The organism is Serratia proteamaculans, from assembly GCF_008830365.1.
Taxonomy (GTDB): Bacteria; Pseudomonadota; Gammaproteobacteria; order Enterobacterales; family Enterobacteriaceae; genus Serratia; species Serratia proteamaculans.
The window spans coordinates 344,946-402,124 of sequence record NZ_WBKI01000003.1 but is presented as its reverse complement, the minus strand read 5'-3'; the positions used below and the strand labels follow the sequence as shown (position 1 = coordinate 402,124).

At 56.5% G+C, this 57,179-nt stretch carries 54 protein-coding genes and 2 tRNA genes (2 of these 56 cut by a window edge); 29 read left to right on the top strand and 27 right to left on the bottom strand.

Annotated elements, in window-relative coordinates; translation table 11 throughout:
- The 16 genes from glmM to yedF form a co-directional block, all read left to right on the top strand.
- Positions 1-1,161: the 3' portion of a phosphoglucosamine mutase gene (glmM, locus tag F8R23_RS15380; RefSeq protein ID WP_085119475.1), read on the top strand. Its footprint begins 177 nt before the window's first position; 1,161 of the gene's 1,338 nt are visible here — the last part of the coding sequence; the start codon falls outside the window, past its left edge; it ends in the stop codon at positions 1,159-1,161.
- A gap of 251 nt (positions 1,162-1,412) precedes the next feature.
- On the top strand, positions 1,413-1,748 hold the full coding sequence (gene secG, locus F8R23_RS15375; RefSeq protein ID WP_012004944.1) for a preprotein translocase subunit SecG: 336 nt from the start codon (positions 1,413-1,415) through the stop codon (positions 1,746-1,748).
- A 78-nt stretch (positions 1,749-1,826) separates the two neighbouring features.
- A tRNA-Leu gene (locus F8R23_RS15370) sits at positions 1,827-1,913 on the top strand.
- 60 nt (positions 1,914-1,973) lie between these two features.
- Positions 1,974-2,050, top strand: a tRNA-Met gene (locus tag F8R23_RS15365).
- Between the two features lie 217 nt (positions 2,051-2,267).
- Positions 2,268-2,720, top strand: coding sequence for a ribosome maturation factor RimP (gene rimP / locus F8R23_RS15360; protein ID WP_071827073.1), 453 nt, complete (start codon positions 2,268-2,270; stop codon positions 2,718-2,720).
- Positions 2,721-2,741: 21 nt separating this feature from the next.
- Positions 2,742-4,250 carry a transcription termination factor NusA gene (nusA, locus tag F8R23_RS15355; protein WP_112347918.1) on the top strand — a complete coding sequence of 503 codons (1,509 nt, stop codon included), beginning with the start codon at positions 2,742-2,744 and terminating at the stop codon, positions 4,248-4,250.
- Positions 4,251-4,274: 24 nt separating this feature from the next.
- Positions 4,275-6,962: a translation initiation factor IF-2 gene (gene infB / locus F8R23_RS15350; RefSeq protein WP_112347919.1), complete on the top strand. Its 2,688-nt coding sequence runs from the start codon at positions 4,275-4,277 to the stop codon at positions 6,960-6,962.
- Between the two features lie 70 nt (positions 6,963-7,032).
- A complete protein-coding gene (gene rbfA, locus F8R23_RS15345; protein WP_085119479.1) occupies positions 7,033-7,443 on the top strand; it encodes a 30S ribosome-binding factor RbfA in 411 nt (136 codons plus the stop codon).
- Complete coding sequence (gene truB / locus F8R23_RS15340) at positions 7,443-8,387, top strand: tRNA pseudouridine(55) synthase TruB (protein ID WP_112347920.1); 945 nt, start codon at positions 7,443-7,445, stop codon at positions 8,385-8,387. Before rbfA ends, truB begins: the two co-directional genes overlap by 1 nt.
- A gap of 123 nt (positions 8,388-8,510) precedes the next feature.
- Positions 8,511-8,780, top strand: coding sequence for a 30S ribosomal protein S15 (rpsO, locus tag F8R23_RS15335; RefSeq protein WP_012004950.1), 270 nt, complete (start codon positions 8,511-8,513; stop codon positions 8,778-8,780).
- A gap of 255 nt (positions 8,781-9,035) precedes the next feature.
- Complete coding sequence (gene pnp / locus F8R23_RS15330; RefSeq protein ID WP_085119483.1) at positions 9,036-11,153, top strand: polyribonucleotide nucleotidyltransferase; 2,118 nt, start codon at positions 9,036-9,038, stop codon at positions 11,151-11,153.
- Positions 11,154-11,281: 128 nt separating this feature from the next.
- Complete coding sequence (gene nlpI, locus F8R23_RS15325; RefSeq protein WP_099064500.1) at positions 11,282-12,166, top strand: lipoprotein NlpI; 885 nt, start codon at positions 11,282-11,284, stop codon at positions 12,164-12,166.
- Between the two features lie 116 nt (positions 12,167-12,282).
- Positions 12,283-12,363, top strand: coding sequence for a protein YrbN (yrbN, locus tag F8R23_RS24425; protein ID WP_096335046.1), 81 nt, complete (start codon positions 12,283-12,285; stop codon positions 12,361-12,363).
- Entirely contained in the window at positions 12,353-14,314 is a 1,962-nt protein-coding gene (locus F8R23_RS15315; RefSeq protein WP_112347921.1) for a DEAD/DEAH family ATP-dependent RNA helicase, read from the top strand. The genes yrbN and F8R23_RS15315 overlap by 11 nt, the downstream gene beginning before the upstream one ends.
- A 146-nt stretch (positions 14,315-14,460) precedes the next feature.
- Positions 14,461-15,675 (top strand): selenium metabolism membrane protein YedE/FdhT, encoded by a 1,215-nt coding sequence (gene yedE / locus F8R23_RS15310; RefSeq protein WP_129935223.1) that lies wholly within the window; start codon positions 14,461-14,463, stop codon positions 15,673-15,675.
- Complete coding sequence (yedF, locus tag F8R23_RS15305) at positions 15,672-15,911, top strand: sulfurtransferase-like selenium metabolism protein YedF (RefSeq protein ID WP_004952879.1); 240 nt, start codon at positions 15,672-15,674, stop codon at positions 15,909-15,911. The genes yedE and yedF overlap by 4 nt, the downstream gene beginning before the upstream one ends.
- 68 nt (positions 15,912-15,979) lie before the next feature.
- On the opposite strand, the gene F8R23_RS15300 is transcribed toward yedF, so the two are convergent.
- Positions 15,980-16,993 carry a luciferase-like monooxygenase gene (locus tag F8R23_RS15300; RefSeq protein WP_176979870.1) on the bottom strand — a complete coding sequence of 338 codons (1,014 nt, stop codon included), beginning with the start codon at positions 16,991-16,993 and terminating at the stop codon, positions 15,980-15,982.
- Positions 16,994-17,218: 225 nt separating this feature from the next.
- Between F8R23_RS15300 and F8R23_RS15295 the strand changes: the two genes are divergently transcribed.
- The 4 genes from F8R23_RS15295 to F8R23_RS15280 all read left to right on the top strand — a co-directional run bounded on the left by F8R23_RS15295 (position 17,219) and on the right by F8R23_RS15280 (position 21,672).
- Positions 17,219-18,190 carry an HlyD family secretion protein gene (locus F8R23_RS15295; protein WP_129937980.1) on the top strand — a complete coding sequence of 324 codons (972 nt, stop codon included), beginning with the start codon at positions 17,219-17,221 and terminating at the stop codon, positions 18,188-18,190.
- Positions 18,172-19,326, top strand: coding sequence for an ABC transporter permease (locus F8R23_RS15290; protein WP_085119493.1), 1,155 nt, complete (start codon positions 18,172-18,174; stop codon positions 19,324-19,326). Before F8R23_RS15295 ends, F8R23_RS15290 begins: the two co-directional genes overlap by 19 nt.
- Complete coding sequence (locus F8R23_RS15285; protein ID WP_129935219.1) at positions 19,323-20,462, top strand: ABC transporter permease; 1,140 nt, start codon at positions 19,323-19,325, stop codon at positions 20,460-20,462. The genes F8R23_RS15290 and F8R23_RS15285 overlap by 4 nt, the downstream gene beginning before the upstream one ends.
- A gap of 88 nt (positions 20,463-20,550) precedes the next feature.
- Positions 20,551-21,672 carry a ribosomal protein uL16 3-hydroxylase gene (locus tag F8R23_RS15280; protein ID WP_151415782.1) on the top strand — a complete coding sequence of 374 codons (1,122 nt, stop codon included), beginning with the start codon at positions 20,551-20,553 and terminating at the stop codon, positions 21,670-21,672.
- Positions 21,673-21,762: 90 nt separating this feature from the next.
- On the opposite strand, the gene F8R23_RS15275 is transcribed toward F8R23_RS15280, so the two are convergent.
- Positions 21,763-22,641, bottom strand: a complete 879-nt coding sequence (locus F8R23_RS15275) for a U32 family peptidase (protein WP_129935215.1) — start codon at positions 22,639-22,641, stop codon at positions 21,763-21,765.
- A gap of 11 nt (positions 22,642-22,652) precedes the next feature.
- Entirely contained in the window at positions 22,653-23,648 is a 996-nt protein-coding gene (ubiU, locus tag F8R23_RS15270; protein WP_099064508.1) for a ubiquinone anaerobic biosynthesis protein UbiU, read from the bottom strand.
- A 255-nt stretch (positions 23,649-23,903) separates the two neighbouring features.
- On the opposite strand from ubiU, the gene ubiT reads away from it, so the two are divergent.
- On the top strand, positions 23,904-24,425 hold the full coding sequence (gene ubiT / locus F8R23_RS15265) for a ubiquinone anaerobic biosynthesis accessory factor UbiT (RefSeq protein ID WP_112347927.1): 522 nt from the start codon (positions 23,904-23,906) through the stop codon (positions 24,423-24,425).
- Entirely contained in the window at positions 24,419-24,922 is a 504-nt protein-coding gene (locus tag F8R23_RS15260; protein ID WP_112347928.1) for a GNAT family N-acetyltransferase, read from the top strand. Before ubiT ends, F8R23_RS15260 begins: the two co-directional genes overlap by 7 nt.
- Here F8R23_RS15260 and F8R23_RS15255 read toward each other — a convergent pair.
- From F8R23_RS15255 to speFL, 4 genes are all read right to left on the bottom strand, one after another.
- A complete protein-coding gene (locus F8R23_RS15255; RefSeq protein WP_146751345.1) occupies positions 24,909-25,217 on the bottom strand; it encodes a GIY-YIG nuclease family protein in 309 nt (102 codons plus the stop codon). The genes F8R23_RS15260 and F8R23_RS15255 overlap by 14 nt on opposite strands.
- An 82-nt stretch (positions 25,218-25,299) precedes the next feature.
- On the bottom strand, positions 25,300-26,625 hold the full coding sequence (gene potE / locus F8R23_RS15250) for a putrescine-ornithine antiporter (protein ID WP_099064511.1): 1,326 nt from the start codon (positions 26,623-26,625) through the stop codon (positions 25,300-25,302).
- A 63-nt stretch (positions 26,626-26,688) separates the two neighbouring features.
- Positions 26,689-28,851, bottom strand: coding sequence for an ornithine decarboxylase SpeF (gene speF / locus F8R23_RS15245; RefSeq protein WP_129934063.1), 2,163 nt, complete (start codon positions 28,849-28,851; stop codon positions 26,689-26,691).
- Between the two features lie 276 nt (positions 28,852-29,127).
- Entirely contained in the window at positions 29,128-29,232 is a 105-nt protein-coding gene (gene speFL / locus F8R23_RS15240) for a leader peptide SpeFL (protein WP_112347931.1), read from the bottom strand.
- 433 nt (positions 29,233-29,665) lie between these two features.
- Here speFL and F8R23_RS15235 point away from each other — a divergent pair, with 433 nt between their 5' ends.
- The gene (locus F8R23_RS15235) at positions 29,666-30,100 is read left to right on the top strand and encodes a YhbP family protein (RefSeq protein WP_112347979.1); all 435 of its coding nucleotides are present in this window, start codon (positions 29,666-29,668) and stop codon (positions 30,098-30,100) included.
- 46 nt (positions 30,101-30,146) lie between these two features.
- On the top strand, positions 30,147-30,785 hold the full coding sequence (locus F8R23_RS15230) for an NAD(P)H-binding protein (protein WP_129934064.1): 639 nt from the start codon (positions 30,147-30,149) through the stop codon (positions 30,783-30,785).
- Here F8R23_RS15230 and phnP read toward each other — a convergent pair.
- The 11 genes from phnP to phnF all read right to left on the bottom strand — a co-directional run bounded on the left by phnP (position 30,736) and on the right by phnF (position 39,108).
- Positions 30,736-31,518, bottom strand: a complete 783-nt coding sequence (gene phnP / locus F8R23_RS15225) for a phosphonate metabolism protein PhnP (RefSeq protein WP_129934065.1) — start codon at positions 31,516-31,518, stop codon at positions 30,736-30,738. The two genes, F8R23_RS15230 and phnP, sit on opposite strands and share 50 nt — an antisense overlap.
- An 84-nt stretch (positions 31,519-31,602) precedes the next feature.
- Positions 31,603-32,205: a DapH/DapD/GlmU-related protein gene (locus F8R23_RS15220; protein WP_129934066.1), complete on the bottom strand. Its 603-nt coding sequence runs from the start codon at positions 32,203-32,205 to the stop codon at positions 31,603-31,605.
- The gene (gene phnN, locus F8R23_RS15215; RefSeq protein ID WP_151415781.1) at positions 32,202-32,771 is read right to left on the bottom strand and encodes a ribose 1,5-bisphosphokinase; all 570 of its coding nucleotides are present in this window, start codon (positions 32,769-32,771) and stop codon (positions 32,202-32,204) included. The genes F8R23_RS15220 and phnN overlap by 4 nt, the downstream gene beginning before the upstream one ends.
- Positions 32,771-33,907 (bottom strand): alpha-D-ribose 1-methylphosphonate 5-triphosphate diphosphatase, encoded by a 1,137-nt coding sequence (phnM, locus tag F8R23_RS15210; RefSeq protein WP_151415780.1) that lies wholly within the window; start codon positions 33,905-33,907, stop codon positions 32,771-32,773. The genes phnN and phnM overlap by 1 nt, the downstream gene beginning before the upstream one ends.
- The gene (gene phnL / locus F8R23_RS15205) at positions 33,907-34,611 is read right to left on the bottom strand and encodes a phosphonate C-P lyase system protein PhnL (RefSeq protein ID WP_012004974.1); all 705 of its coding nucleotides are present in this window, start codon (positions 34,609-34,611) and stop codon (positions 33,907-33,909) included. The genes phnM and phnL overlap by 1 nt, the downstream gene beginning before the upstream one ends.
- 16 nt (positions 34,612-34,627) lie before the next feature.
- The gene (gene phnK, locus F8R23_RS15200; protein ID WP_085119509.1) at positions 34,628-35,416 is read right to left on the bottom strand and encodes a phosphonate C-P lyase system protein PhnK; all 789 of its coding nucleotides are present in this window, start codon (positions 35,414-35,416) and stop codon (positions 34,628-34,630) included.
- A complete protein-coding gene (locus F8R23_RS15195; protein ID WP_017891399.1) occupies positions 35,416-36,276 on the bottom strand; it encodes an alpha-D-ribose 1-methylphosphonate 5-phosphate C-P-lyase PhnJ in 861 nt (286 codons plus the stop codon). The genes phnK and F8R23_RS15195 overlap by 1 nt, the downstream gene beginning before the upstream one ends.
- Positions 36,269-37,354 carry a carbon-phosphorus lyase complex subunit gene (locus F8R23_RS15190; protein WP_129937969.1) on the bottom strand — a complete coding sequence of 362 codons (1,086 nt, stop codon included), beginning with the start codon at positions 37,352-37,354 and terminating at the stop codon, positions 36,269-36,271. The genes F8R23_RS15195 and F8R23_RS15190 overlap by 8 nt, the downstream gene beginning before the upstream one ends.
- On the bottom strand, positions 37,354-37,935 hold the full coding sequence (phnH, locus tag F8R23_RS15185) for a phosphonate C-P lyase system protein PhnH (RefSeq protein ID WP_112347939.1): 582 nt from the start codon (positions 37,933-37,935) through the stop codon (positions 37,354-37,356). The genes F8R23_RS15190 and phnH overlap by 1 nt, the downstream gene beginning before the upstream one ends.
- Positions 37,936-37,938: 3 nt before the next feature.
- Complete coding sequence (gene phnG / locus F8R23_RS15180) at positions 37,939-38,382, bottom strand: phosphonate C-P lyase system protein PhnG (RefSeq protein ID WP_129934071.1); 444 nt, start codon at positions 38,380-38,382, stop codon at positions 37,939-37,941.
- On the bottom strand, positions 38,383-39,108 hold the full coding sequence (gene phnF / locus F8R23_RS15175; protein WP_211369079.1) for a phosphonate metabolism transcriptional regulator PhnF: 726 nt from the start codon (positions 39,106-39,108) through the stop codon (positions 38,383-38,385).
- A 241-nt stretch (positions 39,109-39,349) separates the two neighbouring features.
- On the opposite strand from phnF, the gene F8R23_RS15170 reads away from it, so the two are divergent.
- Positions 39,350-40,408: a permease gene (locus F8R23_RS15170; RefSeq protein WP_129934315.1), complete on the top strand. Its 1,059-nt coding sequence runs from the start codon at positions 39,350-39,352 to the stop codon at positions 40,406-40,408.
- A gap of 71 nt (positions 40,409-40,479) precedes the next feature.
- Here the strand turns inward: F8R23_RS15170 and nrdG are convergent, their stop codons facing one another.
- The 3 genes from nrdG to F8R23_RS15155 form a co-directional block, all read right to left on the bottom strand.
- Positions 40,480-40,944 (bottom strand): anaerobic ribonucleoside-triphosphate reductase-activating protein, encoded by a 465-nt coding sequence (gene nrdG, locus F8R23_RS15165; RefSeq protein WP_112347942.1) that lies wholly within the window; start codon positions 40,942-40,944, stop codon positions 40,480-40,482.
- Positions 40,945-41,004: 60 nt separating this feature from the next.
- Positions 41,005-43,143, bottom strand: a complete 2,139-nt coding sequence (gene nrdD / locus F8R23_RS15160) for an anaerobic ribonucleoside-triphosphate reductase (protein ID WP_129934073.1) — start codon at positions 43,141-43,143, stop codon at positions 41,005-41,007.
- Between the two features lie 272 nt (positions 43,144-43,415).
- Entirely contained in the window at positions 43,416-44,324 is a 909-nt protein-coding gene (locus F8R23_RS15155; protein ID WP_129934074.1) for a LysR family transcriptional regulator, read from the bottom strand.
- A gap of 104 nt (positions 44,325-44,428) precedes the next feature.
- Between F8R23_RS15155 and F8R23_RS15150 the strand changes: the two genes are divergently transcribed.
- The gene (locus tag F8R23_RS15150; RefSeq protein ID WP_151415778.1) at positions 44,429-44,953 is read left to right on the top strand and encodes an NAD(P)H-dependent oxidoreductase; all 525 of its coding nucleotides are present in this window, start codon (positions 44,429-44,431) and stop codon (positions 44,951-44,953) included.
- A 27-nt stretch (positions 44,954-44,980) separates the two neighbouring features.
- On the opposite strand, the gene treC is transcribed toward F8R23_RS15150, so the two are convergent.
- On the bottom strand, positions 44,981-46,645 hold the full coding sequence (gene treC, locus F8R23_RS15145) for an alpha,alpha-phosphotrehalase (protein WP_129934076.1): 1,665 nt from the start codon (positions 46,643-46,645) through the stop codon (positions 44,981-44,983).
- Positions 46,646-46,690: 45 nt separating this feature from the next.
- Positions 46,691-48,106, bottom strand: coding sequence for a PTS trehalose transporter subunit IIBC (treB, locus tag F8R23_RS15140; RefSeq protein ID WP_012004987.1), 1,416 nt, complete (start codon positions 48,104-48,106; stop codon positions 46,691-46,693).
- A 317-nt stretch (positions 48,107-48,423) separates the two neighbouring features.
- On the opposite strand from treB, the gene F8R23_RS15135 reads away from it, so the two are divergent.
- A complete protein-coding gene (locus tag F8R23_RS15135; protein WP_237520845.1) occupies positions 48,424-48,840 on the top strand; it encodes an Exc2 family lipoprotein in 417 nt (138 codons plus the stop codon).
- Between the two features lie 154 nt (positions 48,841-48,994).
- Here the strand turns inward: F8R23_RS15135 and F8R23_RS15130 are convergent, their stop codons facing one another.
- The 3 genes from F8R23_RS15130 to treR form a co-directional block, all read right to left on the bottom strand.
- Positions 48,995-49,258, bottom strand: coding sequence for an immunity protein (locus F8R23_RS15130; protein ID WP_129934077.1), 264 nt, complete (start codon positions 49,256-49,258; stop codon positions 48,995-48,997).
- Complete coding sequence (locus tag F8R23_RS15125) at positions 49,258-49,809, bottom strand: S-type pyocin domain-containing protein (protein WP_129934078.1); 552 nt, start codon at positions 49,807-49,809, stop codon at positions 49,258-49,260. The genes F8R23_RS15130 and F8R23_RS15125 overlap by 1 nt, the downstream gene beginning before the upstream one ends.
- A gap of 247 nt (positions 49,810-50,056) precedes the next feature.
- Entirely contained in the window at positions 50,057-51,004 is a 948-nt protein-coding gene (gene treR, locus F8R23_RS15120; RefSeq protein WP_129934079.1) for a trehalose operon repressor TreR, read from the bottom strand.
- A gap of 476 nt (positions 51,005-51,480) precedes the next feature.
- On the opposite strand from treR, the gene mgtA reads away from it, so the two are divergent.
- Together mgtA and F8R23_RS15105 are read left to right on the top strand one after the other, a co-directional pair.
- Positions 51,481-54,189, top strand: a complete 2,709-nt coding sequence (mgtA, locus tag F8R23_RS15115; protein ID WP_129937965.1) for a magnesium-translocating P-type ATPase — start codon at positions 51,481-51,483, stop codon at positions 54,187-54,189.
- Positions 54,190-54,550: 361 nt separating this feature from the next.
- On the top strand, positions 54,551-56,944 hold the full coding sequence (locus F8R23_RS15105) for a beta-N-acetylhexosaminidase (RefSeq protein ID WP_151415777.1): 2,394 nt from the start codon (positions 54,551-54,553) through the stop codon (positions 56,942-56,944).
- A 40-nt stretch (positions 56,945-56,984) separates the two neighbouring features.
- On the opposite strand, the gene F8R23_RS15100 is transcribed toward F8R23_RS15105, so the two are convergent.
- Positions 56,985-57,179 carry the 3' end of a proteasome-type protease gene (locus F8R23_RS15100; RefSeq protein ID WP_085119528.1) on the bottom strand. The gene runs 534 nt beyond the window's last position, so only the last 195 of its 729 coding nucleotides appear in the window; its start codon lies off the right edge, out of view — the gene reads right to left on this strand; its stop codon occupies positions 56,985-56,987.

The following is a 57,179-nucleotide window of genomic DNA, read 5'->3' as shown; positions in this document are numbered from 1 at the left end:
TCGGCGCTGGAAGCTGGGCTTGCCGCTGCGGGGCTGTCTGCCTCGTTCACTGGCCCGATGCCGACACCGGCGGTAGCGTATCTGACGCGTACCTTCCGTGCTGAAGCTGGTATTGTGATCTCGGCATCGCATAACCCGTTTTATGACAACGGCATTAAGTTCTTCTCGATTGATGGGGCCAAGTTGCCGGACCATGTTGAAGAAGCTATTGAAGCCGAAATGGAAAAACCGCTGACCTGCGTGGAATCCTCAGAATTGGGCAAGGCCAGCCGGATCATCGACGCTGCCGGCCGCTACATCGAATTCTGTAAAGGTACCTTCCCGAGCGAACTGAGCCTGAAAGGCCTGAAAATCGTGGTGGACTGCGCCAATGGCGCAACCTATCACATTGCGCCAAGCGTGCTGCGCGAGTTGGGTGCCACAGTGATTGCCATCGGCGTTGAGCCGGATGGCATGAATATCAATGAAAAATGCGGAGCGACCGACGTTCGTCAACTGCAGGAGCGTGTGCTGCAGGAAAAAGCCCATGTCGGCCTGGCATTTGACGGTGACGGCGACCGCGTGATGATGGTTGATCACCTTGGCAACAAGGTCGACGGCGATCAAATCCTGTATATCATTGCCCGCGAAGGGCTGCGTCAGGGCCAGTTACGCGGTGGTGCGGTCGGTACGCTGATGAGCAACATGGGGCTGGAGCTGGCGCTCAAGCAGTTGGGGATCCCCTTTGCTCGTGCGAAAGTCGGTGACCGCTATGTACTGGAGAAGCTGCAGGAGCTGGGGTGGCGTATTGGGGCGGAAAACTCCGGCCACGTGATCCTGCTGGACAAAACTACTACGGGTGACGGTATCGTCGCTGGCCTGCAGGTGCTGACCGCGATTGTTCGCAACAGTATGAGTCTGCACGATCTGTGCAGCGGCATGAAATTGCTGCCGCAAATTCTGGTCAACGTGCGCTTTGTCGGCGAGCACAACCCGCTGGAGTCCGAAGAAGTGCGTAAAATTACCGAGCAGGTTGAAGTGGAACTGGCCGGTCGCGGTCGTGTTCTGCTGCGCAAATCCGGTACCGAACCCCTGATCCGCGTGATGGTGGAAGGTGAAGACGAGCAGCAGGTGACTGCGCTGGCGCATCGTATCGCTGATGCCGTGAAATCTGCGGGTTAATGGAGCGCTGATGAGTCCGGGGGCGGTCGTTGCCCCCGAAAATCACAGACTGCGAATTTTATTGGTGTTTTTTTCCGCAAACGCGCCGGTGGCTGCAAATTGCCCTTGCGTGGTTTAGCGCCTTTGGTTAGTATTCACACCCGCTTCAGTGGGCAGTTTGATATAACGCCTGCGACTTCTTTTTAGAAAAGAAGCCTATGGGGTGTGAAGCATTTGGCACGCGGTGAAGCCGCAAGGATACGGGTACAACTATGTACGAAGCTCTTCTGGTAATTTTCCTGCTGATCTCAATCGGGCTGGTAGCTCTGATTATGCTGCAGCAAGGTAAAGGCGCTGATATGGGAGCCTCATTCGGAGCAGGTGCGTCTGGCACGTTGTTCGGTTCGAGTGGTTCCGGCAACTTCATGACCCGCATGACGGCTGTGCTGGCGACGTTGTTCTTCGTCATCAGCCTGATCCTGGGCAACCTTAGCACCAACCAGACCAAGAAAGGCAGCGAGTGGGAAAATCTGGGTCAGCCAGTGAAATCTGAGCAGACTACCGCGCCGGCAGCACCAACCAAGCCGAGCAGCGATATCCCGCAGTAAGCGCCAGGCAGTAACAGAGTTTGAAAACGGTTGTTGTTACCTCGATATAAATAACAGCCGTTAGCAGTAAGAATCAGTACCGAGGTGGTGGAATTGGTAGACACGCTACCTTGAGGTGGTAGTGCCCTAACGGGCTTGTGGGTTCGAGTCCCATCCTCGGTACCAAATCCCAGAGATAACTTGCTATTTTGCGATTATCGGCGTAATATTTGCCACGTTTTCGGACGCGGGGTGGAGCAGCCTGGTAGCTCGTCGGGCTCATAACCCGAAGGTCGTCGGTTCAAATCCGGCCCCCGCAACCACTTTCCTTTAAGTGTTTATTTTCAAATACACTTTTCGATTGAATTCCGCTTTTCTCGATCAACATTTGAAAATGACACTTGTTAGAAAGTTGCACCGAAGCCGCTTAGCGGCAAACAGGGTCCAGTTGCATAAAGCCCCGAATTTTCGGGGTTTTTTGTTATTTGGCAACAGAATCACTGGGCTATTAGGCCCTTTTTTTATGTCTTGGGGGTGGGCTTGTCCACATTAGAGCAAAAATTAACAGAGATGCTTTCGGCACCGGTAGAAGCGTTGGGCTTTGAACTTGTAGGCATCGAATTTATTCGTGCGCGCCAATCGACGCTCCGTATCTATATTGATAGTGAAAACGGCATCAATGTTGACGATTGTGCTGATGTCAGCCACCAGGTCAGCGCTGTATTGGACGTCGAAGAGCCAATCACAGTCGCTTACAACTTGGAAGTCTCCTCTCCTGGCCTTGATCGCCCGATGTTCACCGCCGAGCACTATACTCGTTTCCTCGGTGACGAAGTCAGCTTGGTCCTGCGCATGGCCGTACAGAACCGTCGCAAATGGCAGGGCATTATCAAGTCTGTCGATGGCGAGATGATCACGGTTACTGTGGAAGGGAAAGATGAAGTGTTCGCGCTGAGCAACATCCAGAAAGCGAACCTGGTACCCCACTTTTAAAGTTTGGATGAGGCAACTAGGATGAATAAAGAGATTCTGGCTGTTGTTGAAGCTGTTTCCAATGAAAAATCCCTTCCGCGTGAGAAGATTTTCGAAGCGCTGGAAACCGCATTAGCCACCGCCACCAAGAAAAAATACGAGCAGGAAATCGAAGTTCGCGTCAGCATTGACCGCAAAACGGGTGATTTCGATACCTTCCGTCGTTGGGTTGCTGTAGATGAAGTGACTCAGCCAACGCGTGAAATCACGCTGGAAGCTGCACAGTATGAAGAGCCAGGCATCGAGCTGGGCGGTTACATCGAAGATCAGATTGAATCTGTGACCTTCGATCGTATCACCACTCAAACCGCGAAACAGGTTATCGTACAGAAAGTACGTGAAGCCGAGCGCGCGATGGTGGTTGACGCATTCCGTCAGCACGAAGGTGAAATCGTCACCGGCGTGGTGAAGAAAGTTAACCGTGACAGCATTGCGCTGGATCTGGGTAGCAATGCCGAAGCGGTCATTGGCCGTGAAGACATGCTGCCACGCGAAAACTTCCGTCCAGGCGACCGCATCCGCGGTATCCTGTACGCCGTTCGTCCTGAAGCCCGTGGTGCGCAGCTGTTTGTCAGCCGCTCCAGCGCCGAGATGCTGAAAGAACTGTTCCGCATCGAAGTACCGGAAATCGGCGAAGAAGTGATTGAAATTAAAGCGGCAGCCCGCGATCCTGGCTCCCGTGCAAAAATTGCAGTGAAAACCAACGACAAGCGCATCGACCCAGTCGGCGCTTGTGTCGGTATGCGCGGTGCGCGCGTTCAGGCTGTTTCGAGCGAGCTCGGCGGCGAACGTATCGACATCATCCTGTGGGATGATAACCCTGCGCAGTTCGTCATCAACGCCATGGCGCCGGCAGATGTTGCCTCGATCGTGGTTGATGAAGATAATTGCACTATGGATATCGCCGTTGAAGCCAGCAATCTGGCACAGGCGATCGGCCGTAATGGCCAAAACGTGCGTTTGGCATCCCAGCTGTTAAAACAACATCGTGACGATGACCGTTGGGAACTGAACGTGATGACGGCGGACGATCTGCAGGCCAAGCACCAGGCCGAAGCTCATGCCGCCATTGATACCTTCACCAAACATCTTGATATTGACGAAGATTTCGCCACCGTACTGGTTGAAGAAGGCTTCTCTACTCTGGAAGAGTTGGCTTACGTGCCAATCAAAGAGCTGCTGGAAATCGACGGTCTGGATGAAGATATGGTTGAAGCGTTGCGCGATCGCGCCAAAGCTGCATTGACCACGCTGGCCCTGGCACAAGAAGAAAGCCTGGGCGACCAAAAACCTGCTGACGATTTGCTCAACCTGTCGGGTCTTGAGCGCAGCATGGCCTTTAAACTGGCCGCGCGTGGGGTTTGTACGCTGGAAGATCTTGCCGAGCAGGGTGTTGACGATCTGGCTGATATTGAAGGGCTTAGCGATGAGCAAGCCGGCGAGCTGATTATGGCCGCACGTAATATCTGTTGGTTTGGCGACAACGCGTAATAAACTGTAGCAGGAAGGAACAGCATGACGACAGATGTAACCGTAAAATCGCTGGCAGCAGAGATCCAAACTCCAGTTGATCGCCTGGTACAGCAGTTTGCTGATGCAGGGATTAACAAGTCGGAGAGCGACTCTGTAACCCAACATGAGAAAGAAGCCTTACTGGCGCACTTGAACCGTGAACACGGTAGCGCGCCGGGTAAGCTTACATTGCAGCGCAAAACGCGCAGCACCTTGAATATTCCGAGCACCGGCGGTAAAAGTAAATCGGTGCAAATTGAGGTCCGCAAGAAACGCACTTATGTAAATCGCGATACGCCAGAAGCCCAACAGGCTGAAGCGGCAGAGCAGGCACAGCGTGAAGCGGAAGAGCAGGCACAGCGCGCAGCAGAAGAGCTGGCGAAACGCGAAGCAGAAGCAAAGCGCGCAGCCGAAGAGCAAGCCAAACGTGAGGCCGCGGAGATCGCTAAGCGTAATTCAGCGGAAAAAGAAAAAGTGACGAATCAACATACCGACGAAATGACCAAGCCAGCACAGGCAGAAAAAGCACGCCGTGAAGCCGAAGCCGCTGAACTGAAACGTAAAGCGGAAGAGGAAGTTGGGCGCAAGGTTGAAGAAGACGCCAAACGCGTAGCGGAAGAAGCGCGCCGCATGGCCGAAGAGAAAGGCGAAGAATGGGCTGCTGCTGAGAAAGCCAGCGCAGCGGTTGAAACTGCCGATTATCATGTAACCACTTCCCAGCACGCCCGTGCTGCCGAAGACGAAAACGACGCTAAAGTTGAAGGCGAACGCCGCGCCCGCACTCGTGGCGGTAAAGCGACCAAGCAGAAGAAAGGCAACAAACTTTCCGAGTCTAAAGCAGACCGTGAAGAAGCGCGTGCCGTGACCCGTGGTGGTAAAGGTAAGCGTAAGCCAAGCACTCTGCAGCAAGGCTTCAACAAACCGGCTCAGGTGGTTAACCGTGACGTTGTGATCGGCGAAACCATCACCGTAGCCGAACTGGCTAACAAGATGGCGGTTAAAGGCTCTCAGGTCATCAAAGCGATGATGAAACTGGGCGCAATGGCTACCATCAACCAGGTCATCGACCAGGAAACCGCACAGCTGGTTGCCGAAGAGATGGGCCACAAAGTTATCCTGCGTCGTGAGAACGAACTGGAAGAAGCGCTGATGAGCGACCGTGATACCGGTGCTGCGGCTGAGCCACGTGCGCCAGTTGTGACCATCATGGGCCACGTTGACCACGGTAAAACCTCTCTGCTGGACTACATCCGCTCCACCAAGGTGGCAGCAGGCGAGGCCGGTGGTATTACCCAGCATATCGGTGCTTACCACGTAGAAACCGAAAACGGCATGATCACCTTCCTGGACACCCCAGGCCACGCAGCCTTTACTTCCATGCGTGCTCGTGGTGCTCAGGCGACAGACATCGTTGTTCTGGTTGTTGCTGCCGACGACGGCGTTATGCCGCAAACCATCGAAGCTATCCAGCATGCGCAAGCGGCGAAGGTACCTTTGGTTGTTGCAGTAAACAAAATTGACAAGCCGGAAGCCGATCCGGACCGCGTTAAGCAGGAACTGTCCCAGTACGGTGTTATGCCGGAAGAGTGGGGCGGTGAAGCACAGTTCGTTCACGTATCTGCGAAAGCCGGTACCGGTATCGACGAACTGCTGGAAGCTATCCTGTTGCGTTCTGAAGTTCTCGAACTGAAAGCGGTACGCAGCGGCATGGCCAGCGGCGTAGTTATCGAATCCTTCCTGGATAAAGGTCGTGGCCCGGTCGCTACCGTGCTGGTACAGGAAGGTACGCTGAATAAAGGCGATATCGTTCTGTGTGGCTTCGAATACGGCCGTGTGCGTGCGATGCGTGACGAACTGGGTCACGAAGTGACCTCAGCAGGTCCTTCTATTCCGGTTGAGATCCTGGGCTTGTCCAGCGTTCCTGCTGCCGGTGATGAAGTGACGGTAGTGCGTGACGAGAAGAAAGCGCGTGAAGTTGCGCTGTACCGCCAAGGCAAGTTCCGCGAAGTTAAACTGGCGCGTCAGCAGAAATCCAAACTGGAAAACATGTTTGCGAACATGACCGACGGTGAAGTTTCTGAGCTGAACATCGTACTGAAATCCGACGTACAGGGTTCTTGTGAAGCGATTTGCGAATCACTGCTGAAACTCTCTACCGACGAAGTGAAAGTGAAGATTGTTGGCTCTGGCGTAGGTGGTATCACCGAAACCGACGCCACGCTGGCAGCGGCTTCCAACGCCATCATCCTGGGCTTCAACGTTCGCGCCGACGCTTCTGCGCGCCGCGTGATTGAAGCAGAAAGCCTGGATCTGCGTTACTACTCCGTGATCTATAACCTGATCGACGAAGTGAAGCAGGCGATGAGTGGTATGTTGGCGCCTGAATACAAGCAGCAGATTATCGGCCTGGCCGCCGTGCGTGACGTGTTCAAATCGCCTAAATTTGGTGCCATTGCAGGTTGTATGGTTACCGAAGGTAATATCAAACGTCACAACCCAATCCGCGTTCTGCGCGACAACGTGGTTATCTATGAAGGCGAGCTGGAATCCCTGCGCCGCTTCAAAGATGACGTTAACGAAGTCCGTAACGGCATGGAATGTGGTATCGGTGTTAAGAACTACAACGACGTGCGCGTCGGCGACATGATCGAAGTATTCGAAATCATCGAGATCCAACGCACCATCGCTTAACGCTAGCACATCTGCTTAAGTCTGTTCTGGGGGGCCTTGTGCCCCCCGATTTGTCTGGAGAATCCACAAAATGGCAAAAGAATTCAGCCGCGGTCAGCGCGTGGCACAAGAGATGCAAAAAGAGATTGCTATCATTTTGCAACGTGAAGTCAAAGACCCGCGTGTCGGCATGGCTACCGTTTCTGGTGTAGAAGTTTCCCGTGATTTAGCCTACGCCAAAGTTTACGTCACCTTCCTGAACGTGTTGACCGAAAACGCCGATCCGGATCTGGTGCCTAAAGGCATTAAAGCTCTGGAAGACGCTTCAGGTTATATCCGCACGCTGCTGGGTAAAGCCATGCGTCTGCGCGTAGTGCCTGAGCTGACCTTCGCTTACGACAACTCTCTGGTTGAAGGCATGCGCATGTCCAACCTGGTGACCAACGTAGTGAAGAATGACGCCGAACGCCGTTCCGCATCAGGCGATGACGAGGAGGCTTAATGAGTCGCCCTCGTCGCCGCGGCCGTGATATCCACGGTGTCCTGTTGCTGGACAAACCGCAGGGGCTGTCGTCCAACGACGCCCTGCAAAAAGTAAAACGCCTCTATAACGCCAATCGCGCGGGCCACACCGGCGCGCTCGACCCGCTGGCGACCGGCATGCTGCCGATTTGCCTCGGTGAGGCGACCAAGTTTTCACAGTTCCTGCTTGATTCCGACAAACGCTATCGTGTGATTGCCCGACTTGGCCAGCGTACCGATACCTCGGATGCTGACGGTCAGATAGTGCAGGAGCGGCCGGTGAATTTCACCCAGGCGCAGCTCGATGTGGCGCTGGACAGTTTCCGTGGCGATATCAAGCAAGTGCCTTCGATGTATTCGGCGCTGAAGTACCAGGGCAAGAAACTCTATGAGTATGCTCGCCAGGGTATCGAAGTACCGCGTGAAGCGCGCAGCATTACCGTTTACGAACTGCAGTTTATTCGCTGGGAAGGGGATGAGCTGGAGCTGGAAATTCACTGTTCGAAAGGGACTTACATCCGCACCATTACCGATGACCTCGGTGAGCTGCTGGGTTGCGGTGCACACGTGATCTACCTGCGTCGCCTGCAGGTGGCGACCTACCCAACTGAGCGCATGGTCACGCTGGAGCAGTTGAATGAATTGCTGGAGCAGGCCCACCGGCAGGAAGTCGCCCCGGCTGAGCTGCTCGATCCGCTGTTGATGCCGATGGACAGCCCGGTGGAGAACTACCCGGAAGTGAATCTGCTGCCCGTTGTCGCGGGTTACGTGAAGCAGGGGCAACCGGTTCAGGTTGCCGGCGCACCGGTCTCGGGCATGGTGCGTATCACCGAAGGTGAAGAGCGTAAATTTATCGGCGTGGGTGATATTGCCGATGACGGTCGTGTGGCGCCGCGCCGCCTGGTAGTCGAATATTTCGACTAAGGGCAGAAAACGCACTGTCTTGCGATCGTACTGCGCTAAGAGTAGAATGGCGCAGCTTATGCATTGGGTTGCTGAATTAGAGATCGGCGCCTGTATTTATTATCTATAATCTGGAGTATGACAATGTCTCTAAGTGTTGAAGCTAAAGCTAAAATCGTAGCTGATTTCGGTCGTGGTACTAACGACAGCGGTTCTTCCGAAGTTCAGGTTGCCCTGTTGACTGCGCAGATCAACCATCTGCAAGGCCACTTCTCTGAGCACAAAAAAGATCACCACAGCCGTCGTGGTCTGCTGCGTATGGTTTCTCAGCGTCGTAAGCTGCTGGACTACCTGAAGCGTAAAGATGTAGCACGTTACACCAGCCTGATCGAGCGTCTGGGTCTGCGTCGCTAATCAAGCGAGTTTCAGTGGAAAGGGGCCTATTTGGGCCCCTTTCTTCTAGGAAGCATAAGCAAATCAGGTTAATGTATTACTGATGTTTCCAAACAGGATCTTCCGTTACAGAGGTTCGCGCGGCTAATGAGAGGCTTTGTCTCAGGCTTGAGATAAGGATTGTCATTAGTCGCGAGGATGTAGTGAGAAGGCAAACCGAGTCACTGGCGTGTCGAGTCGTCAATACGATTGCGCGCCTAATCTAAGGATATAATTTTGCTGACACCGATCATTCGCAAATTCCAGTATGGCCAGCATACCCTCACTATTGAGACCGGTATGATGGCTCGTCAGGCCACTGCCGCCGTTATGGTGAGCATGGATGACACCGCCGTATTCGTTACCGTAGTTGGCCAGAAAAAAGCCAAACCAGGCCAGAGCTTCTTCCCGCTGACGGTTAACTATCAGGAGCGTACTTACGCTGCTGGTCGTATCCCGGGTAGCTTCTTCCGTCGTGAAGGCCGTCCGAGCGAAGGCGAAACCCTGACCTCCCGTCTGATTGACCGTCCGATCCGTCCACTGTTCCCGGACAGCTTCCTGAACGAAGTTCAGGTTATCGCGACCGTAGTTTCCCTTAACCCGCAGGTTAACCCGGACATCGTTGCGATGATCGGCGCCTCTGCAGCTCTGAGCCTGTCCGGTATTCCGTTCAATGGCCCAATCGGTTCTGCCCGCGTGGGTTACATCAACAATCAATACGTGTTGAACCCAACCAGCGACGAGCTGAAAGAAAGCAGCCTGGATCTGGTGGTTGCCGGTACCGCTGGCGCAGTACTGATGGTTGAATCCGAAGCTGACGTTCTGAGCGAAGATCAGATGCTGGGCGCGGTGGTCTTTGGCCACGAGCAACAGCAAATCGTTATCGAGAACATTAACTCCCTGGTTGCCGAAGCCGGCAAAGCCAAGTGGGACTGGCAGGCACCTGCAGTCAACGAAGCGCTGCACGCGCGCGTTGCAGAACTGGCAGAAGGCCGCCTGGGCGACGCTTATCACATCACCGAAAAACAAGAGCGTTACGCTCAGGTAAATGCGATCAAGAGCAGCGTTGTTGAAACCTTGTTGGCACAGGACGAAACTCTGGACGCGTCTGAAATTCAGGACATCCTGGGTAGCGTTGAGAAAAACGTCGTTCGTAGCCGCGTGTTGCGTGGCGAGCCGCGTATCGACGGCCGTGAAAAAGACATGATTCGTGGTCTGGACGTGCGCACCGGCGTGCTGCCGCGTACCCACGGTTCCGCACTGTTCACCCGTGGTGAAACTCAGGCACTGGTTACCGCAACACTGGGCACCGCCCGTGACGCGCAGAACCTGGATGAGCTGATGGGCGAAAAAACCGACAGCTTCCTGTTCCACTACAACTTCCCTCCGTACTCCGTTGGTGAGACCGGGATGGTAGGTTCACCAAAACGTCGTGAAATTGGTCACGGTCGCCTGGCGAAACGCGGTGTATTGGCTATGATGCCTAAACCAGAAGATTTCCCGTACACGGTGCGTGTGGTTTCTGAAATCACCGAATCTAACGGTTCTTCTTCCATGGCTTCCGTCTGTGGTGCTTCACTGGCGCTGATGGACGCAGGTGTGCCAATCAAGGCTGCCGTTGCCGGTATCGCAATGGGCCTGGTGAAAGAACAAGATAACTTTGTTGTTCTGTCTGACATTCTGGGTGACGAAGATCACCTGGGCGACATGGACTTCAAAGTGGCCGGTAGCCGTGACGGTATTACCGCGCTGCAGATGGACATTAAAATTGAAGGCATCACCCGCGAAATCATGCAGGTTGCATTGAACCAGGCCAAGGGCGCGCGTCTGCACATCCTGGGCGTGATGGAACAGGCTATCAGCACCCCGCGTGGCGATATCTCTCAGTTTGCACCACGTATTCACACTATCCGAATCAACCCGGACAAGATCAAAGACGTGATTGGTAAAGGCGGTTCTGTCATCCGTGCGTTGACTGAAGAGACCGGTACTACCATCGAAATCGAAGATGATGGTACAGTTAAAATCGCTGCTACCGACGGTGAGAAAGCGAAATTCGCTATCCGCCGCATCGAAGAGATCACTGCCGAGATCGAAGTGGGCCGTATTTACCAGGGTAAAGTTACCCGTATCGTTGATTTCGGCGCATTCGTGGCGATCGGCGGCGGTAAAGAAGGTCTGGTGCACATCTCTCAAATCGCTGACAAGCGCGTTGAGAAAGTGACCGACTATCTGCAGATGGGTCAGGAAGTACCGGTTAAGGTACTGGAAGTTGACCGTCAGGGCCGTGTGCGTCTGAGCATCAAAGAAGCGACAGCACCAGAAGCAGGTTCACCTGCGCCTGAAGCAGAATAACTGTATAGATAGATTTACAGCTCCCCGCCATGGGGTTGGGAGCTGTTCGTATCGCGCGGGTAGGATGCCTGCGTATTAGCAAACGGATGAGAGGATGTTCATCCAATGTTTGTCTTCGGGAGTGGGAAATGAAGCCTTTCTTGCGCTGGTGTTACGTTGCGACAGCACTCATGCTGGCAGGATGCAGCAACCATGATTGGCGTAAAGACGAAGTTTTGGCGATCCCGTTGCAGCCAACTCTGCAGCAGGAAGTGATCCTGGCGCGCATGGAACAAATACTTGCCAGCCGGGCACTGACGGACGATGAGCGTGCGCAGCTTTTATATGAGCGCGGTGTGCTGTATGATAGCCTCGGGCTACGTGCACTGGCGCGCAATGATTTCTCGCAAGCGCTGGCGATACGTCCTGATATGCCAGAAGTTTTCAACTACCTGGGCATTTACTTAACGCAGGCAGGCAATTTTGATGCTGCCTATGAAGCGTTTGATTCTGTACTAGAGCTTGATCCAACTTACAATTACGCGCGTTTAAACCGGGGCATCGCTCTTTATTATGGCGGCCGCTTCCCGTTGGCGCAGGATGATCTGCAGGCGTTTTATCAAGACGACCCAAACGATCCCTTCCGTTCGTTGTGGCTATATCTTGTGGAAAGAGAAATCGATCCCAAGAAGGCTGACGTAGCGCTCAAGCAGCGTTATGACAAAGCGAACCGAGGGCAATGGGGATGGAATATTGTCGAATTCTACCTGGGCAACATCAGTGAAAAAACGCTGATGGAAAGGCTCAAGGCAGATGCAACGGATAACACTTCGCTCGCTGAGCATCTCAGTGAAACTGACTTCTATTTGGGTAAACACTACCTGAGTCTGGGGGACAAGGACACCGCTTCGGCGCTGTTCAAACTGACGGTTGCTAACAACGTTCACAACTTCGTTGAGCACCGCTATGCATTGTTGGAATTGGCGCTGTTGGGCCAAGAACAAGACGACCTATCGGAATCGGACCAGCAATAGCTGACGAACAACTATCAGCCTGATATACATTGGTTTTTTGCCAAAGTTATCGCCTTAACGGGCGAGGGCTTTTTTGTTCGTTTTATAATCTAATTTGAGCCGGTTCACACTTTTCAATGAAAATGACTGAAAATTTTCTCGACGAGTTATGTAGACTGGCTGCCATTATTAATGAGGCACGTGTACATGACTACTGAGCTTGAAACCTCTTTTGCTGACCTGGGGCTGTCTGCTCCGATCATTTCTGCCCTGACCGATCTGGGCTACGAAAAACCGTCACCGATCCAGGCTGAGTGTATTCCTCACCTGTTGAACGGCCGCGATGTGCTGGGCATGGCACAGACTGGTAGCGGTAAAACTGCAGCATTCTCGCTGCCACTGTTGCACAACCTGAAAGCTGAGTTGAAATCACCTCAGATTCTGGTGCTGGCACCGACCCGCGAACTGGCGGTTCAGGTTGCTGAAGCAATGACCGATTTCGCAAAACACATGAATGGCGTTAACGTTGTGGCCCTGTACGGCGGCCAGCGTTATGACGTTCAGCTGCGCGCTCTGCGTCAGGGCCCGCAAGTTGTAGTTGGTACCCCAGGCCGTCTGCTGGACCACCTGAAGCGTGGCACTCTGAACCTCTCTAACCTGAGCGGTCTGGTGCTGGATGAAGCCGACGAAATGCTGCGCATGGGCTTTATCGAAGACGTTGAAACCATCATGGCGGAGATCCCGGCTGAACATCAGACCGCGCTGTTCTCTGCAACCATGCCGGAAGCTATTCGTCGCATTACCCGTCGCTTTATGAAAGATCCGCAGGAAGTGCGCATTCAATCCAGCGTCACTACCCGTCCGGACATCAGCCAGAGCTACTGGACTGTGCAGGGTATGCGTAAAAACGAAGCGTTGGTACGTTTCCTGGAAGCTGAAGACTTTGATGCGGCGATTATCTTCGTCCGTACCAAAAACGCGACCCTGGAAGTGGCCGAAGCGCTGGAGCGCAGTGGTTACAGCAGCGCCGCACTGAACGGTGACATGAACCAGGCCCTGCGTGAGCAGACCCTGGAGCGTCTGAAAGATGGTCGTCTGGACATCCTGATCGCGACCGACGTTGCTGCCCGTGGCCTGGACGTTGAACGTATCAGCCTGGTTGTGAACTACGACATCCCTATGGATTCCGAGTCTTACGTTCACCGTATCGGCCGTACTGGCCGTGCTGGTCGTGCCGGTCGTGCGCTGCTGTTCGTTGAAAACCGCGAACGCCGCCTGCTGCGTAACATCGAACGCACCATGAAGCTGACCATTCCAGAAGTTGAACTGCCGAATGTAGAACTGCTGGGTGAGCGTCGTCTGGCCAAGTTTGCCGCTAAAGTACAGCAACAGCTGGAAAGCAGCGATCTGGACATGTACCGCGGCCTGTTGGCTAAACTGCAGCCGGGTGAAGAAGAACTGGAAATGGAAACTCTGGCCGCAGCACTGCTGAAAATGGCACAGGGCGAACGTCCTCTGATCCTGCCAGCTGATCCTGTGTTTAAACCGCGTCAGCGTCGTGAATTCAACGACCGTGACGATCGCGGTAGCGACCGTCGTCGTGACGCGCGTCCAGACAGCCGTGACGGTGGCGCTGAGCGTCCACGTCGTGAACGTCGTGACGTTGGCGAAATGCAGCTGTACCGCATTGAAGTGGGCCGTGATGACGGCGTTGAAGTTCGTCATATCGTTGGTGCGATCGCTAACGAAGGCGACATCAGCAGCCGTTACATTGGTAACATCAAGCTGTTTGCCGGCCACTCCACTATCGAGCTGCCAAAAGGTATGCCGGGCGAGATCCTGTCTCATTTCACCCGTACCCGTATCCTGAACAAGCCGATGAACATGCAACTGCTGGGCGATGCACAGCCGCATGAACGTCGTGAGCGTCCTGCACCTGCCGGTAACGGTGAGCGTCGTGGCGGGGCTCGTCCATTCAACGGCGAACGTCGTGAAGGGGCAAACCCAGGCCGTCGTTCTTTCGGTGATCGTCGTGAAGGCGGTGCTGCTGCACCTGCCGGTAACGGTGGCGAGCGTCGTGGCGGTAACTTCAACCGTGACGGTCAACGCGCACCACGTCGTGATGACGCCGCTCCGGCTGCACCACGTCGTCGCTTCGGTGATGCATAACGCCTGATTTAGCTGTTCACGGTTAATCGGACTAAAAACCAGCCTTCGGGCTGGTTTTTTTATGCCTGAAATTCGCCGTTAATGGGCAGAAAATGGCGTATCATTTATAAGGTTTTTTCTTATGAATACTACGCACGGGAGATGCCATGAGTTGGCAGCAGTTTAAGTCTCAATACCTGGTGCGCTTTTGGGCACCTTTACCTGCGGTGATTGCCGCCGGGATCCTTTCTACCTACTACTTCGGTTTGACCGGGGCCTTCTGGGCGGTGACCGGCGAGTTTACCCGCTGGGGCGGCCACGTTTTGCAGTGGTTCGGTCTGCACCCCGAGCAATGGGGTTACTTCAAGGTCATCGGCCTTGAAGGGACGCCGCTACAGCGCATCGACGGCAGAATGATCATCGGCATGTTCGCCGGCTGTATCGCCGCTGCGCTATGGGCCAACAACATCAAGCTGCGCCAGCCGCAGAACCGCATCCGCATTGTGCAGGCGCTGCTGGGGGGGATTATCGCCGGTTTTGGGGCGCGCCTGGCGATGGGCTGCAACCTGGCTGCCTTCTTTACCGGCATTCCGCAGTTCTCGCTGCACGCCTGGTTCTTTGCGCTGGCGACCGCCGCCGGTTCTTACTTTGGTGCAAAATTTACCCTGCTGCCGATGTTCCGAATTCCGATCAAATTGCAGAAAGTGAAGGCCGCCGCGCCGCTGACCCAAAAGCCGGAACAGGCGCGCCGCCGCTTCCGTCTGGGCATGGTGGTTTTCTGTCTGGCGATCGCCTGGTCGCTGTGGACGTTGTTTGATGCCCCTAAGTTGGGGATTGCCATGTTGTTTGGTATTGGTTTTGGCCTGCTGATTGAACGGGCGCAAATTTGCTTCACCTCGGCGTTCCGCGATCTGTGGATCAGCGGCCGTACTCACATGGCGAAAGCGATCATTCTCGGTATGGCTGCCAGTGCCATTGGTATTTTCAGCTACGTGCAACTGGGTGTGGCACCAAAAATCATGTGGGCTGGCCCCAATGCGGTACTGGGCGGATTGTTGTTTGGTTTCGGCATCGTCCTCGCGGGCGGCTGCGAAACTGGCTGGATGTACCGCGCGGTAGAAGGTCAGGTGCATTACTGGTGGGTAGGGTTGGGGAATATCATTGGTGCTACGCTGTTGGCCTATTACTGGGATGATTTGGCCCCAACGCTGGCCACCGACTACGATAAGGTCAACCTGCTGGAGACCTTCGGCCCAATTGGCGGCCTGTTGGTGACCTATCTGCTGCTGGCAGTGGCGTTTGGCGCCATGCTGTGGTGGGAGAAACGCTTTTTCCGCGCCAAACCCGATGCGCAGGTGGTTAATTTAAGGAGTGTGTCATGAAACAAGCGGCGATAGTGCCGGATTACCGGTTGGATATGCTGGGTGAGCCTTGCCCTTATCCGGCGGTGGCGACGCTGGAGGCGATGCCGCAGTTGAAGCCCGGGGAAATCCTCGAGGTGATCAGCGACTGCCCGCAGTCGATCAACAACATTCCCCTTGATGCACGCAACCACGGCTATAAGGTGCTGGATATCCAGCAGGACGGGCCGACCATCCGTTACCTGATCCAACGCTAGTCAGCAGTCAGGGGAAAAGGAAAAACAGGGAGGTAATAAACTGGGGGATCATCTCCCCCAGTTCTCACTTAGGCTTTCACCAAATCGCCCTTCACGGCGGCGACAATCTCAAACGAATGCAGCCGGGCCTGATGGTCAAAGATCTGGCCGTTGACCATGATTTCATCCGCCCCGGTTTCGTTCAGTAGTGTCTGTAACCCGCTGCGTACGGTCGCTTCATTGCCGATAACCGACATGCGCAGTGCCTGATCGACCCCGTATTGTTCCCCGGCGGTCCACAAGGCGTGGATATTGTCGACTGGCGCCGGCAAGGGGCCCGGCGAGCCGCGGCGCAGATTGATAAACTGCTGCTGCATCGAGGTAAACAGGAAGCGAGCTTCAGCGTCACTGTCGGCGGCCACCACGTTGACACATACCATGGCGTGCGGTTGCTGACACTGCTCGGAAGGCTTGAAGTTATCGCGATACAGATTAAATGCCTGGAACAGCATCTCTGGCGCAAAATGGGAAGCGAAGGCGAACGGCAGGCCGAGCTGTGCCGCCAGCTGTGCGCTGTACAGGCTGGAGCCCAACAGCCAGATCGGCACATGCAGCCCCTGGCCGGGCACCGCCTGCACCGGCTGGCCCGGTTGGACATCACAGAAGTAATGCTGCAGTTCCTGCACGTCGCGTGGGAAATTGTCCACTTCACCGGACAGATGACGACGCAGCGCCATCATGGTGCGTTGGTCGGTTCCGGGAGCGCGCCCCAGACCCAGATCGATACGCCCGGGATAAAGCGATTCCAGCGTGCCGAACTGCTCGGCGATCACCAACGGTGCATGGTTGGGCAGCATCACGCCACCGGACCCGAGGCGGATGCTCTGGGTACCGGCGGCAAGATAGCCCAGCAGCACCGAGGTGGCTGCGCTGCCGATGCCGGTCATATTGTGGTGTTCTGCCAGCCAATAGCGCTGGAAGCCCCATTTTTCGGCATGTTGTGCTAGATCTAAAGAGGCGTGAAATGCATCGCGCGGTTTGGCCCCTTGCGGAATAGGGGATAAATCCAATACTGAGACAGGTACCGCCGTTTTTTCAGTCATGACATCGTCCATCAAAGAGTTGATCGCTTAAAGGGCGATTGCAGAAGTCTGCAAACTACAAAGCCAAATGTGCTTTTAGTGTTAAAAGCATAATCCAATTTATGGTTATAAAAGAGGATATATGTGCTTGTGATATCCTTATGAGTAAAATGGTTTTTTTGGGAGCCGATTGAAATATGGACGTGATGATTCCACCCGCCGCTTATCGCTCAGGGAGCTGAGAGAATGAAAAAAAAGACGTTGTTTACCTTACTGTTGATGGTGGTGGCGGTCGCCATGGCGATTTTGTTCCGCGCGCATAATCAGGATTTGTTATTGCAAGGGGAAGTGGACGCGCCGGAGGTGATCGTGGCCTCCAAAGCCAAGGGGCGAGTGATTGAACGGCTGGTGGAGCGGGGTGACGACGTGAAAGCCGCACAGGTCATGATCCAGCTTGATAGTCCGGAGTTGATGGCGCAACTGCGTTCTGCACAGGCATCACGCGATGAAGCCAAGGCGCAGCTCGACCAATCTCTGCACGGCACGCGTGAAGAAAGCATCCGTAATCTGCGTGCAAACCTGGCGCAGGCCGAGGCGCAATACCGTAATGCGCAGAATGACTACAACCGTAACCTGAGCGTATCCGGCAAAGGCTATATTTCGAAGTCCGAGTTGGACAGCTCGCGCCGTGCACGTGACACTGCATTCCAACAGGTGCAGGCGGCCAAGGCCAATCTGGACGAAGGCACTAACGGCGACCGTGTCGAACTGCGCCAGCAATATGCTGCAGCGCTGCGGGCGGCGGAAGAAAACCTGCTGCAAGTGAAAGCCCAGACGGACGATCTGCGGGTTGTAGCCCCGGTGGCCGGTGAAGTGGGGCCGATCCCGGCGGAGGTGGGAGAACTGCTGAATGCCGGCAGCCCGTTGCTGACGCTGATCCGCGTTCCGGATGCCTACTTCGTGTTTAACCTGCGTGAAGACATTTTGGCTCATGTGCGCAAGGGCGATAAGATCCAGATGCGTGTACCGGCGCTGAAGAACAAAATGATCGAAGCAGAGGTACGTTACATTGCGCCGCTGGGTGACTACGCCACTAAACGCGCCACCCGCGCCACCGGTGACTTCGACCTGAAAACCTTTGAAGTGCGCCTATATCCGTCACAGCCGGTTGACGGCCTGCGTCCAGGGATGAGCAGCTTATGGCTATGGAAAGAGTAAGGGCCGGTTGGCGCTGCTTCAGCCACGCGTTTGACAACGAGTGCCGCGTTGCTTTCCGCAGCCCGGTCGTGCACTGGCTGAGCTGGATTTTTCCGCTGATCCTGTTTGGCCTGATCAGCAGCAACTTTTCCGAAGGCACCTTGCTCGATCTGCCGGTGTCGGTGGTGGATAACGATCACAGTTCGCTGTCCAAGTCGCTGACCCGCAGACTGGATGCCGGCTCTCATGCCCATGTCGAACTCTATGACGGCGGGTTGGCCGAGTCGCTGCACCGTCTGCGTAGTGCACAGGATTACGCGCTGCTGTATGTGCCGCCGGATTTCGAAGCCAATGCGCTGGCGGGCAAACAGCCGAGCGTGGTGATGTACTACAACGCGTTGTTCTATGGGGCCGGGTTGTATTCCACCCAGGATTTCAGCGGTCTGATGACCGAGATTAACGCCAACTACCGCAGCATTATCGCCGCCGAGATGGGGAAAACCTTGCCGCCGTTGGCGGACGTGACGCTGTCGTACGGCAGTTTATTCAATGCCAGCGGCAGCTACATCTATTACCAGCAGTTTGCCGCCACTATTCACCTGTTACAGCTGTTTGTGGTGACCTGCATGATCTACGTGCTGGCACGCAGTAAATCGCTACTGACGGCCCGGCCGTTCAGCCTGGCGCTGCTGGGTAAACTGGCACCCTACACCCTGTGTTTCACCAGTCTGTTGATGGTTGAGATTGCCGCGCTGGTGGGCATTTTTGATGCCCGCGTCAGCGGTAATCCGCTGTTCATGCTGATGATAGCTTTCTTCTACGTGATGGCGGCGCAGAGCATTGGTCTGCTGTTGTATACCTTTACCAGCACCACCATCACCGCCTACAGCCTAATCGCCATCCTGGTGAGTATTGCGCTGACCTTCTCGGGGATGGCGGTACCGGAGCTGTCGATGCCGTTACCGGCACGCATCATCTCCAATATTGAGCCCTTGACCCATGCGCTGTATGCGATGTTTGACGTGTTCCTGCGGCAGGTACCGGCCAGTGCCATCTTCAGCGTTTGCGCGTTGTTGTTTGTCTATCCGTTGGTGGCCGCGCTGCTGGTGCGTAACCGGCTGCTGCCGCGGTTGCTGAAGGAAGGGAACGCAGGATGAAAATCTACTGGCAAACCTTCGTCCGGGTGCTGTTGGGCATGCTGGAGCGGCCGATGTGGCTGATGCTAATTCTGTCGCTGTGCGTCATGAGCATGGTCTATGCCAACCGAACGGTGTGGGATCTGCCGGTCGGCGTTATCGATCAGGACCACAGCACGGCCAGCCGTGAATTGATCCGCCAACTGGATGCCACCTCGAAGATTGCCATAGTGACTTACGACAGCCTCGAGCAGGCAAAAAGTGACCTCGGCTGGCGTAAGCTGTTCGCGGTGATCATCATGCCGGTGGATCTGGAGAAAAAGATCCTGAGCGGCCAAAATATCGTGGTGCCGGTTTACGGCGATGCCACCAACCGGCTGGCCAATGGCCAGATCCAGCAAGACGTGGTGGCAGCCTATCAACAGCTCCTTTCCCAGTACAACAATGGCTTATTGCTGCGCAGTGGTTTCAGCGAACGCCAGGCGCAGGTGATCCTGACGCCCATACAGGGACAGACGCTGGATGTGTTCAACCCCGGTATCAGCTTTGCGGCGATTATCTTCCCCGGCTTGCTGGTGATGCTGTTGCAGCACTCGTTATTGATTGCCTGCGTACGTGTCAGTATTGCCATGAAGAGTATGCCCGGTGGCAAGCCACCGCTGGCGGCCCATTTGGGCGGGTTGACGGCACTGTTGCCGATCTGGTTATTCCTGTCGATCGTGCTGTTCGTCCTGTGGCCGTGGGTGCTGGGTTACCGTCAGACCGCAGGCATTCCAGAAATTTTGCTGCTGACCTTCCCGTTCCTGTTGGCGGTACTGGGGCTGGGTAAGCTGGTGACCGAGTGCCTGCGCAGCGTTGAAATGATCTACCTGACGCTGGCATTTATCACCACGCCGATATTCTACCTCTCTGGTACCATTTGGCCGCTACAGGCAATGCCGGGCTGGGTGCGGGCGATTTCCTATTGTATTCCCTCGACCTGGGCCACCAAGGCGGTTGCTGGGGTAAACCAGATGGGACTGTCGCTGAACGAGGTCTGGGGCGATGTGATGATGTTGCTGGTGCTGGGGATTATTTACACCCTGCTGGGTGTCGGCGTGGGTTTTGTGCACAATAGCGTAGCGCTGCGTAGCCTGCTCCGCAGACGGCAATCCTGAAGCCAACCTTTCCTTGACCCTTAACAAGGTGGACCGGCGCAGGCTCTCGCATAATCACGCCCGTGGATCCTCTTACTGGTGTGATTATATGGCTTACCAACTGAACCTGAACTGGCCCGAATTTTTAGAGAAATACTGGCAAAAAAAACCTGTTGTTTTGAAAAATGCCTTCCCGAACTTTGTCGATCCAATCACGCCAGATGAACTGGCGGGATTGGCGATGGAGTCGGAAGTGGACAGCCGTCTGGTCAGCCAGATCAATGGCGAATGGCAGGCCAGCAACGGTCCGTTTGAACATTTCGATGGCCTGGGCGAAACAGGCTGGTCCTTGCTGGCGCAGGCCGTGAACCACTGGCATGCACCCTCAGCCGAACTGGTGCGCCCGTTTCGCGTTTTGCCGGACTGGCGTCTGGATGACCTGATGATCTCCTTCTCGGTGCCGGGCGGCGGCGTGGGGCCGCACATCGATAACTACGATGTGTTCATCATTCAGGGAATGGGTCGTCGTCGCTGGCGCGTTGGCGATGCCTTGCCGATGCGTCAGTTCTGCCCACATCCGGCGCTGCTGCATGTTGATCCGTTCGAACCGATCATTGATGAAGATTTGGAGCCGGGCGACATCCTTTACATCCCGCCAGGCTTCCCCCATGACGGCTTCACCCATGAAACCGCGTTTAACTATTCAGTGGGTTTCCGTGGGCCAAACGGCCGCGACCTGATCAGCAGCTTTGCTGACTACGCACTGGAAAACGATCTGGGGGGCGCGCACTACAGCGATCCTGATTTAACCCTGCGTGAGCATCCGGGCCGGGTAGAAGAACACGAACTTGAGCGCCTGCGCTCAATGATGGTCGAAACGATCAGCCAGCCGGAGGACTTTAAGCAGTGGTTTGGCCGCTTTGCCACCACGCCGCGTCATGAGCTGGATATCGCTATGGCGGAGCCGCCGTATAAAGCGCACGAGGTACTGAATGCACTGATGGACGGTGAAACGCTGACCCGTTTGAGTGGTTTGCGTGTGCTGCACATCGGTGACAGCTTCTTCGTCAACAGCGAACCTCTGGACACCGTGGATGCACGGGCGGCCGATGCGCTGTGTCGTTATACCGAGCTGGGTCAGCCAGAACTGGGCGATGCGTTGCAAAACCCGGCGTTTGTGGCTGAGCTGACAGAGCTGATAAATCAGGGCTACTGGTTCTTCAAAGAGTAGTTGCCGCCGTGCCGGGTGACGCTATGCTTACCCGGCCTACAAAACCAAACTCCCATCCTGTAGGCCCGGCATTCTGTGGCGTGCCTGCGATTACGACACCAATTCCAGCCCGGCGACCCGCCGCCAGTAACCGTTGCAGTCGGCCTGATCGGTGAGGGTTAATGGCTGTGTGCCTTGCTCATTGGCGCGGAAGCGCTCAACCAGCGCCAGCGTCTCTGCCCCCTGCGGCGACAGGCGCACGATGTCCACCAGTCCCTGCATACTGGTTAACTCGTTGCCCAGGTTGTAGCAGTAGCCACTCATGGTCTGAATGCCGTTGAGCACAAACACCTGCTGTTGTTCCTGTGAACGCATCACTCGCCCCTGTGGATACTTAATGCAGCAGGTTTCGCATTCATCCTTGGCGCGGTCTTCCGATCGTGCGGTAAAGCAGCGCGCCGAATAGGCCAGCGGCAGATGACCGTAGCTCAGTACTTCCACCTCAAACTGCTGGCGGAAACCCAGTTCATCGCACTGTTCCAGCAGCTTGACCAGCCAGTCGCGGGACAGCTCGACCGGCATACACCAACGCGTCATGCCCTGGCGGTGCAACAGGCGTAGGGTGTAGGCGTTGTAGCAGTTCAGCGCGTGGCCGGCGACAAACGGCAGGCTGCGTTCCGCCGCCATGTTCACGGTACCCAGATCGTTGGCTTCAATCAGGAATTCCCCGTTTTCCACATAGCGCTTCAGTTCGTTCAGTTCGGACGGTGCCTGCAGCAGGGCCAGGGTGGAGATCACCACCTGTTTACCGCTGCGGGCAATCTCCTGCGCCAGTGCCAGCCAGTTGCCGACCTTCATCTCGCGTCGCTTGGTGCAGACGCTCTCGCCGAGGTAAATAATCTCTGCGCTGCTGTTCACCGCCTGCCGGTAAAAATCTTCGACCTCGGTTTTCGGCCAGTAATACTGCACCGGGCCTAATGCGTATTTCATGCTTCCTCCTGCTACTGCCATTTACGGTGATAGGCACCGAGCGTGGTTTGAGTGCCTTCAGACACGGCACCCAGGGCTTCCATCCAGCCTGCGTCGGCCTGATAAGCGGCGGGGTCGGCCTGGCAGCGATCAATAGCCTGACGCCAGACGCGGGCCACCTGGCTAACGTAGGCCGGGCTGCGTTGGCGGCCTTCGATTTTCACCGAAGCGATATTGGCGGCCAGCAACTCCGGCAACAGTTCCAGCGTATTGAGGCTGGTGGGCTCTTCCAGCGCGTGATAGCGCACGTCATCCACCAGATAGCGGCCCTTGCACAGCGTGGGATAACCGGCATTTTCATCATCCCGGTAACGGTCGATCAGCACGCCATTCAGACGTGACTCCATGCCCTGCGCCGTTTGCTGCCAACGTACGTAGCGTGCCGGAGAACAGGCTCCGACGGTATTGGGAGACTCGCCGGTCAGGTAAGAAGAGAGGTAGCAACGGCCTTCGGCCATGATGCACAGGCTGCCGAAGGCGAAGACTTCCAGCGGCACCGGGCTGGTACGCGCCAGCTGTTTGACCTGATGCATCGACAACACGCGCGGCAGTACCACACGGCTGACATCAAAATGGCGCTGGTAGAAGCGGATCGCCTCTTCGTTGGTGGCGGAAGCCTGCACCGACACGTGGCGTTCCAACTGCGGGTAACGTTCGGCGGCGTATTCCAGCATCGCCAGGTCAGCCAGGATCAGCACGTCGGCACCCAGTTGCGCCGCCATATCCACCGCGCGCTGCCAGCGGGCATAGCCGTCCGGGTGGGCGAAGGTATTGATGGCGATGTGCAGTTTACGCTTGTGGCGATGCACGTACTCGACCGCTTCCTGCAGCTTTTTCTCGGTAAAGTTGAGGCCGGCAAAGTGGCGGGCGTTGGTATCATCTTTCAGGCCGATATACACGGCATCGGCGCCGTTATCCACCGCAGCCTTCAGGGCCGGTAGGTTACCGGCGGGACAAAGCAGCTCCATAGATTTATCCTGACTCAGCCTTACACCCATGGCGGGCATAGACTGTCACAATGGTTGCCGGTGAGGGTCATCAACCGGCAAACGCTAATCGGGAGGCAATTTTAGTGAAAGCGCGGTGAACAGGTTTTGATTTGAGGCAGCTTCTGGCGTATTGATAAAGCTGGCGGCGAAATGCACTATTTGTTGATATAGAGCGCTTCAGCCGTGCGCCACTGTGGCAAAATAGTGCATCTGTGTTGAAAGGAGTGAACGACAGTGTTGGAACAATTACGAGCGCGCATTGTGCGCCAAGGGCCGTCGCTGCTGCGCGTACCGCTAAAATTCACGCCGTTTGCTTTGCAGCGCCAGCTTCTGGAACAGGTGTTGGGCTGGCAGTTCCGTCAGGCGCTGGCAGATGGCGATCTGGAATTTCTCGAATCGCGCTGGTTGAAGATCGAAGTTCGCGATCTGGCGCTACACTGGTTTATGACGGTAGAAAACGACAAACTGGTTGTCAGCCAACACGCCGAAGCTGATGTCAGCTTCAGCGGCGACGCCAACGATCTGATACTGATCGCAGCGCGTAAGCAAGATCCCGATACGCTGTTCTTTCAGCGTCGGCTGCAGATTGAAGGGGATACCGAATTGGGCCTGTATGTAAAAAATCTGATGGATGCCATCGAGCTGGAAGCCATGCCTGCGCCGTTGCGCATTGGCCTGCTGCAACTGGCCGAGTTTGTGGAAGCAGGGCTGCAGGAGGGCACGGTGAAAACTTCCCGTGTACCGGTAACATGTTAATTCGCGTAGAAATTCCGGTAGATGCGGCGGGTATCGATGCTCTGCTGCGTCGCGCCTTTGGGCGAGATGACGAAGCTGATCTGGTGCAGCAACTGCGTGAAGACGGCCTGCTGACGTTGGGCATCGTTGCTACCGACGACGAAGGTGGCGTGGTGGGCTATGCCGCGTTCAGCCCGGTGGACGTAGCCGGTGAGGATCGCCAATGGGTCGGTCTGGCACCGCTGGCGGTGGACGAAAGTCTGCGTCGACAGGGGCTGGGCGAAAAGCTGATTTACGAAGGGCTGGATGCGCTGAACGAGTTCAGCTATGCCGCGGTGGTGGTGCTGGGCGAGCCGGCTTACTACGGTCGCTTTGGCTTTAAGCCGGCTGCTACCTACGGGCTGCAATGCCGCTGGCCAGACACCGAGGCCGCGTTCCAGGTTTATCCCCTGGCGGAAGATGCCTTGCTTGACGTTAGCGGGGCGGTGGAATACTCCGAGCCGTTTAACCGGCTTTAACCTCAACGTCCGGCAGTAAATAATCCAACGAAAGAGGCGGGTGACTCACCAGCCTCTCTTTTTGCATTTTGCTCAGTTGCTTGACCCGATATTCCAGCCTCAGTGCCCTTGAACGATCCCCTGCCTGGCAGTGAAACGCCAGCACCAGCTCTCCTTTACCTCGCAGTGCCTTCGCACCCTTACCGGCCTGATGTTGCGCCAGCCGCCGAGCCACGTCGGTGGTGATGCCGGTGTACAGCATACCGCTGGGCATGCGCAGCATATAGAGGTGCCAGGTTGGGAGTATTTCGGTCATGAATATGCAGCAACTTTGATAGCCAGGGACGGAATATGATGGCATGTTCTCCAGCGCAATCCCATCCCCGGCGGTCAATGTGTTACTGCTGTGAGCCTTTTTTCCCCACCATTTCGAAACGCGGTGAAACCATGCCGTACAGCGTCCAACCGAGGAAGGTGGCGATAGCGCCCCACATCATCGCTTCCTCACCTGAACTGTAGAGGGCATAGAAACTGTACAGTGCCCCAATGCCGGCAATGATGTTGGCAATTCGCGCTTTTTTCTCCGGTACTTTCGCCACTTTCTGAATGATGATCAGCGCCGCCATCGACAGAATATAAGGGATGATATTGGTCACCACCGCCAGATTCACCAGCACGTTGAACTGTTTATTCAGCGACGGGCTGATGGTCATCAGCGACAGCACGCTCTGGATCACTACTATGGTCAGCATGCCTTTGACCGGTGCATCGGCCTTGCTGAGTTTGGAGAAAATTTTCGGGAAGAAGCCGCTGTCAGCAGAGGATTTGAACACCTGGGCGATAGTGAACTGCCAACCCAGCAGTGAGCCGACGCAGGACATGATCATCAAGGCCATGATGATCTTGCCGACCGTTGGGTTGAACATATGGGAAAACGCCAGACCAAATGGCGCGGTCGAATTGGCCAGCTCCATGTTCGGCACGATGCCGGCGATCACGTTGGTCGAAACGATATAAATGACCGCGGCGCTGAGGGTGCCGCCCAGTACGGCGATTGGCACGTTACGTTCCGGGTTTTCCACCACGTCGGTGTTGGCGCAAGCGGACTCAAGCCCCAGGAACGCCCAGAGCGTCATGGAGATAGAGGCGCCAACGGCTTCAAAAGTTGGTACCGAGTGCGGGTTCCACGCGGCAATATAAGCGCTACCGCTAAACCAGTGCCAGCCGACGATCGAGATCCCCACGACCGGGATAATCACGCCCCAGACGGTGACGCCGCTGATTTTCCCGGTGAGGCGCGCCCCGCCGAAGTTGGCGACGGTAGCCAGCCATAGCACGCCGATGGTGGCGATACAAATCCCCAGCGGCGACAGGTTGGCGCCAAACAGCTCGGTGCCATAGCCGACGGCGGAAATGGCGATGGCGATGTTGGCGATCAGCAGCGACACACCGTAGGTGTAGTTCGCCATGAAATTGCCGGATTTACCGAAGGCGTATTCGGCATATCCACCCATACCACCGGATTTGCGGCTGAACATACCGCATTTGGCGAAGGCGTAGGCCAATGCCATTGAACCCACGGCGGTGACCAGCCAGGAAACGATAGAAATAGTGCCGACTTCCGCCAGCTTGGTGGGCAGCATAATTATGCCAGAGCCCATCATGTTGACCGCCGTCAGGATCGTTAGCTGCACGACCCCCATTTTATTATTGGTCTTACTCATGATCATTCTCTCTTTTATAATACGATCCGGGCGGTGAATAAAATTCACCGCCTTGTAAGGTGATTAATTTTTCATTACGTAGCCGTAAGCGCGGTTCCAGCCATCTTCATCCTGCTGGATATACACGCCCTGTAATTCCGGTGCGAAGCCTGGCAATAAATTGATACCTTCTTCCAATGCCAGGAAATAACGTTGAGCGGCGCCGCCCCAAACTTCACCTGGGACCACACATAAAACACCTGGGGGATAAGGTAAAGCGCCTTCGGCGGCAATTCGGCCCTCGGCTTTGGCCAGTGAGACCAATTCAACATTGCCGCGGACGAATTCGGTATTAGCATCTTGCGGGTTCATCGCCACTCGTGGGAAATAGCTTTTCCTGAACATTTCTTTCTGCAGTTCTTTAACGTCGTAACTTACGTAGAGGTCGTGCATTTCCTGGCATAGCTGGCGCAGGGTATAATCTTTATAGCGCTGCTGATTGTTTTTATAAACCGCAGGCAGAACTTCGCTAATTAACGAATCTTGATCGACATGTTTTTCAAAGCGGGCAATCAGCGCCACCAGATGCTGCATTTTGGCGATGTCTTCGGCCGGGGTCAGCAGGAAAAGAATGGAGTTGAGATCGCATTTCTCCGGTACTATGCCGTTTTCGCGCAGATAGTTGGCGAGAATGGTCGCCGGAATACCGAAATCGCTGTAGTTACCGCTCGCGGTATCGATGCCCGGCGTGGTGAGCAGCAATTTGCACGGGTCGACAAAATATTGCGATTCCTCATAGCCTTCAAAGGCGTGCCATTTCTCACCAGGAATGAAATTAAAGAAGCGCAAATCGTTAGACATTGTCTCGGTGTCATAAGACTGCCAGGCTTTGCCATCAATTTGGTCCGGCACAAAAGGTTTGATTAAGCTGCAGGTATCCAGCAGCATTTTGCGCGCTTCAATACCTACGCGAACACATTCTTTCCACAGGCGTCGGCCACTTTTACCCTCGTGCATCTTGGCGTTGACGTCCAGTGCGGCAAACAGTGGGTAGAACGGGCTGGTGGATGCATGCAACATAAAGGCATTGTTAAAACGTTTGTGGTTGCAATAACGGTCTTGTCCCTTGATGTGCTTGTCTTTCTTGTGAATTTGCGAGGTTTGTGAGAACCCGGCCTGCTGTTTGTGCACGGACTGGGTAACGATGATCCCCGGGTCGTTTTCGTTGAGCTCGAGCAGTAAAGGCGAGCAGTCTTTCATCATTGGGATGAACTGTTCGTAGCCCACCCAGGCCGAGTCGAACAGAATGTAATCGCACAGATGACCAATTTTATCGACCACCTGACGGGCGTTATAAATGGTACCGTCATAAGTACCTAACTGAATGATAGCCAAACGGAAAGGCCTGGCTTCATTGGCGCGTTCCGGCGCTACTTCACGGATCTGTTGGCGTAAGTAGCGTTCTTCAAAGCAGTGCGCGTCAATGCCGCCGATAAAGCCAAACGGGTTGCGAGCGGTCTCCAGATACACCGGTGTCGCCCCAGCCTGGATCAGCGCGCCATGGTGATTGGACTTATGGTTATTGCGGTCGAACAGCACCAAATCACCGCGCGTCAGCAGAGCGTTGGTCGCGACCTTGTTTGAGGCGGAGGTGCCGTTGAGAACGAAATAGGTTTTATCGGCGTTAAAGACTTTGGCGGCATGCTGCTGTGCCGCGCAGGGCGCGCCTTCATGGATCAATAAATCACCCAGTTTGACGTCCGCGTTACACATATCCGAACGGAAAAGGGTTTCGCCGAAGAAGTCAAAGAACTGACGTCCTGCCGGATGCTTACGGAAGAACTCACCGCCCTGATGCCCAGGGCAAGCAAAGGTGGCGTTGCCCATTTCGACGTACTGGGTCAGCGTATTAAAGAAAGGTGGCAGCAGTTCACTTTCATATTTTACCGCTGCGGCCTCCAGTTGCTTGCCGTAGAACTGGGTGTTCTTGCCACAGAGTTCAAATACGCCATGCAGTGCCGGCAGGATGTCATTATCCAATTCTTCTTCACAACACACCGCGACGAACAGGGGAATATTCAAGCCAATTTCTTCGAGGTGTACCACCATGCCTTGGGTGACGTCTTCCACCGACAGCACAATGGCAGCAATATCGTTAAAATCACTCTGATGTACATCGACAACTTCGCGTGCTGTTTCAAAGCAGCTTAATGTTTTGGTATTAGCGGCAATTTTTAATTTATTCATTTTTATCATTCTTCAGGCAAAGGCATCCTATCGACAAGTTAATAATCTTGTCGTTAATACCTTCACTAAATAAAGGCATGAGGAGAATGAGGTAATGCTTAAAGGCATAACCTGAGTTCATTCTTTTTTTGATTTTATTTCGTGCGTACCCTAAACAGTCATTTAGCTACACTATTTACCAGATAAATTAAATTGATACCGATCCTGGTTTTCAGGATAAATAATTTAGGCGTAATGGTGACAGGCTGTTCAGAGTAACAACGAGAGGGGTGAGGGTTATCTGCAGTTAAAGAAGGCGAAGCTAAAGCAGCTACGATGGGCCATCATCATAATATGAGTGGTCCGTCTGATGTGTGCCATTTTACGGTTATTGTTTTCCATTTCTAATCCACCTTATGGAGTGAAAAGATGGCGCTATTTTAACGTGCTTCAGACTAAAATATGTGATGTTCGTCACGTAAATGTGCTGTTTGATAAATAACTATTCACTTGTTATGCAGTGGTTTGAATAAAAAATGTTTTTTGGCATTTTTTGAGATGTAAATATTTTGATAAAAAGTGACGAAACCGGACCGGTAATTTTGACCGCGCCGCGGAATGAACAAAAAAAATGTATTTAAACCGGGTTATTGATGCTCAGATAAGTCTACTATGTTTTATATATGTTATAAAGACACTTATTCATGTATTGAATATAAATGCAGTGAAAGTGTTTATCCATTCCATTCCGCATGGTGATGTAATTGTCGTTATTTGTGACCGACTTCAATAACACAGGGTAAGATAAAGCCAGATAAAGAAGGGAGAATTGACCTTGAACACGACTGAAGAGCAGCAACAGATTGCACATTTCCTCAGCAAACAGCATGTGCTGACGCTGTGCGCTGGCAATGGCCTGGACATGTGGTGCGCCAACTGTTTTTACGTGTTTGATGCCGAGTGCATGGCGCTGTGGCTGATGACCGAAACCCACACTCGTCATGGCGAGTTGATGCTGCTAAATAGCCGGGTGGTCGGCACCATCGCGCCGAAGCCGAAGACCATCGCGTTGATCCGTGGCGTGCAGTATCGCGCCGAAGCGGTGATGCTGAGCGGTGATGAAGAACAGCATGCACGTGCGCGCTACTGCAAGCGTTTCCCGATTGCCAAAGTGATGAAAGCGCCGGTTTGGCAACTGAGTCTGCAAGAAGTGAAGATGACCGACAATACCCTCGGCTTCGGTAAAAAGCTGCATTGGACGCGGGCCTGACACAACACACTATACTTTTCAGAGCGATCAATTTGGCGGAGGGGATATGGCACGGGTATTCATTGTAGGGGCTACAGGGTTGGTGGGTGGCGAACTGTTGCGCCTGCTGCAGGCCGATCCGCAGGTCACGGCGATTGTGGCGCCTACGCGTAAGCCACTGCCGGTGCACCCAAAATTGGATAACCCGGTGGGTGATGACTTGTTCGCGCTGCTGACTGAGCAGGAGCAGCCGGTCGATATTGCGTTTTGTTGTCTGGGTACCACACGGCGCGAGGCCGGCAGTGATGCCAATTTTCACTACGTCGATTACACGCTGGTGATCGAAAGCGCGCTGACCGGTCGGCGGTTAGGCGCGCAGCACTGTCTGGTGGTCAGTGCACTGGGTGCCAGTCCGCGCTCGACCTTCCTTTACAACCGCACCAAGGGTGAAATGGAACAGGCGCTGCGTGAGCAGAACTGGCCGCGCCTGACGCTGGTACGGCCATCTATGCTGTTGGGTGAGCGCTCGTCGCCGCGTTGGCTGGAGCGAGTGAGCGCTCCCTTGTTCAAATTACTGCCAGGAAAATGGCGCGGAGTTGCCGCTAAAGACGTGGCACAGACGCTGCTGGAGCAGGCGTTCAGCCCCGGCAGCGGCGTTAAGGTGCTGGAATCCGATCGGCTGCATTGTTACCGCAGTGCACGCTGAGATTATCAAACGCCAGCTCCAGGCCCGGCGGCAGCTCATTGTCCATTAGCCACAGATCGAGATGGTGGCTGATGTGCGTCAGCAGGGTGCGGCCGGGTTGTAAGCGTTGCTGGGTTTCCAGCGCGCGGGTCAGATCGTTGTGATTGCGCGGAGCCTGCGGCTGAGGCGGCAGGCTGCAGTCGAGCACCATTAAATCCAATGTTACTGCACGCAGAAAAGCGTCGGTATCCGGCGGTAAACCGACGGTATCGGTCAGATAGGCCAGCGATTTACCCGCGGCCTGGATCAAATAACCCAGAGTGAGTTTCGAATGTTGCAGCGGCAGCGGGGTGATGTGCAGCCCGCCCAGTTCAACCGTTTCGAAGGGGGTAAACGGCGGCTGAAACGCCAAAATACCCGGGTGTTTGAACAAATCGTCGCAGCCCTGTTCATCGGCCGGGCCATACACCGGAATAAAATTTCCGCAGCCCCAGCGCAAAGGAAATAGCCCCTGTACGTGATCCATGTGGTAATGTGTCAGTAAAAAACGTTTAATTTCCCCCGCCGAAAAGCGCCGTTCCAGCGACGGTAACCCCGCATCCAGCAAGGTCGTTTCCCCCTGAAATTTAAGCATTGCACTGCAAGGTCTGCGCCGAAATGCAGGCTCGCGCCGTGCCCGCTGACACACCAGACAATCACAGCCGAACACCGGGATCTGCTGAGCACCACCGGTACCGAGAAAGGTCAGTTGCATGAGTTGCTCCTTTACCCTTCGCCTTTCACGCCGCAGCGTTGTTGGCTGCAACGCGAAATTCATTGGGTAAGATGAATAAGAGTCTTAAAGATACTTCTCCGCGAAGGCATGGATATCACGGAAATCCGCCAGCCGTTGTTGCAGCGTCTGATGATCCCAGTGCCACCACTGGCTGCGTTCAATACGTTCAATCAGTGCGTCGTCAAAACGCATACCGATCTTTTTGGCCGCCACCCCGGCGACAATTTCATAAGGGGCCACATCCTTGGTCACCACTGCCGCGCTACCAATCACTGCGCCGTTGCCAATGCTGACTCCGGGCATCACGATGGCGTTATGGCCGATCCACACGTCGTGGCCAATGGTCACGTGGTGCTCACGCCGCCAGTCGAAAAACGCCTCGTCATCGTTCCCCAGATCGTACTCTGACGCGCGATAGGTGAAATGGTGCTGGGCGATGCGCTGATAGGTGGGGTGGTTGCCGGGATTGATGCGCGCGTAAGAGGCAATCGACACGAATTTCCCGATGGTGGCGTAAAAAATCTGGTTATGTCCGGCGGTGTAGGAGTAGTCGCCCATTTCCACTTCTTCGAGGATCGCATCGTCGGCCAGATGGACATACTGGCCGAGCCGGCTGCGGTTAAGCGTCACGTTGTCGCCGATTTTCGGCTGCGCCGGATCGTTCATGGCATGGCATCCTGTGGTTGTTTGGCGGAAGCGGGCAGCAGCGCCAGTAGTGCTGCCAGGGTGTCATCAAGGTTGCCGTCGTTATCCAACCGGCCGCAAAGGGGGGGCAGTTTTTGCTGATACTCCGCCGCTCGCACCAGCCGTTGTTCGATTTGATCGGCAGTTTCACGCCCGCGATTTTGCAGGCGCTGGCGCAGAACATCGCTGCTGACCTGCAGGCACACCGGCAGCAACTGTGCACCATAGCGCTGCTGTGCCTGCGGCAGGTGGGCTCGCGAGCCGTTGACGACCACGTCGAGCCCCTGCAACAGCCAGAGATCCACTTCGATGCCAAAGGCGTAATGGTGCTGGTGCGCCTGCCAGTCGAGGGCAAATAACCCTTTGGCACGGCGGCGAAGGAACTCCGCTTCGCTGAGCGCAATATGGTTCTCGTAGCCGGCGTCTGCCGGCCGGGTGATATAGCGGTGCGCCACCAGCGGTGCGCCGGCGGCATCGGCGCGCAGTGCGGCCAACAGGCTGTCTTTACCCGAGCCGGAAGGGCCCATCAGATAGATAAGCTGCGCCATCAGAACACCTGCTTGCCCTGACGCCACACGTTCTGCACGTAAATATGCTCGCCGTGTGGTCGTGCCAACACCAGATCCGCCCGCAAACCTTCGGCGATAGTGCCGCGATCCTGCAGATCCAGCGCCCTGGCCGGGTTGCGGGTGATCATCTGTACCGCCTGCGGCAAGCTGTAGCCGTTGCGTTCATCGGCCGCAATGCGAAACGCCGCATCCAGCAGGCTGGCCGGATAATAGTCGGAGGACAGGATATCCAGCACCCCCAACGCCGCCAGGTGATGAGCCGCCACGTTGCCGGAATGTGAACCGCCGCGCACGATGTTCGGCGCGCCCATCAGTACCTGTAACCCCTGCTGGTGCGAAGCGAGCGCGGCATCTTCGGTGGTGGGGAATTCGGCAATCACACTACCCAGCGCACAGGACTCGCTGACGTGGGCAGCGGTGGCGTCGTCGTGGCTGGCGAGCGAAATTTTACGCGCCCGGCAATGGGCGGCAATGGCTTCACGATTCGGCGTGGCCCAGCGGGCAGAAAGCTTGATCTGCTGCTCTTCATACTCGCTCATCTGCTGGTCGTTGAGGTGATATTTGCCCTGATAATACTCCCGGTATTTTTCGCGTGAGGCGAACTGGCGCTGACCCGGCGAATGGTCCATCAACGACACCAGCGAGACGCCGGGCTTGTCCATCAGCTGTTCGAACAGCGGCAGGGTGCTCTCGTTGGGCAGTTCGCAGCGCAGGTGCAGCCGGTGCTCGGCGCGGTTGACCCCGGCGCGCTGGCTGTGGATCACCGCGTCGATCATTTTTTGCAGGTTTTCCAGCCGATGGCCGCCGTCGCGTACGTCGCCAATCGCCACCGCGTCCAGCACGGTGGTGATACCGTTGGCCACCATCAGTGCATCATGGCTGCTCATGGCCGAATGCGCCGGCCAGTCGACGTTCGGACGTGGGGTGAAAAACTTGTCCAGATTGTCGGTGTGCAGTTCAATCAACCCCGGCAGCAGCCAACCGCCTTCACCGTTCAATGCCTGCGGCAACTGGCTGGGCGTATCGGCAAAGCTGCGGATCATGCCGTCGCTGACCTCCAGCGATCCTTCGACGGTTTGATCTTCCAGCACCAGTTTCACGTTATTGATGATCATCAGAGGATCTCCAGCGCCTGTGGCGCCTGCATGTCATATAACCGGTCGGCGACCTGCTGGCGGACGCCTTCATCATGGAAAATACCGACGATCGCCGCGCCACGTTGCTTGGCTTGCTCGATCAGCGCGACCACCGCCGCGCTGTTGCGGCTGTCGAGGGAGGCGGTCGGTTCGTCCAGCAACAGGATCGGGTAATCGACGATAAAGCCGCGTGCGATGTTCACCCGCTGTTGTTCACCACCGGAGAAGGTGGAGGGGGCCAACTGCCACAGGCGTTGCGGCACATTGAGCTGATTGAGCAGCGTCTCGGCGCGTTCGCGGCATTCGGCGCGGTTGACGCCCTGTTCCAGCAGCGGCTGCATCACTACGTCCAGCGCGCTGATACGCGGGATCACCCGCAGAAACTGGCTGACCCAGCCAAGGGTATGGCGGCGTACCGCCAGGATCTGACGCGCTTCGGCCTGCACCATATCCAGCCATTCACCCTGGTGATTAACCCAGATATGGCCGCTGTCAGGCAGATAGTTGGCGTACAGTGAGCGTAGCAGCGTGGATTTTCCGCTGCCGGAATGCCCGTGTAATACCACGCATTCGCCGCTGCTGACCGTCATGTTGGCATCGTGCAGCACCGGCAGTTGCGTGCCGTGCTGCTGGTGGAGCACAAAGGTTTTGCTGAGGTGTTCAACCCGGATTTGAATAGTCATCTGTAATTACCTTGCGTTACGACAGCACCGAAGAAACCAGCAGTTGGGTATACGGATGGTGCGGATCGTCCAGCACCCGGTCAGTCAGGCCGCTTTCCACCACTTCGCCCTGTTTCATCACCAGCAGCCGGTGTGCCAGCAGGCGCGCCACGCCGAGATCGTGGGTGACAATCACCGCCGCCAACTGCATCTCTACCACCAGCGTGCGCAGCAGATCGAGCAGCCGCGCCTGTACTGAAACATCCAGCCCGCCGGTGGGCTCGTCCATAAATACCAGCTTGGGATGAGTCACCAGATTGCGGGCGATTTGCAACCGCTGTTGCATGCCGCCGGAGAAGGTGGTCGGCAGATCGTCAAGGCGTGACACCGGGATCTCGACGTCCTCCAGCCACTGTCCGGCCTGACGGCGGATGTCGCCGTAGTGACGCTGGCCGATAGCCATCAGCCGTTCGCCAATGTTGCCACCGGCAGAAACCTTGGGCCGCAGCCCGTCGAGCGGATGCTGATGCACCACACCCCAGTCGGTGCGCAGCAGGCGGCGGCGATCGCTTTCCGCCATCGCGTACAGATCATGCTGTTGCCCGGCCTGCGGTCGATAAAGGATTTGTCCGTGTTGCGGTGCCAGCCGTGCGGAGATGGATTTCAGCAGCGTGGTCTTGCCGGAGCCGGATTCGCCAACGATGCCCAGCACTTCGCCGGGGTAGATATCGAAAGACACATCGCTAAAACCTTTGCCCGGCGCGTACAGGTGGGTGAGGTTAGTTACCGACAGCAGTGGCGTGGTGCTCAGAGGGGTAGAAGTCATCAGTGCTGCGCCTCTTGCGAAGGTTGCGCCAGCTGTTGCTGGCAGTAATCGGTGTCGGAACAAACGAACATGCGGCTGCCCTGATCGTCGAGCACCACCTCATCCAGGTAGCTGTGGCGTGAGCCGCACAGGGCGCAGGGCTCGTCCCATTGCTGCACGGTGAAAGGATGATCGTCGAAGTCCAGGCTTTCCACCTTGGTGAACGGCGGCAGGGCGTAGATGCGCTTTTCACGCCCGGCGCCGAACAGCTGCAGCGCCGGCATCATGTGCATTTTCGGATTATCGAATTTCGGGATCGGCGACGGGTCCATCACGTAGCGGTCATTGACCTTCACCGGGTAGGCGTAGGTGGTGGCGATATGGCCGTAGCGCGCGATGTCTTCATACAGTTTCACCTGCATCACGCCGTACTCTTCCAGCGCGTGCATTTTGCGGGTCTCGGTTTCACGCGGTTCGATAAAACGCAGCGGCTCTGGGATCGGCACCTGATAAATCAGGATCTGATCTTCGCGCAGCGCAGTTTCCGGGATGCGGTGCCGCGTCTGGATCAGCGTGGCCTCCGGCGTGCGTTCGGTGGTCGCCACCCCGGCGACGCGCTGGAAGAAGCGACGGATGGAAACCGCGTTGGTGGTGTCATCGGCACCCTGGTCGATCACCTTCAGCACGTCGGCGCGGCCAATCACGCTGGCGGTCAACTGAATGCCGCCGGTGCCCCAGCCGTAGGGCATTGGCATCTCACGGCCGCCGAACGGTACCTGATAACCGGGGATCGCCACCGCCTTCAGAATGGCGCGGCGGATCATGCGTTTGGTCTGTTCATCCAGATAACCCAGGTTATAGCCGGTTAATACTTCACTCATCGCGGGCCTCCTGACGCTCGCTGAATTCCTGCCGCAGGCGCTTGAGCAATTCCAGCTCGGCCTGAAAATCGACGTAGTGGGGCAATTTGAGGTGGGAAACGAAGCCGGCGGCTTCGACGTTGTCGGCGTGGGCCAGCACGAACTCTTCATCCTGCGCCGGGCTGGCGATGCCTTCTTGGTACTCGGGGCTTTGCAGTGCGCGATCCACCAGTGCCATCGCCATCGCCTTGCGTTCGGCGCGACCAAACACCAGACCGTAGCCGCGGGTGAAATGCGGCGGCTGGTCGACCGGGTCGATAAAGCCGTTGACCATTTCACATTCGGTCAACAGGATCTCGCCGATATCTACCGCGAAACCCAGCTCTTCAGGCACTATCTCCGCCGAAACATAGCCGGTGCGGATCTCGCCGGCGAACGGGTGGGTACGGCCGTAACCACGCTGGGTGGAGTAGCTCAACGCCAGCAGGAAACCTTCGTCACCGCGTACCAGTTGTTGCAAGCGTGCCGAGCGGGAACAGGGGTAAACCGGCGGATTGCGGGTGATATCATCCGGCGCGCTGCCGTCATCCTGCTCCGCCAGTGCCAACTGCTGCTGACTGAGCAAGTCGAACACGTGGGCGCAGTTTTCCGGCAGCGGTTCGTCGGCCTGTGGCGCACGCGGCGCTTCGCCTTCGGCCAGCAGGGCAAAATCCAGCAGCCGGTGGGTGTAATCGTAAGTTGGCCCCAGCACCTGCCCGCCGGGCAAGTCCTTGTAAACCGCCGAGATACGGCGTTCCAGCCGCATGTTTTCGGTCGCCAGGGGTTCGCTGACCGCCAGCCGTGGCAGGGTGGTGCGGTAGGCACGCAGCAGGAAAATAGCCTCGACCAGATCGCCACTCGCCTGCTTGATGGCCAACGCAGCCAGCTCAGCATCGTAGATACCGCCTTCGGTCATTACCCGATCCACCGCCAAGCCCAGTTGTTGTTCAATCTGTTGGGTGCCGAGCACCGGTACGCTGTCGTCACCGCGTCGCAGCTGTTCCTGTAACTGATGGGCGGCCTCAATGGCTTTTTCGCCCCCTTTAACGGCAACGTACATCAGCACACCTCCACATGGGTGGTTCGCGGCAACGCCAGCAGGCGCTCACCGCAGGTCAGCAGAAAATCCAGCCCCAGCGGGAAGCGCTGTGGGCGGTTAATCAGGTAGTCCAGCAGCACCGGCGGCAACGATGGCGAGATCACCCGTTGCTGTTCAATGCCGGGGCCAGTCAGGCGCAGTGCGCTACCCTGGTCCAGGCTGTCGAGCTGAATCATTACCGTGGTGCTGAACTCGGGGGAAATCTCACTGCCGTGCGGCAACGCCTGTAAATCCGCGGCCTGCAATTGCGCATCGAACAGGGCAAAACACACTTCTTCGGCGTTATTGGCCAGCGGTGCACCGCTGTGGAAGCGAATGTTTGTTAGCACTTGCTCACTTTCCAGCGCCAGACAGAGTTGGATCGGGGTTTCCTGATCGGCCAGCGTCAATAACGCAGCGGTACTGGCGGCGTTCAGCGCACCCCAGATTGGGCTGTCTGGCAGGGTGACGATATGGCCCGGTTCACTTAACGCCTTAAGGATCAGGCGGAAAGCCTGTTGTGATTGTTCAATTGGCTGTGCAAAACCTGTCAGTAGGCTCATCGGTTAATCCCCTCGCACCAGCGTAAAGAAGTCCACCCGGCTGGAGGCGATGGCGCGGGCGCGCAGTTGGCGTTGCTCATGCTGCAAGGCGGCCAGCGGCTCAATCAGCTGTTGTTGCAGTAATTCGGCCTGTTCAGGCAGTTGCAGCAGGGCATCCGCCAGGGCACAGAGTTCGGCATGTGCCTTGTCACGTCCGGCGATATAGCTGTAGCCGTAACCGCCGTTTTCCAGTTGCACTACCGCGCGGGTGACGGTCATGTCGCCCAGCACAAAGCGGCGGCCGGTGGCTCCCATGCGGCCCTGTAACTGCGCCAGGCCAATCTCCGGCGCGCGAATGGTTTGGTAGCGCGGGCTGAGGCTCAGCGCCTGCCAGTGGCTGCGCAACTGGGCCGGCTGGCTGTGCGCCAATACCGACATCCAGCGTTGTCTTGGCTGTAAGGATTGCATTCAGTGCTCCATGGTCAGTTCAATCATGTCGGCGCGCGCCAGGCTGACGGAGTATTCCGCCACGCTGCCACTGCCGGTGCAGACGTTCAGGGTGCGCACGCACAGCAGCGGCGCGTGGGTGGCTATTTCCAGCAACCGGCTCTCTTTGGCCTGTGCGCGGCGTGCGCTGATGCGCGTCTGCTTGCGGGTCAGCGGCTGGTGGATGTTGAGTTCGATAAATTCGTGCAGCGAGCCGCTGTGGAACTGCTGCAACGCCGGCCACCAGTCCAAATCGGGCAGATAATGGTCGATCAGGCTCATTGGCACGCCGTTGACCCGGCGCAGGGTGCGCAGGTGGATCACCGTTTCACCTTCTTCACGCGACAGTGCGCTGGCGACATGCCCATTGCACGGGCGCAATACTGCTAGTAAGCGCTCACTGGTGGGGTGGCTGCCCTGCTCGAACAGGTTCTGGCTGAACCGGGTATTGGCATGCAAGGGGTAGTTATACGGGCGCATCAGCACCAAAATGCCGATGCCGTGCCGACGTTGCAGCCAGCCGCGGTCCACCAATTGGTCGACCGCGCGGCGCAGGGTATGACGATTGACCTGATAGCGCTCTGCCAGCTGTTGTTCGGAAGGCAGATAGTCGCCACAGCGGTATTGAGTACGCAGCTCTTGCTCAAGCTGTGCGGCGATCTGCTGGTAACGGGTAGGGAAACTGGTCGGATGTCTAGATAAGTCCATCATAATAAAAACCTCGGCGTGCCGAATACTCATTAAAATCCAGGGGTTGTCAGCCTTTCTGACAGTGCTGGTGCTTACCCTATGACTTTCAAGCTGGCGTTATCTTGCCGGGCCCAGATGACAATCTCGTTACGCATCAGTGGCGAACAGATGAACTATTTTGGACAGGCTGATGATGTGTCCGTGGCCGTGGCGCGCTAAGCTGATGCCATTGTTCACTGAACTGAGCCAACCCAACCCTATGCCACATCCCCTGACCGCAACTGAACACCGCAGCCGCCCCTGGCCGTTGTGGAAACCTATTCTGTTTCTGCTGGTGGTGGCCGTAGGCCTCTACTACGTCAAATGGCAGCCTTATTACGGCAAGGCTTTTCTGGCGGCGGATACCCACTCGATTGGCAAATCGATACTGGCTAACAGCGACAGCAGCCCGTGGCTGGCGGCCTGGCACTATGCGCTGGTTTATTTCACGGCGGTGTGGAAGGCGGCGGTGCTCGGCGTAGTATTGGGCTCGCTGGTGCAGGTGTTAATCCCGCGTGATTGGCTGATGCGTTCGTTGGGCCACCCGCGGTTCTCCGGCACCTTGCTCGGCGCGGTGATCGCGCTGCCGGGCATGATGTGTACCTGCTGTGCCGCACCGGTCGCCGCCGGGCTGCGCCGTCAGTCGGTGTCCAGCGGGGCGGCGATGGCGTTCTGGCTGAGTAACCCGGTATTGAACCCGGCGACGCTGATTTTTATGGGCTTCGTGCTCGGCTGGCAGTTTGCCGCTATCCGGCTGGTGGCCGGGGTGATTATGGTGTTGGGCATCGCCTGGCTGGTGCAACGTGCCACCGCCAAGGATCCGCAGCCTAGGGCACTGCAAATGCCGGTGATACCACTGGAGAAAACCGAGGCGCAGCCCTTTCTTGGCCGTTGGCTGAAGGCATTGTGGTCGCTGTTTTGGTCCACCATCCCGATCTACATTCTGGCGGTGCTGGCGCTGGGGGCAGCGCGTGTCTGGTTGTTCCCCCATGCTGATGGTGCGATAGACAATAGCCTGCTGTGGATTATTGGGCTGGCGATCGCCGGTTGCCTGTTCGTGATCCCCACGGCGGCAGAAATCCCGATTGTGCAGGCCATGATGCTGGCGGGAATGGGCACTGGTCCGGCGTTGGCGCTGTTGATGACCCTGCCGGCGGTCAGCCTGCCTTCGCTGCTGATGCTGAACAAAGCCTTTTCCGCCAAGGCCCTGTGCCTGACCGCCGCGCTGGTGGCGCTATGTGGGATCGTCACGGGCGTGGTGGGAATGGGGTTGGTATAAGCGAAGATATGCGACAATGATTAGCTGGCCGTCTCCCTCTCCTGGGGGAGAGGGCTGGGGTGAGGGGATTATCAACGCAGCTTATGCACCACCTGATTAGCGCTGCCGCGCCAGATCAGCGCCGGGTCTTTTAAATCCTGCACAAACTTACCGTCAATCAGCACGTTAATCCGATCCACCACCTGCATTTGCTGGGCATCCAGCTCTGCCAACCGGTAGCCGGTCCACAGCCAGATATCTTTGCCGGGGCACTCAGCATGCACCCGTTTCACCAATTGCAGCACCGCTGAGAGATTGGCCGGATGCAGCGGATCGCCGCCGGACAGTGACAGACCCTGACGCGGAATACGCGTGTCTTTCAGATCGGCAATCAGCTGGTCTTCCATTGTCTGACTAAATGGCTGGCCGGAATTGAGCCGCCAGGTGCTTTTGTTGTAGCAGCCGGGACACTGGTGCACGCAGCCGGCAACAAACAGCGTGCAGCGGGTGCCGGGCCCGTTGACCACGTCGATGGGGTAATACTGGTGGTAATTCATATTTCGCTTTCTGACGGTAGGGGCTCAGCATGCTGAGCCCAGATTAATAACAGCCCGGCGTTAGCCGATCTGCCCGTTCCCCAGGTGTTTCACCCGGCGCTTCACTTCTTCCTGCTTGCCGGCGTTGAACGGCCTGGCGTCCGGACTGCCGAGGTAACCACACACCCGGCGGGTCACCGACACCTTGGACGGCTCGTGGTTGCCGCATTTCGGGCAGGTGAAACCCTTGCTGGTACAGGAAAATTCGCCGGTAAAGCCGCACTCGTAACACTCATCGATCGGCGTATTGGTACCGTAATAAGGCACGCGGCTGTAGCTGTAATCCCACACGTCTTCCAGCGCTTTCAGGTTGTGCTGCAGGTTCGGGTATTCGCCGTAACAGATGAAACCGCCGTTGGCCAACGGGGGATAGGGCGCTTCAAAATCCAGCTTGTCGTAAGGATTGACCTTTTTCTCTACGTCGAGGTGGAAGCTGTTGGTGTAATAGCCTTTGTCAGTGACGCCCGGCACCACGCCGAAATCGGCGGTATCCAGCCGACAGAAGCGGTCGCACAGATTCTCGCTCGGCGTGCTGTACAGGCTGAAACCGTAACCAGTCTCATCTTTCCAGCTCTCGGTGGCGGCCCGCAGGTGGGCGACAATGGCAACGGCCTTTTCGCGCAATGTTTCATCGTCGTAAACGTGTTGCTGGTTGCCGAACAGTGCGTTGATGGTCTCATGCAGGCCGATATAGCCCAGTGAGATCGACGCACGGCCATTCTTGAAGATTTCGGCGATATTGTCGTCCGCCTTCAAGCGCACACCGCAGGCGCCTTCCATATACAGGATTGGTGCAACCCGGGCCTTGATGCCTTCCAGCCGGGCGATGCGCGTCATCAGCGCCTTCTTCGCCAGCAGCAAACGCTGGTCGAGTAACTGCCAGAAGCGGCTCTCATCGCCCATCGCCTCCAGCGCAATACGCGGCAGATTCAGGCTGATCACGCCGATATTGTTGCGTCCGTCGTGTACCAGTTCGCCATTTTCTTCATAGGTCCCGAGGAAGCTGCGGCAGCCCATCGGGGTTTTGAACGAGCCGGTGACTTTCACCACCTGATCGTAATTGAGGATGTCCGGGTACATGCGCTTGCTGGCGCACTCCAGCGCCAGCTGTTTGATGTCGTAGTTAGGATCGCCGTACTGGTGATTGAGACCGTCGCGGATGGCGAACACCAGTTTGGGGAACACCGCTGTCTTACGGTTCTTGCCCAGCCCGGCGATGCGATTTTGCAGGATTGAACGCTGGATCATCCGTGATTCCCAGCAGGTACCCAGGCCGAAACCGAAGGTGACGAACGGCGTCTGACCGTTGGCGGTGTGCAGGGTGTTGACCTCATATTCCAGCGACTGGAAGGCGTCGTAACACTCTTTTTCGGTGCGCGCCATGGCATAACTCTGTGCATCCGGAATCTGCCACTGCTCGGCGATCTGCTGATGCTTGTTGAAGCTTTCGCTGACGAACGGCGCCAGGATCTCATCGATCCGGTTAATGGTGGTGCCGCCATAAATATGGCTGGCGACCTGCGCGATGATCTGTGCGGTGACCGCAGTGGCGGTGGAGATCGACTTCGGAGGTTCGATCTCGGCGTTACCCATCTTGAAGCCGTTGGTCAGCATGCCTTTCAGATCGATCAGCATGCAGTTGAACATGGGGAAGAAAGGTGAGTAATCGAGATCGTGGTAGTGGATCTCGCCGCGCTCGTGGGCCAGTACCACGTCACGCGGCAGGATGTGTTGCTTGGCATAATGTTTGGCAACGATCCCGGCCAGCAGATCGCGCTGGGTCGGGATCACTTTGCTGTCCTTATTGGCGTTTTCGTTCAGCAACGCCATATTGCTTTGCTCCACCAGGCCGCGTATCTCCTGGTTTAGCCGACCGCGCAGCTCACGTGCGACGTCGCGATCGTGGCGATATTCAATATAGGCGCGCGCCAACTGCTTGTACTCGCCGGCCATCAGCTGATTTTCTACCGCCTGCTGGATTTCATGGATATCAACGCGCTGCTGCTGTGACATCCGCTGAGCGACTACGCGGGCGACGGTTGCGCAGTAGTCGGCATCGACAATACCGGCGGCCAGCGCAGCGCGCTCGATAGCTTGCCCAATACGTGCCTCGTCAAAAGGTACCTGACAACCGTCCCGTTTAATCACTACTGGTTTCACGTTGTTACTCCTTGTTCCCCGAGGGAGCGCTGATGCCCGGCAGACTGTACGCTGTTGGGTATCGGTATGATTTCGGCTTATCCACAGGGCAATGCCGCAGCGCACAAGGGCTGAAGCGACGTGTGGATAGTTTTGTTGATAACTACTACATATAGGTGTCAGTGTTTCTTAATGCACTATATATAGATATTGGCGAGATTCTTTTGACGTAGAACAAGGAAATGGAAAGAGCGGGCGTTAGCTGTACAACCGATTATTTTTGGCCAGAAAACTCAGGCCGGGCGCTGACGAAAATGCTCGAGCAGGAACTCAACCCAGACGCGTACCCGTGGCGGCAGGTCGGCGGAGGCATAGTATAACCACAGCTGGGTTGGCTGCGGCCAGCAGTCCGCCAGCACAGGCTGCAACGTGCCTTGTGTAAAATGAGGTTCCGCATACCAGCGCGCCAGGCAGACGATCCCCAGCCCGGCTAATGCCGCATCCAGCAGCATCTCTGGTCGGCTGGCGACCAGACGGCCCTGTAGCTCCAGCGTTTTGGCTTCGCCATGTTGTTGCAACGGCCATTTTACGCTGCGGCCGGTGGCCGGGTTACGGTGCAGCAGACAGTTATGCTGCAACAGATCTTGCGGATCCTGCGGCATGCCGTGTTGCGCCAGATAGCCGGGCGAGGCGGCCAGCACCATCTGCATCGGGTACAGCGGCCGCGCCACCAACCGGCTATCGGGATCGACCCGGCTACCGATCCCGACATCAAAACCTTCCCCCACCAGATTGACCACTCGCGCATCCAGTGAAAGATCGAGGTCGATCTGCGGATAACGCTCGAGGAACTGCGGGATCAACGGCATCAGCATCTGGCGACCGAAGCCCGGGATCATGCTGACGCGCACCGTACCGGACGGCGCCTGCTGCGCGCTGCCGGCGGTTTCCAGCGTGGCGGACAGTGCCTGCCACAAGGGGGCCACTTGCTGCAACAGCGCCTTGCCTTCATCGGTCAGCACCACGTTGTGGGTATTACGCTGGAACAGCCGCAGTGCCAGCTTTTCTTCCAGCACGCGGATATTCTTGCTGATGGCCGCTGGTGTGACGCCCAATTGACGTGCGGCGGCGGAAAAGTTCTGCGCCTGGGCGGCTGCAAGGAATGCCGGCAGCAGGCGGTGCACATCAAAGGGCAGCGACATAATGGTTGATACTTTCAGTTGAAATTGAAGTGACAGCCAACAGCCTACACCCGGCGCGCAGGAAATGGAAAAATGCGATATCAAATTTTAATCAAGGATCTCCTATGTCGCGCATTTTAGTGTTAACCGCCCACCGTTTTCCCGATGACTCACGTATCAACAAAGCCTTGATCGAAGCGCTACGTCCTTTGCCTAATGTGACAGTTCATGAACTGATTCGCGCTTACCCGGACTATCAAATTGACGTGGCGCGTGAGCAGGAGTTGCTGCAGGGCCATGATGCGGTGGTGATGCTGTTCCCGTTCTACTGGTACAGTTCCCCGGCGATCCTCAGCGAATGGCAGGACGCGGTATTAACCCACGGTTTCGCTTACGGCAGCGAAGGTACCCAACTGCAGGGGAAACCTTTGCAACTGGTGGTCACTACCGGCGGCAATCAACAGGCCTATACGCCAGAAGGCTATAACCGCTATCCGGTGACAGATTTACTGCGCCCGTTCCATGCGATGGCCAACCTGACCGGCATGGATTACCTGCCGCCGCATCTGGTGCAGGGGGTGTTTGATATGAGCGATGAACGCCTGGCGCAAGAGGCTGCCGGCGTGGTGGAACTGCTGAAAAAACGGTAGGGCGTAGCTGGCCACGCCCCGACAGTATTAGTCTTCCAGCAACCACCACACCGCTTCGAACGGGCGTAAGCTGGTGGCCTGCGGCTGGGCTGGGGCGTCGGCGTAGTTGCCCATCAGCGGCCGCCATAAAGCAGAGGGTTCTACGCCTTCGGCCTGCCAGGCCAGCGGTTCGCGGCTGAGGTTGGCCACCACCAGCAGGCGTTGGCCATTCCAGCTACGTTGATAGCACCACAACGCCGGGTGAGCGGGGGCCAGGTCACGGTAGTCACCGTGAGTCAGCAGTGGGTACTGTTTGCGCAGGGTGATTAACTGACGATAGGCGTAAAACACCGAATCCAGATCGGCCAGCGCCGCTTCGGCGTTGATCTGCGGATAGTTTTCCGCACAACTAATCCACGGCGTGCCCTGGGTGAAACCGGCGTTTGGCGCGCTACTCCACTGCATTGGCGTGCGGCCGTTATCGCGTGATTTGCTGGCCAGGATCGCCAGCAGCTCGGCGTCACTTTTACCCTGTGCGCTGAGTTCGGCGTACATGTTCAGGCTTTCCACATCGCGATACTGTTCTATGGAGTTAAAGCCCGGATTGGTCATGCCGATCTCTTCGCCCTGATAGATATAAGGCGTGCCCTGCATGCCGTGCAGCACCATCGCCAGCATCTTGGCGGCCGGGACGCGTAGTTCACCTTCATCACCGAAACGTGAAACGATGCGCGGCTGGTCGTGGTTACACCAAAACAGCGCGTTCCACGCCTGATTGTGCATGCCCTGCTGCCAGTGGCTGAAAATCTGTTTGAGTTCGACGTAATTCGGCGCCGCCAGCGTCCATTTTTCGCCGCTGGCATAGTCCACCTTCAGGTGGTGGAAGTTGAAAGTCATCGACAGCTCTTCGCCGCTTTGCGCCGCGTACTGCCGACAATGTTCCAGCGTGGTGGAGGACATTTCACCGACGGTCATCAGGCCACGCGGCTGAAACACGTCGCGGCTCATTTCCTGCAGAAATTCATGAATGCGTGGGCCATCGGTGTAGAAACGGCGGCCATCACCCTGGTTATCGGACGGGAAATCCTGCTGCTTGGAGACCAGGTTGATCACGTCCAGGCGCAGACCGTCGACGCCTTTGTCGGCCCAGAACTGACAAACCTTCTTCAGCTCTTCGCGCACCGGTGGGTGCTCCCAGTTGAGATCCGCCTGCTCGGTGGCAAACAGGTGCAGATAATACTGGCCGCTGTCGGCGTGCCATTGCCAGGCGTTACCGCCAAACTTGGAGCGCCAGTTGTTCGGCAGGGCGTCGCCTTCACCGTCGCGCCAGACATAAAACTGGCGGAACGGGCTGTCAGGATCCTGCGAGGCTTTAAACCACGGATGTTCGGTCGAAGTGTGGTTGAACACCATGTCCATCACGATGCGGATGCTGCGCTGGTGGGCGGCGGCTATTAGCCGATCGAAATCCTCCATGGTGCCGTAGGCGGGGTCGATGGCGCAGTAATCTGCCACGTCATAACCGTTGTCCACCTGCGGCGAGACATACACCGGCGTCAGCCAAATGGCGTCGATGCCCAGTTCCTGCAGGTAGTCCAGCCGCGCCGTCACACCGGCCAGATCGCCGTAGCCGTTACCGGTGCTGTCCTGAAAACTCTTCGGATAGATTTGATAGATGACGCCGTTCTGCCACCAGGGGATTGGATTGCTCATATAAATACCTTAATAGGCCCGGCGTACCGGGCCCCTACATTTCAATCAGACCGGCAGCTCACCGCGGCTGGCCTTGCGTTTGTAAACCATGATGGTCAGTACCAGTGGGATCACCACCGCCACCAGGATCGCCACCGTGTAAATCATCCAGAACTGCGGTTTGATCGACAGGATACCCGGCAAACCACCGACACCGATGCCGTTAGCCATCACGCCGTCCAGGCCGCAGATCAGCCCGGCAAAGGCGGAACCGATCATTGCGCACAGCATAGGGAAGCGGTACTTCAGGTTGATCCCGTACATCGCCGGTTCGGTGACGCCGAGGTAGGCCGAAATTGCCGCCGGCACCGAGATTTCACGTTCGTTGGCCTTGCGGCTGACAATGATAATGCCCAGTACTGCCGAAGCCTGCGCAATGTTGGACAGTGCAATCAGCGGCCAGACTGGGGTACCGCCCATGCTTTGGATCATCTGCATATCGATGGCCAGCGTGGTCTGATGCACGCCGGTGATCACCAGCGGTGCGTACAGGAAGCCAAACAGCGCGGCGCCAATTGGTGCGAAGCTGCCGGTCATCACGGCTTTTACCGCCCAGGCTACGCCATCGCCAATCATGCGGCCGAACGGCCCGATAAATGCGTGCGCCAGGAACACCGCCAGCAGCAGTGAAACCACAGGCACCACTACCAGATACAGGTAATCCGGCACGATCTTTTTCAGCCGGGTCTCAATCCAGCCCAGCGCCATACCGGCCAGCATGGAAGGGATCACCTGCGCCTGATAGCCAACTTTCTGAATGGTGAACCAACCGAAGTTCCATACTTCCGGGATCTGCTGACCAAGCTGATAGGAGTTCATCAACTGCGGGGACACCAGCGTGATGCCCAGCACGATACCCAGTACCGGCGTGCCGCCCATTTTTTTCACCGTCGACCAGCAGATGGCGACCGGCAGGAACATGAAGATGGCTTCACCGAGCAACCACAGGAAGTCATAGATGGTTTTCCACGCTGGGTGCATCTGTGCCAACGTTTGACCGCCGGACATTGGGATGTCGCCGATCACGTTGCGGAAACCGAGGATCAAGCCGCCGCTGATCAGCGCCGGCAGCAGCGGGAAGAAGATTTCGGCGAAGTGCGAGATAGCGCGTTCGCTCCAGGTCATGTTCTGGCGCGCCGCCACCTTGGCCTGCTCTTTATCGGCTTCATTGACGCCGGTGGTGGCGATCAGGGCCTGGTAGTAATCCCCGACTTCAGGGCCGATCACCACCTGGAACTGCCCGGCGTTGGTGAAGCAGCCTTTGACCATCGGTAACTCTTCGATTTCTTTCGGTTTGGCCAGAGCTGGGTCATTGAGAACAAAACGCAGCCTGGTAATGCAGTGGCTGACGGTCGCGATATTCTCGCGCCCGCCCACCAGTACAATCAGGCGATCGATATCCTGCTGTTTTACTTTGCTCATTATTAGATACCTTTCTTGGTATGGGACTGCCGCAGAGGTGTTGTTGGAGTAATGATCAAAGCTTAGTCACTCCGCTTTTTTTATGGAATGGGAACGTTCCCGGTTTGGGGCGAGGATCACAAAACGATAAAAAAATGACCATTTATGCAGCGGGGGAATTTGAGAGCCGGCCGAAACATTCAGCAATATTCTCTTGAACAAGCGCAACACTGGCTATACTGTCACCCTTAACAATCAATAAGTTGATTGAAATTAGCGCGACTCATTAGTCCAATACGTTATGTGATCGTCGCTACCACGCACTTTTTCAAGGAAGAATGATGACTTTGACACTGCCTCGACTGCTTATTGTCTTCACCGCGCTGTTGCTGAGCGCCTGTACCAGCCAAAAAAGCAGCCCGGAACGCCACGCCAAGCATGCGATTTATCAAATGGCGCGAGAGGATTTTTCCCCAGAAATACGAACCCAAATTCCGGACTCGATAAAAGCCTCTATTCCGTTCTTTGACCAGTTCTATCAAATGGGGAAGGCCGATCGGGCCAAGGGATTGACGCGCCAGCAGGCAGAGCAGCGGGAAGCCTATTTCCGCAGCCCTGAATTCCTCAGCGACGTGGGGAAGAAAGGGAAATTTATCAATCAGGAATATTCAGTGGATAACCCGCAAAAACAACGGCAGATCCTGCTGGATTCCGCCGTGGCTACCTACTGGGATGGCTATGACGGCCGGCCTTGAGGGGTTGTGCTGATATATCATCCATTTATCTCTTCATGGAATATTGATGGTACAGGTAAATAGATAGAGTAATACGACGGTATTAATAAAAAGCCCAACAAATGAGAGTTTGTTGGGCTTTGGATTAAATTAAAACTTCGTAAAAATGTGGTGATTATTCGATGCCGTATTTTTTCTCGGTCACGAAAGCTGGGGTTTTCCAGTTGGGGCCTTTTTCTGGAAGTGGATTTTCATTTTCTATCAGTTTCCCTTCCCTTACTAACCGTTGATATGTTTGTAACAATTTCCCATCTGCAGCGATCTCAAACTTGTAGCGCACATACATACGATCGATGCTAGGGTAGGGTGTCCGTGGTGCAAAATGCAAAAGGACATCCTCTACACTTTCATTTTTATAAATACCTTCAAGATCTAACATTATTTACCCTCCTCTGCTTTGCGATACGCCTCATCAGCTTCAGGTGTATACAAAGGTTGATTTTTCTCATTGATTTTATAGTCTTCGAGAGTTGCTGTATGGGTATTGTTCCAAACTTCAGCTCTATTCTTTGGACGTTCGCCATCTTTAACCCCCAGATTCCTATAACGCTCGAGTTCCCTGATCTCATGGGTATAAAAACGTTTGTCGGTATCAGTGACTGCAAGGTCACCTTTCAGGATTTTCTCCAGACGGTCGACCATCACCTTATTATCAGCTTGCTCTCCAAACCGGCTTGTATGCAGTTTTACCTTGTCTACACCGGCACGGTCAATCCTGGCGGTTTTCCAGTCCAGATTTTGAATCGGCCCACCGGCTTTCTCGGTATTGTAATCACGGCCGCTGTGTTCGCCTCTGGCGTTAGTTTCCCCATAAGGTTTACTGACCATCACATAGATAGCTTCAACGCCTGTTTCCGTCGCATCCGGCTGCCACAGGATGAAATCTTGCAAATCCTGGACGACATCTGCAGGGAAGGTCGTGACGACTATGCTACCCTCCGTTGCTCCTGAATGGCAGGTCTGGGGAGGTACACATTCCGTGTGCTGAAAAACCGCTAAAACACACAGATAATACTGTGTATAAACAGTAAATTACTTGGCTGGGTGAAGAAGGTCGATTAGCGGTTGTTGTGTGGTGGCGGGCACAAAAATAGCGATGAATTGACGCTCACTGGGTGTGAGCATCAACAGGGGATTTCAGACTGGGGAATGTATGCGGATAAACAAAGAACCGCTATCAGGCGAGTTGGCTGGGTACGATGATCTGGCGGATGCCCTGTTCGCCGCTGAGCTGGCCCAGCAACTGTTGGGCGGCCTGCAGCCCGGCAGTGCCGTAGCCCAGATCAACCGAAAACGTCTCGGGGAACAGGAAGTTAAGCAGCGGGGTATTACCGATACCGCACACCTGCAGCGGGGCGATATGCTGTTGTTGCAGGTATTTAATCGCGCCGAGGGCGATGGTATCGGAGGCGCACACCAGCGCGGTGGTTTGCGGGCCAATCACCTCGGCGGCCAGTTGAAAACCGCTCTGGTAGCTCAGCTCGCCCAGGGCGACGCTCGGGGTAATCTGCTGCTGGCGACAGGCGTCGAGATAGGCCTGGTGGCGGCGCATACCGGTGGTGGCGTCCGACAGTTGCACCCCCAGGTAGCTGATATGTCGGTGGCCCTGCTGTTGCAGGCGATCCATCAGCAGCCGGACTGCGCCATCGTCGTCGTAGCAAACCGAAGAAAAGCCCTCGTATTCGCGCGCCAGCACCACCATTTTATCCTGCCATGGGCTGAGCATGGCCGCCGTCAGGCCGGTGAAGCCGAACAGGATCACCCCGTCGACGTTGCGTTGTTGCAAGACGTGCAAATGCTCTTCCACCAGCCGGGTCTCGAACTGGCTTTCCATCACGATCGGGTCGAAGCCGTGCTGATACAGCAGCGGCAACATGGTGCGTACGGCCTGATTTTCGGACGGCGAATCGAGACGGGAAACGATAATCCCCACCACTTTGTCGCTCTGGCCGCGCATGGCGCGAGCAGACTTGGACGGGGTGAACCCCTGCTGACGGATCACCGCTTCCACCCGTTCACGGGTTTGCGGGCTCACGCTGCCTTCATTGTTCAACACGCGTGATACGGTGGATTTACCTACGCCGCTCAGGCGTGCGATGTCCTTGATGGTCAGCCGGTTTTGCATGGTTTAATTTTCATTGAGGTTAAAAGGCGTAAACTGGCGGCCTACGCTGAATGCCCGTCAGCATAGCCTATTTTCCGCAACGGATCTTGGCGCTGTATCCGTCATCTTTCAAGTTGCAGCCAGGCGACCAGCTTGAAAGCTATAGGCTAATGCAGGGATTTACGTACCGCGCTGAACGGCCGCTCTTGTCGTTTGATCTTTTCATTTACCGGAGGTTATCAACCCTATGGATCCCGATCCGACCCCGTTAGACCCTGACTCGGCTCTCCGGTAAAACCTGCCCGCTTTGCGCTGCTGTTTTACCGGTGAAGTAATAAACGGTAACCGGTAGCGCGCGCCCGTCGTTCGCTCCTGCTGCTATAAAAAAAGACAAGGATCTGCCCCGGCAGAGGCTTTTTGGCGTGTCCGAAAGCCTGGCCGGGGGCGATCCCGCGTTCACCCGCTGCCGTGAGGCAATGGGCGACGAGGTGCAAAAAATGAAACTAAAAAACATCCCCCGTCAGCTGCTGGGCCTGCTCAGCCGCAATTTACCGCGCCGTTTGGTGCACCGTGACAGCCTGTTGGATAGCCTGGGCGGCAAAGCGCAGGGGTTGCCCGCCGGTCTGGCACAGCAGCGGCTGGAATGCGCTGCGGCTGATACCACCGAGCTTTACCTGCGTTTCCACAGCCACCCGGAAGGCATGACCGCCCATGAGGCGGAACGGGTGCGTGAGCGCTGCGGTGAGAACGTGATTGACGATCAGCAGCAAGAGGCCTGGTGGCAGCACCTGTGGCACTGCTATCGCAACCCGTTCAACCTGCTGCTGACCGCGCTTGGCATGATCTCTTATGCTACCGAGGATCTGACTGGTGCACTGGTGATCGCCCTGATGGTGGTGATCTCCACGCTGCTGAATTTCATTCAGGAAGCGCGATCCAACAAGGCGGCAGACGCGCTGAAGGCGATGGTCAGCAATACCGCGACGGTGATCCGCAGTGACGCTTTGACCGGTAAAAGCGAACACCTGGAACTGCCGATCTCGCAACTGGTACCGGGCGATATCATCAAGTTGTCGGCAGGCGACATGATCCCGGCGGATCTGCGCGTGTTGTCGGCCAAGGATCTGTTTATCAGCCAGGCGGCGCTGACCGGTGAGTCGCTGCCGGTCGAGAAAGTCGCCGAGCTGCGCGGGCAGGTGGAGGATCCGCTGGAATGCCAAAACCTGTGCTTTATGGGCACCAACGTAGTGAGCGGTACCGCGCTGGCGATGGTGATTGGCACCGGCGGCGACACCTACTTCGGCCAGCTGGCGCAGCGTGTTATCAGTCAGGATCAGCAACCCAATGCCTTCCAGAGCGGGATCAGTAAAGTCAGTTGGTTGCTGATCCGTTTCATGCTGGTGATGACGCCAATTGTGCTGTTGATCAACGGCTACACCAAGGGCGACTGGTGGGAAGCGGCGCTGTTCGCGCTGTCGGTGGCGGTGGGGCTGACCCCGGAAATGCTGCCGATGATTGTCACTTCTACCCTGGCGAAAGGGGCGGTGAAACTGTCCAAACAGAAAGTGATCGTCAAGCGTCTGGACGCCATTCAGAACTTTGGCGCCATGGACATTTTGTGCACCGACAAAACCGGCACCCTGACCCAGGACAAAATCGTGCTGGAGCGCCACACCGACGTGTTTGGCGTCGCCAGCGACCGGGTGTTGCATTACGCCTGGCTGAACAGCTTCTACCAGACCGGGCTGAAAAACCTGCTCGATGTGGCGGTGCTAAGCTGCGCGGAACAAAGCCAGCAGCCGGATGCGCTGCAGCATTACCACAAGGTGGATGAGATCCCGTTTGATTTCGAACGCCGCCGGATGTCGGTGGTGGTGGCCAAAGACGCGCAATACCACGAGTTGATCTGCAAGGGCGCGCTGGAGGAGATGCTGGCGATTTGCAGCCACGTACGGCAGGAAGATGAGGTGATCCCGTTGACCGAGGCGTTGCTGGCACGCATCCGGCGTGTTACCGACGATCTCAACCAGCAGGGGCTGCGGGTGGTGGCGGTAGCCAACAAGATCCTGCCGGCGCAGGCTTACGAATATGGCGTGGCCGACGAATCCGATCTGATCCTCGAAGGCTATGTGGCCTTCCTCGATCCGCCAAAAGAGAGTACGGCGCCGGCCTTGGCGGCGCTGAAGAACAGCGGTGTTACGGTGAAGATCCTCACCGGCGACAACGAGCTGGTGGCGGCCAAGGTGTGCAAGGACGTCGGGCTGGCGGCGGATCATGTGCTGCGCGGCAGTGAAATCGAACAGATGAACGATGAGCAGCTGGCACAGGCGGCGGCGCGTACCACGGTGTTCGCCAAGCTGACACCGCTGCATAAGGAACGGATCGTCAAGCTGCTGCGTCAGCAGGGCCACGTGGTGGGCTTTATGGGCGACGGCATCAACGATGCACCGGCGCTGCGCGCGGCGGATATCGGGATTTCTGTTGATTCCGCGGTGGATATCGCCAAGGAGGCGGCGGACATTATCCTGCTGGAAAAAAGCCTGATGGTGCTGGAGCAGGGGGTGATCGAAGGCCGTCGCACCTTCGCCAATATGCTCAAGTACATCAAGATGACCGCCAGTTCCAACTTCGGTAACGTTTTTAGCGTGCTGATTGCCAGCGCCTTTTTGCCGTTCCTGCCGATGTTGCCGCTGCATCTGCTGATCCAGAACCTGATGTATGACATTTCGCAGATTGCCATTCCGTTCGACAACGTCGATGACGATCAGATTACCCAGCCACAGCGCTGGAACTCCGGTGATATTGGGCGATTTATGGTGTTCTTTGGGCCGATCAGTTCAATTTTCGACGTGCTGACCTTCAGCCTGATGTGGTGGGTATTCAAGGCCAACACGCCGGAAATGCAGACGCTGTTCCAGTCCGGCTGGTTCATTGAAGGGCTGCTGTCGCAAACGCTGATTGTGCACATGATCCGCACGCGCAAAATTCCGTTTATTCAGAGCCGTCCTTCGTGGCCGCTGTGCATCATGACCCTGGTGGTGATTGCCACCGGTATCGGCCTGACCTTCTCGCCGCTGGCCGGTTTCCTGCAGTTGCAGGCGCTGCCGCTCGGTTACTTCCCGTGGCTGGTGTTGATCCTGACTGGGTATATGGTGCTGACCCAGTGCGTGAAAGGCTGGTTTGTGCGCCGCTACGGCTGGCAGTAATTCCCACGCCCCTCTTGCGCCGCTGGAGGGGCATTTGTGATCCAACCCGGCTTTTCACCCTCGCCGTTGGACATCTGTACTGTGCTCAGTCTTTATTTATAGCTTCGCTGTTGAGTTATATGACAATGTTGTTTTGTGCCCGAGATACCCGGGCCTAGCGCACCGAGGGGCCATTATGGGACACGTCCATGTGTCCCACCCTGCGGGCCGACTGGAAGTCGTTCCAATTTGCTCCTGGCAAATTGGTCGGCAGCCAAGGCTGCTACGACCCCTTCGGCACGCTCTCCCTAATAACGAACTTTGTCAGTAGCTTGTATAGCTTCGCTGTTTTTATTGATTTTTTTCCTCTGAGGAATTTCTGATGCACAGATCCCTGCGTTATACGCTACTGGCTTCATCGTTATTACTTTCCCTGGGCGCGCTGGCGCAGCCGGCCGGTGATTTACCGCTGATGCCCTGGCCACAGCAGGTTGAACTGACCCAGCCGGCGGGCAAGCTGGTGCTGGATCACCGGCTGTCGATTAACCTGCAGGGTGACGTTCTGGCCGATGCGCTGCAGCGCTGGCGGCAACGTATTGAGCTGCAAACCGGCTGGACGCTGGCACCACAGGCCACAAAAGACACAGGCGTGGTGATTAGTGTGAATATCAAAGACAAGGTGGCGGCGCAGCCGCTGCCGGGTAGCGATGAAAGCTATAAATTAACGGTGGCGCCACAGGGCGTTACGCTGACCGCCAATACCCGTTTCGGTGCGCTGCGTGGCATGGAGACCCTGTTGCAGCTGGTGCAGACCGACGGGCAGAACACCTTCCTGCCGCTGGTGAGCATCACCGACGTGCCGCGTTTTCCGTGGCGCGGGGTACTGCTGGATTCAGCGCGTCATTTCCTGCCGCTGGCGGATATTCTGCGCCAGCTCGACGGCATGGCGGCAGCCAAACTCAACGTGTTCCACTGGCACCTGACCGACGATCAGGGCTGGCGCTTTGCCTCCGAGCATTACCCCAAACTGCAACAGCAGGCCAGCGATGGCCAGTTCTATACCCGTGAACAGATGCAACAGGTGGTGGCCTACGCCACGGCGCGTGGCATCCGGGTGGTGCCGGAAATCGATCTGCCGGGCCATGCTTCCAGCATCGCCGTGGCTTACCCGGAGTTGATGAGCGCGCCGGGGCCGTACACCATGGAGCGCAAATGGGGCGTACACCAGCCGACTCTCGATCCCACCCGTGATGAAGTGTATCAATTTGTAGACGCCATCATTGGCGAACTGGCGGCGATCTTCCCCGATCCTTACCTGCATATCGGCGGTGACGAGGTGGATGCCAGCCAATGGAAGCAATCAAAAACCATTCAGACCTTTATGCAGCAGCATCAGTTGGCAGACACCCATGCGTTGCAGGCCTACTTCAACCAGAAGCTGGAAAAAATCCTCGAGCAGCATCAACGGCAGATGGTCGGCTGGGATGAAATTTATCATCCGTCACTGCCGCGCAGCATTGTCATTCAGTCCTGGCAGGGGCAAGACTCACTTGGGGCCAGCGCACAGGACGGCTACCAGGGCATTCTGTCCACCGGCTTCTACCTTGATCAACCGCAGAGCACGGCCTATCACTATCGCAATGAGATCCTGCCGCAGCCGTTGGGGGTAGACACCCAGGTGCTGCCCGATGAAAAAGCGCAGAGCTGGCAGTTCAGCATGCCACGGTTGAAGGGCAGCGCAGTGGAAGGCAGTTTTACCCTGATTGAAGGGAAGCAGGGTTGGCGCGGCTTTATCGATTTCAAGGGTAAATCCCGCCGCGCCTTGCAGGATGTCGTCTGGCGTTCACCGCAGCAGGTGAGCTTCCGTGTCGATACCTGGATGGGGGAGACGCGTCCGGTGTTTACGCTGGCGCAGGACCAACTCAGCGGGTATACGTTGGTGGGCAACGTGCGTTACCCGACCCGCGGCAGCCGGCTTGCGGCGATCCCGGAGGGCAAGATGCCGGTGGTGCCGGATGCGAAGCAGCAGGCCAATATTCTCGGTGGCGAGGCGGCGCTGTGGGCGGAAAACATCAGGGCGCCGATCCTCGATCTCAAGCTGTGGCCGCGTGGGTTTGCGGTGGCGGAGCGTTTGTGGTCGGCACAGGATGTGACCGATGAAAATAACATGTACCGGCGGCTGGCGGCGGTTGATGCCTGGTCGGTAGTCTCGGTGGGCTTGCAGCAGCATGCAGAGACCGCCCGCGAATTCACCCGGCTGGCGAACAGCGTGCAGATCGCACCGCTGCAAACCCTGGCCGAGGCGGTGGAACCGGGCCAGTACTACACCCGCCAGCACCTGAAATTCAAGGCCGGCAATTACCACCAGTTCGAACCGCTGAATCGCTTTGCCGACGCACTGCCACCGGAGAGTAATGCGGTGCGTGAGATGGACCGACAGGTTGCGGCGTTAGTGAAGGATCGCAACGACCGGGCGGCAGCACAGGCGCTGCGTGAGCGTTTGCAACGCTGGCAGTTGAATACCGCGCCGGTGAAAACGGTGATTGCCGGTAACCGGGTGATGCAGGATCTGGCACCGGTGGCGCAGGATGTCGGTTCGTTGTCCGCACTGGGGCTGATGCTGTTGGAGCGTTATCAGCAGGGCAAGCCGTTGAGCCAGGCCGAAGCCGTGCAGATACAGCAGCAACTGGATGCGGCGGCGCAAATACGCGACGAAGTGGTGATTGCGGCGGTTTACCCGCTGGAGGCCTTGCTACGCGCCAGCGCGATCGAATGAGGTCAGTATCGTTGGGCTCTGCATGCTGAGCCCTCAAATCTCACAGCTGCAAAGGTGGCAACTGTTTGAAAATGCTGACCAGCCCTTCGCCCCAGCCTTTGCGGATGGCGCTGAAATGCGGATGATCTTCGGTGATGCGGTACTGCTGTGCGCTGCTGAAACTGTCGCGCGGGTAGATCATCACGTCGAGCGGCAGGCCGACCGACAGGTTACTGCGCAGCGTGGAGTCGAGAGA

Excerpts from the sequence above, each read along its gene's own strand:
- F8R23_RS15130 (WP_129934077.1), bottom strand. The coding sequence starts at position 49,258 with ATGTTAGATCTTGAAGGTATTTATAAAAATGAAAGTGTAGAGGATGTC.
- rpsO (WP_012004950.1), top strand. The coding sequence starts at position 8,511 with ATGTCTCTAAGTGTTGAAGCTAAAGCTAAAATCGTAGCTGATTTCGGT.
- F8R23_RS15220 (WP_129934066.1), bottom strand. The coding sequence starts at position 32,205 with ATGAACGATCCGGCGCAGCCGAAAATCGGCGACAACGTGACGCTTAAC.
- F8R23_RS15155 (WP_129934074.1), bottom strand. The coding sequence starts at position 44,324 with ATGTCGCTGCCCTTTGATGTGCACCGCCTGCTGCCGGCATTCCTTGCA.
- phnG (WP_129934071.1), bottom strand. The coding sequence starts at position 38,382 with ATGCAATCCTTACAGCCAAGACAACGCTGGATGTCGGTATTGGCGCAC.
- F8R23_RS15290 (WP_085119493.1), top strand. The coding sequence starts at position 18,172 with ATGGCTATGGAAAGAGTAAGGGCCGGTTGGCGCTGCTTCAGCCACGCG.
- phnP (WP_129934065.1), bottom strand. The coding sequence starts at position 31,518 with ATGCAACTGACCTTTCTCGGTACCGGTGGTGCTCAGCAGATCCCGGTG.
- F8R23_RS15170 (WP_129934315.1), top strand. The coding sequence starts at position 39,350 with ATGCCACATCCCCTGACCGCAACTGAACACCGCAGCCGCCCCTGGCCG.
- F8R23_RS15285 (WP_129935219.1), top strand. The coding sequence starts at position 19,323 with ATGAAAATCTACTGGCAAACCTTCGTCCGGGTGCTGTTGGGCATGCTG.
- truB (WP_112347920.1), top strand. The coding sequence starts at position 7,443 with ATGAGTCGCCCTCGTCGCCGCGGCCGTGATATCCACGGTGTCCTGTTG.
- nrdG (WP_112347942.1), bottom strand. The coding sequence starts at position 40,944 with ATGAATTACCACCAGTATTACCCCATCGACGTGGTCAACGGGCCCGGC.
- ubiU (WP_099064508.1), bottom strand. The coding sequence starts at position 23,648 with ATGGAGCTGCTTTGTCCCGCCGGTAACCTACCGGCCCTGAAGGCTGCG.
- infB (WP_112347919.1), top strand. The coding sequence starts at position 4,275 with ATGACGACAGATGTAACCGTAAAATCGCTGGCAGCAGAGATCCAAACT.
- yedF (WP_004952879.1), top strand. The coding sequence starts at position 15,672 with ATGAAACAAGCGGCGATAGTGCCGGATTACCGGTTGGATATGCTGGGT.
- F8R23_RS15255 (WP_146751345.1), bottom strand. The coding sequence starts at position 25,217 with ATGACCGAAATACTCCCAACCTGGCACCTCTATATGCTGCGCATGCCC.
- F8R23_RS15260 (WP_112347928.1), top strand. The coding sequence starts at position 24,419 with ATGTTAATTCGCGTAGAAATTCCGGTAGATGCGGCGGGTATCGATGCT.
- phnN (WP_151415781.1), bottom strand. The coding sequence starts at position 32,771 with ATGGCGCAGCTTATCTATCTGATGGGCCCTTCCGGCTCGGGTAAAGAC.
- treR (WP_129934079.1), bottom strand. The coding sequence starts at position 51,004 with ATGCAAAACCGGCTGACCATCAAGGACATCGCACGCCTGAGCGGCGTA.
- phnL (WP_012004974.1), bottom strand. The coding sequence starts at position 34,611 with ATGACTATTCAAATCCGGGTTGAACACCTCAGCAAAACCTTTGTGCTC.
- phnH (WP_112347939.1), bottom strand. The coding sequence starts at position 37,935 with ATGAGCCTACTGACAGGTTTTGCACAGCCAATTGAACAATCACAACAG.
- F8R23_RS15230 (WP_129934064.1), top strand. The coding sequence starts at position 30,147 with ATGGCACGGGTATTCATTGTAGGGGCTACAGGGTTGGTGGGTGGCGAA.
- F8R23_RS15190 (WP_129937969.1), bottom strand. The coding sequence starts at position 37,354 with ATGTACGTTGCCGTTAAAGGGGGCGAAAAAGCCATTGAGGCCGCCCAT.
- yedE (WP_129935223.1), top strand. The coding sequence starts at position 14,461 with ATGAGTTGGCAGCAGTTTAAGTCTCAATACCTGGTGCGCTTTTGGGCA.
- F8R23_RS15295 (WP_129937980.1), top strand. The coding sequence starts at position 17,219 with ATGAAAAAAAAGACGTTGTTTACCTTACTGTTGATGGTGGTGGCGGTC.
- F8R23_RS15275 (WP_129935215.1), bottom strand. The coding sequence starts at position 22,641 with ATGAAATACGCATTAGGCCCGGTGCAGTATTACTGGCCGAAAACCGAG.
- F8R23_RS15300 (WP_176979870.1), bottom strand. The coding sequence starts at position 16,993 with ATGACTGAAAAAACGGCGGTACCTGTCTCAGTATTGGATTTATCCCCT.
- nlpI (WP_099064500.1), top strand. The coding sequence starts at position 11,282 with ATGAAGCCTTTCTTGCGCTGGTGTTACGTTGCGACAGCACTCATGCTG.
- nusA (WP_112347918.1), top strand. The coding sequence starts at position 2,742 with ATGAATAAAGAGATTCTGGCTGTTGTTGAAGCTGTTTCCAATGAAAAA.
- F8R23_RS15195 (WP_017891399.1), bottom strand. The coding sequence starts at position 36,276 with ATGAGTGAAGTATTAACCGGCTATAACCTGGGTTATCTGGATGAACAG.
- phnK (WP_085119509.1), bottom strand. The coding sequence starts at position 35,416 with ATGACTTCTACCCCTCTGAGCACCACGCCACTGCTGTCGGTAACTAAC.
- speF (WP_129934063.1), bottom strand. The coding sequence starts at position 28,851 with ATGAATAAATTAAAAATTGCCGCTAATACCAAAACATTAAGCTGCTTT.
- mgtA (WP_129937965.1), top strand. The coding sequence starts at position 51,481 with ATGAAACTAAAAAACATCCCCCGTCAGCTGCTGGGCCTGCTCAGCCGC.
- yrbN (WP_096335046.1), top strand. The coding sequence starts at position 12,283 with ATGAAAATGACTGAAAATTTTCTCGACGAGTTATGTAGACTGGCTGCC.
- speFL (WP_112347931.1), bottom strand. The coding sequence starts at position 29,232 with ATGGAAAACAATAACCGTAAAATGGCACACATCAGACGGACCACTCAT.
- phnF (WP_211369079.1), bottom strand. The coding sequence starts at position 39,108 with ATGGACTTATCTAGACATCCGACCAGTTTCCCTACCCGTTACCAGCAG.
- secG (WP_012004944.1), top strand. The coding sequence starts at position 1,413 with ATGTACGAAGCTCTTCTGGTAATTTTCCTGCTGATCTCAATCGGGCTG.
- treC (WP_129934076.1), bottom strand. The coding sequence starts at position 46,645 with ATGAGCAATCCAATCCCCTGGTGGCAGAACGGCGTCATCTATCAAATC.
- treB (WP_012004987.1), bottom strand. The coding sequence starts at position 48,106 with ATGAGCAAAGTAAAACAGCAGGATATCGATCGCCTGATTGTACTGGTG.
- F8R23_RS15135 (WP_237520845.1), top strand. The coding sequence starts at position 48,424 with ATGATGACTTTGACACTGCCTCGACTGCTTATTGTCTTCACCGCGCTG.
- F8R23_RS15315 (WP_112347921.1), top strand. The coding sequence starts at position 12,353 with ATGACTACTGAGCTTGAAACCTCTTTTGCTGACCTGGGGCTGTCTGCT.
- phnM (WP_151415780.1), bottom strand. The coding sequence starts at position 33,907 with ATGATCATCAATAACGTGAAACTGGTGCTGGAAGATCAAACCGTCGAA.
- F8R23_RS15280 (WP_151415782.1), top strand. The coding sequence starts at position 20,551 with ATGGCTTACCAACTGAACCTGAACTGGCCCGAATTTTTAGAGAAATAC.
- F8R23_RS15150 (WP_151415778.1), top strand. The coding sequence starts at position 44,429 with ATGTCGCGCATTTTAGTGTTAACCGCCCACCGTTTTCCCGATGACTCA.
- rbfA (WP_085119479.1), top strand. The coding sequence starts at position 7,033 with ATGGCAAAAGAATTCAGCCGCGGTCAGCGCGTGGCACAAGAGATGCAA.
- F8R23_RS15105 (WP_151415777.1), top strand. The coding sequence starts at position 54,551 with ATGCACAGATCCCTGCGTTATACGCTACTGGCTTCATCGTTATTACTT.
- potE (WP_099064511.1), bottom strand. The coding sequence starts at position 26,625 with ATGAGTAAGACCAATAATAAAATGGGGGTCGTGCAGCTAACGATCCTG.